At 67.3% G+C, this 55,897-nt stretch carries 53 protein-coding genes and 2 tRNA genes (2 of these 55 only partly in view); 34 read left to right on the top strand and 21 right to left on the bottom strand.

Annotation, left to right across the window (positions count from 1 at the left end; translation table 11 throughout):
* From F620_RS0109605 to F620_RS0109590, 4 genes are all read right to left on the bottom strand, one after another.
* Nucleotides 1–1,129: the 5' portion of a bifunctional alpha/beta hydrolase/OsmC family protein gene (locus F620_RS0109605; protein ID WP_019570391.1), read on the bottom strand. 95 nt of this gene lie to the left of the window's left edge; 1,129 of the gene's 1,224 nt are visible here — the first part of the coding sequence; the start codon lies at nt 1,127–1,129; its stop codon lies off the left edge, out of view.
* 141 nt (nt 1,130–1,270) lie between these two features.
* A complete protein-coding gene (locus tag F620_RS0109600) occupies nt 1,271–2,905 on the bottom strand; it encodes a BCCT family transporter (protein ID WP_019021947.1) in 1,635 nt (544 codons plus the stop codon).
* Between the two features lie 75 nt (nt 2,906–2,980).
* A complete protein-coding gene (gene trpB / locus F620_RS0109595; protein ID WP_019570390.1) occupies nt 2,981–4,186 on the bottom strand; it encodes a tryptophan synthase subunit beta in 1,206 nt (401 codons plus the stop codon).
* A 129-nt stretch (nt 4,187–4,315) separates the two neighbouring features.
* A complete protein-coding gene (locus F620_RS0109590) occupies nt 4,316–4,795 on the bottom strand; it encodes a DUF302 domain-containing protein (RefSeq protein ID WP_019570389.1) in 480 nt (159 codons plus the stop codon).
* A gap of 67 nt (nt 4,796–4,862) precedes the next feature.
* On the opposite strand from F620_RS0109590, the gene F620_RS0109585 reads away from it, so the two are divergent.
* From F620_RS0109585 to F620_RS0109555, 7 genes are all read left to right on the top strand, one after another.
* Complete coding sequence (locus F620_RS0109585; RefSeq protein ID WP_019570388.1) at nt 4,863–5,525, top strand: TVP38/TMEM64 family protein; 663 nt, start codon at nt 4,863–4,865, stop codon at nt 5,523–5,525.
* Between the two features lie 51 nt (nt 5,526–5,576).
* On the top strand, nt 5,577–7,103 hold the full coding sequence (locus F620_RS0109580; protein WP_018871320.1) for a BCCT family transporter: 1,527 nt from the start codon (nt 5,577–5,579) through the stop codon (nt 7,101–7,103).
* A gap of 368 nt (nt 7,104–7,471) precedes the next feature.
* Nucleotides 7,472–8,740 (top strand): response regulator, encoded by a 1,269-nt coding sequence (locus F620_RS0109575; protein ID WP_026331401.1) that lies wholly within the window; start codon nt 7,472–7,474, stop codon nt 8,738–8,740.
* The gene (locus F620_RS0109570; protein WP_019570386.1) at nt 8,737–9,447 is read left to right on the top strand and encodes a sensor histidine kinase KdpD; all 711 of its coding nucleotides are present in this window, start codon (nt 8,737–8,739) and stop codon (nt 9,445–9,447) included. The genes F620_RS0109575 and F620_RS0109570 overlap by 4 nt, the downstream gene beginning before the upstream one ends.
* 107 nt (nt 9,448–9,554) lie before the next feature.
* Nucleotides 9,555–9,884: a hypothetical protein gene (locus F620_RS0109565; protein ID WP_018870763.1), complete on the top strand. Its 330-nt coding sequence runs from the start codon at nt 9,555–9,557 to the stop codon at nt 9,882–9,884.
* A 36-nt stretch (nt 9,885–9,920) separates the two neighbouring features.
* Nucleotides 9,921–10,250 (top strand): non-heme iron oxygenase ferredoxin subunit, encoded by a 330-nt coding sequence (locus F620_RS0109560; protein ID WP_018870764.1) that lies wholly within the window; start codon nt 9,921–9,923, stop codon nt 10,248–10,250.
* A 31-nt stretch (nt 10,251–10,281) separates the two neighbouring features.
* Nucleotides 10,282–12,357 carry a DUF1631 family protein gene (locus F620_RS0109555; protein WP_019570385.1) on the top strand — a complete coding sequence of 692 codons (2,076 nt, stop codon included), beginning with the start codon at nt 10,282–10,284 and terminating at the stop codon, nt 12,355–12,357.
* A gap of 61 nt (nt 12,358–12,418) precedes the next feature.
* Here F620_RS0109555 and F620_RS0109550 read toward each other — a convergent pair whose 3' ends face one another.
* Together F620_RS0109550 and F620_RS0109545 are read right to left on the bottom strand one after the other, a co-directional pair.
* Nucleotides 12,419–12,622 carry a hypothetical protein gene (locus F620_RS0109550; protein WP_026331400.1) on the bottom strand — a complete coding sequence of 68 codons (204 nt, stop codon included), beginning with the start codon at nt 12,620–12,622 and terminating at the stop codon, nt 12,419–12,421.
* 28 nt (nt 12,623–12,650) lie between these two features.
* Complete coding sequence (locus tag F620_RS0109545) at nt 12,651–12,875, bottom strand: hypothetical protein (protein ID WP_018870767.1); 225 nt, start codon at nt 12,873–12,875, stop codon at nt 12,651–12,653.
* Between the two features lie 251 nt (nt 12,876–13,126).
* Between F620_RS0109545 and F620_RS0109540 the strand changes: the two genes are divergently transcribed.
* The 9 genes from F620_RS0109540 to F620_RS0109500 all read left to right on the top strand — a co-directional run bounded on the left by F620_RS0109540 (nt 13,127) and on the right by F620_RS0109500 (nt 22,451).
* Nucleotides 13,127–16,462: a bifunctional diguanylate cyclase/phosphodiesterase gene (locus F620_RS0109540; protein ID WP_019570383.1), complete on the top strand. Its 3,336-nt coding sequence runs from the start codon at nt 13,127–13,129 to the stop codon at nt 16,460–16,462.
* A 74-nt stretch (nt 16,463–16,536) separates the two neighbouring features.
* Nucleotides 16,537–17,283 (top strand): class I SAM-dependent methyltransferase, encoded by a 747-nt coding sequence (locus F620_RS0109535; RefSeq protein WP_018870769.1) that lies wholly within the window; start codon nt 16,537–16,539, stop codon nt 17,281–17,283.
* Nucleotides 17,284–17,289: 6 nt separating this feature from the next.
* Nucleotides 17,290–17,556, top strand: coding sequence for a DUF167 domain-containing protein (locus F620_RS0109530; protein WP_019570382.1), 267 nt, complete (start codon nt 17,290–17,292; stop codon nt 17,554–17,556).
* Nucleotides 17,557–17,568: 12 nt separating this feature from the next.
* Nucleotides 17,569–18,603 carry a dihydroorotase gene (gene pyrC / locus F620_RS0109525; RefSeq protein ID WP_019570381.1) on the top strand — a complete coding sequence of 345 codons (1,035 nt, stop codon included), beginning with the start codon at nt 17,569–17,571 and terminating at the stop codon, nt 18,601–18,603.
* Between the two features lie 102 nt (nt 18,604–18,705).
* Entirely contained in the window at nt 18,706–19,191 is a 486-nt protein-coding gene (locus F620_RS0109520; RefSeq protein ID WP_026331399.1) for a hypothetical protein, read from the top strand.
* A gap of 4 nt (nt 19,192–19,195) precedes the next feature.
* A complete protein-coding gene (locus tag F620_RS0109515; protein WP_026331398.1) occupies nt 19,196–19,576 on the top strand; it encodes a DUF1992 domain-containing protein in 381 nt (126 codons plus the stop codon).
* The gene (locus F620_RS0109510; protein WP_019570378.1) at nt 19,566–20,645 is read left to right on the top strand and encodes a PA0069 family radical SAM protein; all 1,080 of its coding nucleotides are present in this window, start codon (nt 19,566–19,568) and stop codon (nt 20,643–20,645) included. Before F620_RS0109515 ends, F620_RS0109510 begins: the two co-directional genes overlap by 11 nt.
* Before the next feature lie 85 nt (nt 20,646–20,730).
* Nucleotides 20,731–21,543: a hypothetical protein gene (locus tag F620_RS0109505; protein WP_019570377.1), complete on the top strand. Its 813-nt coding sequence runs from the start codon at nt 20,731–20,733 to the stop codon at nt 21,541–21,543.
* A gap of 8 nt (nt 21,544–21,551) precedes the next feature.
* Entirely contained in the window at nt 21,552–22,451 is a 900-nt protein-coding gene (locus F620_RS0109500; protein ID WP_019570376.1) for a mechanosensitive ion channel family protein, read from the top strand.
* A 3-nt stretch (nt 22,452–22,454) separates the two neighbouring features.
* Here F620_RS0109500 and F620_RS0109495 read toward each other — a convergent pair whose 3' ends face one another.
* The gene (locus tag F620_RS0109495; RefSeq protein ID WP_026331397.1) at nt 22,455–24,146 is read right to left on the bottom strand and encodes an ExeM/NucH family extracellular endonuclease; all 1,692 of its coding nucleotides are present in this window, start codon (nt 24,144–24,146) and stop codon (nt 22,455–22,457) included.
* Between the two features lie 101 nt (nt 24,147–24,247).
* Between F620_RS0109495 and F620_RS0109490 the strand changes: the two genes are divergently transcribed.
* Nucleotides 24,248–25,126 (top strand): undecaprenyl-diphosphate phosphatase, encoded by an 879-nt coding sequence (locus tag F620_RS0109490; protein ID WP_019570374.1) that lies wholly within the window; start codon nt 24,248–24,250, stop codon nt 25,124–25,126.
* Between the two features lie 9 nt (nt 25,127–25,135).
* Here the strand turns inward: F620_RS0109490 and F620_RS0109485 are convergent, their stop codons facing one another.
* Together F620_RS0109485 and F620_RS0109480 are read right to left on the bottom strand one after the other, a co-directional pair.
* Complete coding sequence (locus F620_RS0109485; protein WP_019570373.1) at nt 25,136–27,655, bottom strand: ABC transporter permease; 2,520 nt, start codon at nt 27,653–27,655, stop codon at nt 25,136–25,138.
* Nucleotides 27,652–28,362, bottom strand: a complete 711-nt coding sequence (locus F620_RS0109480) for an ABC transporter ATP-binding protein (RefSeq protein ID WP_019570372.1) — start codon at nt 28,360–28,362, stop codon at nt 27,652–27,654. Before F620_RS0109480 ends, F620_RS0109485 begins: the two co-directional genes overlap by 4 nt.
* On the opposite strand from F620_RS0109480, the gene F620_RS0109475 reads away from it, so the two are divergent.
* On the top strand, nt 28,361–29,062 hold the full coding sequence (locus F620_RS0109475; protein ID WP_018870781.1) for an arylesterase: 702 nt from the start codon (nt 28,361–28,363) through the stop codon (nt 29,060–29,062). The genes F620_RS0109480 and F620_RS0109475 overlap by 2 nt on opposite strands.
* 9 nt (nt 29,063–29,071) lie before the next feature.
* Here F620_RS0109475 and F620_RS0109470 read toward each other — a convergent pair whose 3' ends face one another.
* Complete coding sequence (locus tag F620_RS0109470; RefSeq protein WP_018870782.1) at nt 29,072–29,404, bottom strand: hypothetical protein; 333 nt, start codon at nt 29,402–29,404, stop codon at nt 29,072–29,074.
* Between the two features lie 164 nt (nt 29,405–29,568).
* On the opposite strand from F620_RS0109470, the gene F620_RS0109465 reads away from it, so the two are divergent.
* Nucleotides 29,569–29,645: transfer RNA gene (locus F620_RS0109465), tRNA-Arg, on the top strand.
* A gap of 9 nt (nt 29,646–29,654) precedes the next feature.
* Here F620_RS0109465 and F620_RS0109460 read toward each other — a convergent pair.
* Genes F620_RS0109460 through F620_RS0109450 form a run of 3 tightly spaced genes read right to left on the bottom strand, consistent with a single transcriptional unit; the run spans nt 29,655 to nt 34,183 of the window.
* Nucleotides 29,655–29,966 carry a circadian clock KaiB family protein gene (locus F620_RS0109460; protein ID WP_019570371.1) on the bottom strand — a complete coding sequence of 104 codons (312 nt, stop codon included), beginning with the start codon at nt 29,964–29,966 and terminating at the stop codon, nt 29,655–29,657.
* Complete coding sequence (locus F620_RS0109455) at nt 29,963–31,678, bottom strand: ATPase domain-containing protein (protein ID WP_019570370.1); 1,716 nt, start codon at nt 31,676–31,678, stop codon at nt 29,963–29,965. The genes F620_RS0109460 and F620_RS0109455 overlap by 4 nt, the downstream gene beginning before the upstream one ends.
* Nucleotides 31,679–31,693: 15 nt before the next feature.
* Nucleotides 31,694–34,183: a GGDEF domain-containing phosphodiesterase gene (locus tag F620_RS0109450; protein ID WP_231373887.1), complete on the bottom strand. Its 2,490-nt coding sequence runs from the start codon at nt 34,181–34,183 to the stop codon at nt 31,694–31,696.
* A gap of 675 nt (nt 34,184–34,858) precedes the next feature.
* On the opposite strand from F620_RS0109450, the gene F620_RS0109445 reads away from it, so the two are divergent.
* Complete coding sequence (locus tag F620_RS0109445) at nt 34,859–35,452, top strand: CBS domain-containing protein (RefSeq protein ID WP_018869305.1); 594 nt, start codon at nt 34,859–34,861, stop codon at nt 35,450–35,452.
* Between the two features lie 26 nt (nt 35,453–35,478).
* Here F620_RS0109445 and F620_RS0109440 read toward each other — a convergent pair whose 3' ends face one another.
* The 3 genes from F620_RS0109440 to F620_RS0109430 are packed head-to-tail and all read right to left on the bottom strand — an operon-like array spanning nt 35,479 to nt 37,964.
* Entirely contained in the window at nt 35,479–36,561 is a 1,083-nt protein-coding gene (locus F620_RS0109440; RefSeq protein WP_018869306.1) for a succinylglutamate desuccinylase/aspartoacylase family protein, read from the bottom strand.
* Nucleotides 36,562–37,467 (bottom strand): 30S ribosomal protein S6--L-glutamate ligase, encoded by a 906-nt coding sequence (rimK, locus tag F620_RS0109435; RefSeq protein ID WP_019570368.1) that lies wholly within the window; start codon nt 37,465–37,467, stop codon nt 36,562–36,564.
* Nucleotides 37,464–37,964 (bottom strand): RimK/LysX family protein, encoded by a 501-nt coding sequence (locus tag F620_RS0109430; protein ID WP_018869308.1) that lies wholly within the window; start codon nt 37,962–37,964, stop codon nt 37,464–37,466. Before F620_RS0109430 ends, rimK begins: the two co-directional genes overlap by 4 nt.
* Nucleotides 37,965–38,110: 146 nt before the next feature.
* On the opposite strand from F620_RS0109430, the gene F620_RS0109425 reads away from it, so the two are divergent.
* Nucleotides 38,111–40,264: a TonB-dependent siderophore receptor gene (locus F620_RS0109425; RefSeq protein WP_019570367.1), complete on the top strand. Its 2,154-nt coding sequence runs from the start codon at nt 38,111–38,113 to the stop codon at nt 40,262–40,264.
* Between the two features lie 66 nt (nt 40,265–40,330).
* Nucleotides 40,331–41,410 (top strand): lipoate--protein ligase family protein, encoded by a 1,080-nt coding sequence (locus F620_RS0109420; protein WP_019570366.1) that lies wholly within the window; start codon nt 40,331–40,333, stop codon nt 41,408–41,410.
* Nucleotides 41,411–41,535: 125 nt separating this feature from the next.
* On the opposite strand, the gene F620_RS0109415 is transcribed toward F620_RS0109420, so the two are convergent.
* Both F620_RS0109415 and F620_RS0109410 read right to left on the bottom strand, forming a co-directional pair.
* Nucleotides 41,536–42,531, bottom strand: a complete 996-nt coding sequence (locus tag F620_RS0109415; RefSeq protein ID WP_019570365.1) for an SPFH domain-containing protein — start codon at nt 42,529–42,531, stop codon at nt 41,536–41,538.
* Nucleotides 42,528–43,052, bottom strand: coding sequence for an NfeD family protein (locus F620_RS0109410; RefSeq protein ID WP_019570364.1), 525 nt, complete (start codon nt 43,050–43,052; stop codon nt 42,528–42,530). The genes F620_RS0109415 and F620_RS0109410 overlap by 4 nt, the downstream gene beginning before the upstream one ends.
* A 138-nt stretch (nt 43,053–43,190) precedes the next feature.
* On the opposite strand from F620_RS0109410, the gene ppk2 reads away from it, so the two are divergent.
* On the top strand, nt 43,191–44,024 hold the full coding sequence (ppk2, locus tag F620_RS0109405; protein WP_019570363.1) for a polyphosphate kinase 2: 834 nt from the start codon (nt 43,191–43,193) through the stop codon (nt 44,022–44,024).
* Nucleotides 44,025–44,042: 18 nt separating this feature from the next.
* Here the strand turns inward: ppk2 and F620_RS0109400 are convergent, their stop codons facing one another.
* Entirely contained in the window at nt 44,043–45,038 is a 996-nt protein-coding gene (locus tag F620_RS0109400; RefSeq protein ID WP_231373886.1) for a serine/threonine protein kinase, read from the bottom strand.
* Nucleotides 45,039–45,141: 103 nt separating this feature from the next.
* Here F620_RS0109400 and F620_RS0109395 point away from each other — a divergent pair, with 103 nt between their 5' ends.
* The 11 genes from F620_RS0109395 (at nt 45,142) to F620_RS0109345 (ending at nt 54,410) form a co-directional block, all read left to right on the top strand.
* The gene (locus F620_RS0109395; protein ID WP_018869315.1) at nt 45,142–45,951 is read left to right on the top strand and encodes a motility protein A; all 810 of its coding nucleotides are present in this window, start codon (nt 45,142–45,144) and stop codon (nt 45,949–45,951) included.
* Nucleotides 45,952–46,797, top strand: coding sequence for a flagellar motor protein MotB (locus F620_RS0109390; protein WP_081621760.1), 846 nt, complete (start codon nt 45,952–45,954; stop codon nt 46,795–46,797).
* A gap of 156 nt (nt 46,798–46,953) precedes the next feature.
* Nucleotides 46,954–48,876 carry a threonine--tRNA ligase gene (gene thrS / locus F620_RS0109385; RefSeq protein ID WP_019570360.1) on the top strand — a complete coding sequence of 641 codons (1,923 nt, stop codon included), beginning with the start codon at nt 46,954–46,956 and terminating at the stop codon, nt 48,874–48,876.
* Nucleotides 48,877–48,891: 15 nt separating this feature from the next.
* A complete protein-coding gene (infC, locus tag F620_RS0109380) occupies nt 48,892–49,413 on the top strand; it encodes a translation initiation factor IF-3 (protein WP_081621759.1) in 522 nt (173 codons plus the stop codon).
* 100 nt (nt 49,414–49,513) lie between these two features.
* Nucleotides 49,514–49,714, top strand: coding sequence for a 50S ribosomal protein L35 (gene rpmI, locus F620_RS0109375; RefSeq protein WP_018869319.1), 201 nt, complete (start codon nt 49,514–49,516; stop codon nt 49,712–49,714).
* A 20-nt stretch (nt 49,715–49,734) separates the two neighbouring features.
* The gene (gene rplT, locus F620_RS0109370) at nt 49,735–50,094 is read left to right on the top strand and encodes a 50S ribosomal protein L20 (RefSeq protein WP_018869320.1); all 360 of its coding nucleotides are present in this window, start codon (nt 49,735–49,737) and stop codon (nt 50,092–50,094) included.
* 131 nt (nt 50,095–50,225) lie between these two features.
* Nucleotides 50,226–51,254 carry a phenylalanine--tRNA ligase subunit alpha gene (gene pheS, locus F620_RS0109365; protein ID WP_019590254.1) on the top strand — a complete coding sequence of 343 codons (1,029 nt, stop codon included), beginning with the start codon at nt 50,226–50,228 and terminating at the stop codon, nt 51,252–51,254.
* Nucleotides 51,254–53,620, top strand: coding sequence for a phenylalanine--tRNA ligase subunit beta (gene pheT / locus F620_RS0109360; RefSeq protein ID WP_019570358.1), 2,367 nt, complete (start codon nt 51,254–51,256; stop codon nt 53,618–53,620). The genes pheS and pheT overlap by 1 nt, the downstream gene beginning before the upstream one ends.
* Before the next feature lie 3 nt (nt 53,621–53,623).
* A complete protein-coding gene (locus F620_RS0109355) occupies nt 53,624–53,923 on the top strand; it encodes an integration host factor subunit alpha (RefSeq protein ID WP_024329755.1) in 300 nt (99 codons plus the stop codon).
* Nucleotides 53,907–54,263 carry a MerR family transcriptional regulator gene (locus F620_RS0109350; protein WP_019021987.1) on the top strand — a complete coding sequence of 119 codons (357 nt, stop codon included), beginning with the start codon at nt 53,907–53,909 and terminating at the stop codon, nt 54,261–54,263. The genes F620_RS0109355 and F620_RS0109350 overlap by 17 nt, the downstream gene beginning before the upstream one ends.
* Nucleotides 54,264–54,333: 70 nt before the next feature.
* Nucleotides 54,334–54,410 (top strand) — tRNA-Pro (locus F620_RS0109345).
* A 97-nt stretch (nt 54,411–54,507) separates the two neighbouring features.
* On the opposite strand, the gene F620_RS0109340 is transcribed toward F620_RS0109345, so the two are convergent.
* Both F620_RS0109340 and sohB read right to left on the bottom strand, forming a co-directional pair.
* Nucleotides 54,508–55,008 carry a DsrE family protein gene (locus tag F620_RS0109340; protein ID WP_018869325.1) on the bottom strand — a complete coding sequence of 167 codons (501 nt, stop codon included), beginning with the start codon at nt 55,006–55,008 and terminating at the stop codon, nt 54,508–54,510.
* Nucleotides 55,009–55,087: 79 nt separating this feature from the next.
* Nucleotides 55,088–55,897 carry the 3' portion of a protease SohB gene (sohB, locus tag F620_RS0109335; protein WP_019570357.1) on the bottom strand. 405 nt of this gene lie beyond the right edge of the window, so only the last 810 of its 1,215 coding nucleotides appear in the window; its start codon lies off the right edge, out of view; its stop codon occupies nt 55,088–55,090.

The following is a 55,897-nucleotide window of genomic DNA, read 5'->3' as shown; positions in this document are numbered from 1 at the left end:
GCAGCATGCGTTCGCGCTGTTTCGCATCCAGGTCGCCCTCGATGGTGATCTCGCGGGTGATGCGGTCGACCGGGCCGTTCTCGCCCTTGAGCTTCTCGTGCTGCAGATGCACCCGGACGCGTTCCAGCGGCAGCTGCTTGTGCGCGGCGTACATGCGCAGGGTCATGGTGGTGCAGGCCCCCAAGGAGGCCAGCAGCAGCTCGTAGGGATTGGGGCCGGTGCCATCGCCGCCGACGTCCGGCGGCTCGTCGGCCAGGAAGTGATGCGGGCCGATGCGGACGTCCTGCTGGTACTGGCCGTCGCCGGTCTCCTCGACCGTCACTTCGGTCTCCTCGCCGGGCGCGTCCGCGTCCGTCGAATCTCCTCGTTCTTCGCCGATATAGCGTGTGCCCCAGGTCGCCACCAGTCCGGCTACGTATTCCGCGTCGGCCGGATTGAGCAGGGTGTGGTCGGCATCGTCCAGTGACACGAAGCTCTTGGGGTGGCTCGCGGTCTCGAAGATGCGCCGCGCCGCGTCCACCGACACCACCGTGTCGCCCGGAGCGTGCAGGACCATCAGCGGCCGGTCGAGGTCGCGGATGCGTTCGGCCTGGGTCTGGCTGCGCAGGTCCTCGACGAACTCCCGCCGGATACGGAACGGGCGGCCGGCGAGGTTCACCGTCGCCTCGCCTTCGGTCTCGATGGTCTCCAGCGCCTCGCCGAAGTGGTCCAGCACGCTGTCGGCCTCGAACGGGGCGGCGATGGTGGCGACCGCGCGGCATTCTGGAATCCGACCGGCGACGCCCAGTACCGCCGCGCCGCCCAGGCTGTGGCCAACCAGCAGGGCGGGGGCGGCCTCTCGCCCGCGCAGGTAGTCGGCCGCGGCCAGCAGGTCCTCGAGGTTGGAGGAGAAGCCGCTGTTGGCGAAGTCGCCCTCGCTGTCGCCCAGTCCGGTGAAATCGAACCTCAGCGTCGCGATCCCGGCCTCGGCCAGTCCGCGAGCGATCCGGTTGGCGGCGCGATTGTCCTTGCCACAGGTAAAGCAGTGGGCGAACAGGGCCCAGGCCCGGACGGGCCCGGTGGGGCGGTCGATTCGCCCGGCCAGCATCTGGCCCTGGTGGCCCGGAAATTCGACGCGTTCTCGGCGCATGTAGCGGCCTCCTGTATCCGTGCCGGGATCGGTCCGGATTTTCGGCCGGATCCCGGAAAACAAAAAACCCGCCGGAAGACGCTCCCGGCGGGTGGCCTGGCCCGCTCCGGGACACGGAGCGGGCAGCGGGGCAGGCCGGTTCTACGCCTTGCCGGCTGCTTCGGCTTCGGCCAGCCGGATCAGCTTCAGCTCGTGGAACAGACCCATCAGCAGGCTGACCGACATGACCAGAAGCACGATCATGAACGGCAGACCCGTACTGACCGCGCCGGCCTGGAGGGCCGACAGGGCGGCGGCTCCGCCGACGGCCAGCAGCACGGCGGCGATCAGGCCCTCGACGGTGGCCCAGAACAGGCGCTGCGACTGCGGGGCGTCGGTCTTGCCGCCGGAGGTGATGCTGTCGATGACCAGCGAACCGGAGTCCGAGGAGGTCACGAAGAACACCAGCACCAGCACCACGGCCAGGAACGAGGTGAGCGCGGCCAGCGGCAGGTTCTGCAGCATCTGGAACAGCGCCAGCGAGGAGTCGGTGATGCCCTCGTCGGCCAGCGCGCCGATGCCGTCGCGCACCTGATCGATGCCGGTGCCGCCGAACACGCTCATCCAGATGACGGTGACCAGCGTGGGTACGATCAGCACGGCGGTGACGAACTGGCGCACCGTACGCCCGCGCGAGACGCGCGCGATGAACATGCCGACGAACGGCGACCAGGAGATCCACCACGCCCAGAAGAAGATGGTCCAGCTGTGGTAGAAGGTCTCGTCCTCGCGCCCGACCGGGTTGCTCAGCGGGATGATGTACTGGGCATAGGCCGAGAGCGTGGTGCCGGTATTGGCGAGGAAGGCGATGAAGCCGCCGAAGATCATCACGAACAGCATGAGCAGCCCGGCGACGATCAGGTTGAGGTTGCTCAGCACCTTCACCCCGCCGTCGATGCCGCGCATGACCGAGAGCAGGGCGATCACGGTGATGCCGATGATCACCGCCAGCTGCGTGCCCAGTCCGCCGTCGATGCCGTCGAACAGGAAGTCCAGGCCGGAGGCCGCCTGCTGCGCCCCCAGACCCAGCGAGGTGGCGAGACCGAACAGCGTGGCCAGCACCGCCAGGGTGTCGATCACGTGGCCGAACGGGCCCCAGACGCGCTCGCCCAGGATCGGGTAGAACGCCGAACGGATGGTCAGCGGCAGCCCCTTGTTGTAGGCGAAGAAGGCCAGTGCCAGGCCGACGATGGCGTAGACCGCCCAGGGATGCAGGCCCCAGTGATACATGGTGGCGCCCAGCGCGGCTTGCTTGGAGGCCTCGGTGCCGCCTTCGATCCCCAGCGGGGTGCCGAACCATTCGGTGAAGTAGCCCACCGGTTCCGCCACGGCCCAGAACATCAGGCCGATGCCCATGCCCGCGGCGAACAGCATGGAGAACCAGGACAGCACGCCGAAATCGGGTTTGGCGTCCTGGCCGCCGATACGGATGCGGCCGATCGGGAGGAGGATCAGGGCGAGGGCGAAGAGGACGAACAGGTTGCCGGCCGAGAGGAACAGCCAGTCGAAGGTTTCCTGGATCCAGGTCTGGGTGGCGCCGAGGCTGTCATTCGCCTGTTCCGGGAAGACCAGGGCGCCGATCACGAACAGCAGGATCAGTGCGGCACTGACCACGAAAACCGGGTTGTGGAGATCCAGTCCGAGAGGGTTGATGTTCTGCTCACCGATCTCGTGATCGGTGTCGTAGGCCTTTTCCAGCTCTTCTTTTTGCTTTTGCAGATCGTCGTTGTCGCTCACCCCGATACCTCCCTTGTTTGGTGATTGTGGGATGATTGCACGTCCGGGGCGGAAGCCTCAATGCGTACGCTGTTTTCAGTCCGCCCGGCCATGACCGAAGGTGCGCGCCACGTAGTCGATGTCCTTGTCGCCGCGCCCGGAGAGGTTCACCAGTACGGTGCTGCCCGGGTTCTCGCGCGCGTGCTCCACCGCCCAGGCGACTGCATGGGCGCTCTCCAGGGCGGGGATGATGCCTTCGGTCCGCGACAGGCGGTAAAAGGCATCCAGGGTCTCGTCATCGCCGACGGCGTGATAGGCGACCCGCCCGGTGGTCTTCAGATACGAGTGTTCGGGGCCGACCCCGGGGTAGTCCAGCCCCGAGGCGATCGAATGTACCGGGGCCGGGTTGCCCTCGTCGTCGGTCAGCAGCATGCACTTGAAGCCGTGCAGCATCCCCGGTTTGCCGAAGGTCATGGTGGCGGAATGCTGTCCCGGTTCGCTGCCGCGACCCAGTGGCTCGACACCTTTGAGCTGCACCTCCGGATCCTCGATGAAACCGGCGAACATGCCCATCGCGTTGGAGCCGCCGCCGACGCAGGCGACCACCTGCTCCGGCAGCTGGCCGTCGGTCAGCTCCTGGTACTGTTCCCGCGCCTCGATCCCCACCACCGACTGGAAGTTGCGCACCATCATCGGGAACGGGTGCGGGCCGACCACCGAGCCGATCGCGAACAGGGCCTCGTCGGCCTGCGAGAGATACGACTGGAACGCGGAGTCCACCGCTTCCTTGAGGCTGCGCCCGCCGAAAGATACCGGGACGACCTCCGCCCCCATCAGCTTCATGCGGGTGACGTTGGGCGCTTCCTTTTCGATGTCGATCTCGCCCATGTGGATCTCGCATTCCATGCCGAAGCAGGCCGCCGCAGTGGCCAGGGCCACGCCGTGCTGGCCGGCGCCGGTCTCCGCGATCAGCTTCTTCTTGCCCATGTGGCGCGCGAGCAGGGCCTCGCCCATGCAGTGATTGAGCTTGTGTGCCCCGGAGTGGTTGAGGTCCTCGCGCTTGAGGTAGATATGCGCGCCGGCCTCGCGGCTGAGGTTGCGCGCGTAGTAGACCGGGGTGGGGCGGCCCTGGTAATGCCGGCGGATGTAGCGAAGTTCCTGCAGGAAGTCCGCCGACAGCGCCAGCTGACGCCAGGCGCGCTCGATCTCGGCGAAATGGGATTCGAGTTCCGGTGGCAGGAAGGCGCCGCCAAAATCACCGAAATAGCCTTCGGCATTCGGAAAGTCCTTGAGGTACGACATGGCAGTCTCGTGGCCGGGGGCGGCGCGGGCCGCCGTGGATCTCCGTGAGAGGGCCTATCATCGTGGTTGCCGCTCGTGCGGACAAGCGGGCGGGGAGGGCGCCCGGCCGGGCCGGGCGCCGGGGCCGGTTTACCGCAGGACGCTTTCGAGGATGCGTTCGTTGTCCTCGGTGGCTTCGGCCATGATTTCGGCGATGCTGCCGCCGAACACCCGCGCCACCAGACTGGTGTTCATGCGCGATACGATGACGGTGCCGTCGCTGCGTTCATAGACCGAGACGCGGCAGGGCATCATGGAGGTCACCACATAGTTGTCTTCCTCGCTCAGGAGGTTCCCGGCGTGATCCGGCTGGCACAGTTCGAGGACCGTCACCGGCGCGACGTCGTATCCATGTTCGCCCACGGTGCCGCTCAGGTCGTGCTTGGTCGGGACCGCCCAGCCTTCGGCTTCGGCCGCGGTCTCGATGCGCTCGATGGTTTCCGCGTAGCCATACTGGCTTTCGTCCTCGACGATCATCAGTCCGGGCGCTGCGTTGTAGGCATAGGCAAAGGCCAGGACGATACCGGCGATCAGGCCGATGATGGCCCCCAACAGGAAACGGTTCTGCATTGCTCTCTCTCCTCGCTGTTTTTGTTGTCAGCATTCCCACGATACGCCCGTCGGGCCTGAAAAGACCATGGCGAGCTCCCTGAAAGAGCATGGCGGTCCGCTGTTGCTGGCCGGGCTGGTGGTGCTCGGGGTCGGGCTGGGCATGGCCGTCGGTGATCCGGAATGGATCCTGGAGACGGGGCGCCGGCTTACCGGCGATCCCTGGCTGCTCGCGGGGCTGGTGGTGCTGATGGCGATCCTGTTCACCTTCGCGCTGCCGGGCAGTCTGGTGGTGTGGCTGATCGCGCCGTTCGTGGCGCCATGGATCGCGGTCCCGTTGCTGGTGACCGGCAGTGTCGCGGGCGCGCTGGGCGGGTACTGGCTCGCGGGTCGTCTGGGTGCGGATCGCGGCCCGCTGCGGCACCATCCCTGGCTGGTGGAGGCCCTGCGTCGGCACGGCGACTTCCTGAATCTGATGGCGATGCGTACCTTCCCGGGGTTCCCGCATTCCGTCATCAATTATGCCGGGGGCATGCTGGGCCTGCCCCGCGCGACCTTCGTGCTGGCCACGACCCTGGGGCTGTGCGTGAAATGGGGTGTGTATTCCAGCGTGCTTTACGGGGCGGCGGAGGCCATTGAGGACGGCGACGCACTGCAGCCCTGGACCCTGGTGCCGCTGGGCGTGCTGGCGCTGCTGCTGGCGGTCGGGGGCTGGCTGCGGCAGCATTACCGCCGCTCGGGCGAGGCCTGACGGCACGGCTGCGCGGCCAGCGGATCTACGCACAAACCTGAGAGAGAACGAATGATATTCGGACGATCGCATGCGTTCTTCGCCACCGTGAATCCGGTGGTGTTCACCGCGTCATCCATCGTGGTGCTGACCTTCGTGCTGTTCGGGGTCATCTTCACCGAGACGGCCTCGCTGACCTTTGCCGCGATCCACGGGTTCATCACCGAGTATCTGGGCTGGATCTACATCCTGGCGGTGACCGTCTTCCTTGCCTTTCTGGTCTGGCTGGCGCTCAGTCCGTACGGGCGGATTCGCCTCGGGAATACCGAGGACCGCCCGGAGTTCAGCTTCATGGCCTGGTTCTCGCTGCTGTTCGGCGCGGGGATGGGGATCGGCCTGATCTTCTGGAGCGTGGCCGAGCCGATGCTGCACTACCAGAACCCGCCGTTCGGCGAAGGCGAGACCCAGGAAGCGGCCGGCGAAGCGATGGCCTTCACCTTCTTTCACTGGGGCCTGCATGCCTGGGCGGTGTACGTGGTGCTGGGCCTGTCGGTGGCGTATTTCTCGTTCCGCAAGGGCCTGCCGCTGACCATTCGGTCGATCTTCTATCCAATGCTGGGGGATCGGATCTACGGGCCGATCGGGCACGTGATCGACATCCTCGCGGTGTTCGGCACGCTGTTCGGGCTGGCGACCTCGCTGGGCTTCGGGGCGATGCAGCTGAACACCGGTCTCAACGTGCTGTTCGGCATGCCGGTGTCCGGCTGGTTCCAGGTGGGGATCATCGGGGCGATCACCTTCGTCGCGGTGATGGCCGTGATCTCCGGGCTGGACCGCGGGCTGAAATGGATGAGCCTGGCCAACCTGTGGCTGGCCACGGCGTTGCTGCTGTTCGTGCTGCTCGCCGGCCCGACGCTGTTCATCATCCGTTTCTTCCTCGACTCCATCGGCGAGTATCTCAACCACATCGTGCAGCTGAGTCTGACCGCCGGTGCGATGCAGGAGGCCGAGTGGCAGAAGAGCTGGACCATCTTCTACTGGGCCTGGTGGATCGCCTGGTCGCCGTTCGTCGGGATCTTCATCGCGCGGGTCTCGCGCGGGCGCACCATCCGCGAGTTCATTGCCGGCGTGCTGCTGCTGCCGTCCCTTTTCGTGTTCGTGTGGCTGGCGGTGTTCGGCGGCACGGCGCTGCATTTCGAGCTGTTCGGAGACGGCGCGGGGATCGCGGCGGCGGTGGCCGAGGACACGACCATTGCGCTGTACGCCACGCTGGAGCAGTTGCCGCTGTTCCATCTGGCCTCGGGGCTGGCGACCGTCCTGATCGCGACCTACTTCATTACCTCGTCGGGGTCCGGGACCCATGTGATCGACGCGCTGGTCTCGCGCGGGAGCACGCGCTCGCCCAAGCGTCAGCGGGTGATCTGGGGCATCACCGAGGGCGCGGTGGCGGCGACCCTGCTGATCGTGGGCGGCGAGATGGCCCTGGACGGGCTGCAGACCGGGGCGATCACCGCGGGACTGCCGGTGGCGATCATCCTGCTGTTCGCCTGCGTGAACCTGACCCGGGCACTGCAGGGCGAGACGGCCGCCCCGTACTGACGCGGCCTGACGCGTCGCCGCGTGCGGGACAAGCCCCTGCTCCGGGTCTTGGGAAACACTGATCAATGTACACGCTCGCGCTCGAGTCGCTTTTGCGTGCGAACAAGGCGCGGCGACCGCCGTGCAGTCATTCTGCACAAGGGAGCCGCAACGCCGTGCGCGCGCAAAAGCGGCCGAGCCCCTGCATTTAATAACTTGTGGGGGTTGGCACCCCGGGTTCCCCGATCCTGCGTTGCGGCCCTTGCCGGTAGAACCACTACCGGCTGCGTACCGCGCCTTGTCTCGGAAAACCCGGGGTGCCAACGCGAGCGTGTACATTGATCAGTGTTTCCCTTGGTTTCGGCGGTCGGCTGCGCCACACTGCGCGCATGTCGACCGCCGCTCCCCCTTCCCGTGCCGGCTCTGCCGGGCGCCCGCTGTCGCGCCTGGCGGTGCTGGTGGTGGACGATTTCGCCAACATGCGGGCGACGCTGCGCGAGATGCTGTTGACCTCCGGCTTCGAGGACATCGATCTCGCGCGCGATGGCGTGGATGCGCTGGACAAGCTGGAACGGCGTCGCTACGACATCGTGCTGTGCGACTACAACCTGGGCGACGGGCCGGACGGCCAGCAGGTACTGGACCGGGCCCGTGAACAGGGCTGGGTCGGGCCGGCCACGGTGTTCGTGATGGTCACCGCCGAGAACAGCAACGAGATGGTCATGGGGGCGCTGGAGAGCGGCCCCGATGCCTACCTGTCCAAGCCCTTCAACCGCGAACTGCTGGTGGTGCGGCTGCAGCGCGCCCTGCGGCGGCGGGATCCGCTGCGCGCGCTGGATCCGTACTGGCGTCGTGGCGAGTTCGCACAGGCGCGGGCCGAGGCCGAACGCATGCTGGAAGCAGGAGAGGGGCGTGCCGCCGACCTGCAGCGCCTGCGCAGCGATCTGGCCCTGGCCGAGGGCGAGCCGGGCGTGGCGGCCGAGGCCGCCCGTGCGGTGACGGGCGAGACCACGCCGCCCTGGGCCCAGGTGCGTCTGGGCGAGGTGGCCGAAGCCGAGGGGGACCTTGCGGCTGCCGAGGAGGCGTATCGAGCGGCCATCGCGGCAACGCCGTATTACATGCCGGCGCATGACCGGCTGGCGTTCGTGCTGGAACGCACCGGCCGCGAGCGCGAGGCGCTGGACGTGCTGGTCGCGGCGGCGGAACGCTCGCCCAAGTCGCTGGCGCGGCAGCGGGCGCTGGGGCGGCTGGCCCTGGCGCAGGGGGAATACGAGCGCGCCGCACGGGCCTGGCGCCATGCGATGGCCCTGGCGACCCAGATGCAGATACCGCATCCGGGTGACATGGCGTATCAGCTGGAGGCATTGATCGCGCGCGGGGCGACCCGCGAGGCGCGGACCAAACTGCAGATCCTGGAGAGTGATTACCGTGGTCATCCGGAGGTGGCCTGGTGGGTCGTGGTGACGCGTCTGCGCCTGCTGCTGGCCGGTGTGGCGGTGGATCGCGCGGGGTTGCTCGGCCAGCTGGATGCGGCCATGGCGGCCGGATCACCGCCGCAGGCGCTGCGCGAGGTGCTGCCGGACCTGCTGGAGCAGGCAGGTGAGGGCGAACGCGCGCGGAGCCTGCGGACATCGAACGGCGGCCCGGGGGAGACATGAAGAGCATCGATTTCGGTACCGTCATCGCCATTTCCATCCACGACATGAAGAACTCGCTGGGGATGGCGATGAATTCGCTGGAGGCGCTGCGGGACCCGGAGACCGGCGAGTGCAACTGCGACGAGCAGACCATCGCGCGACTGCAGTACGAGGCCCATCGCGTGCACGACAGCCTGGTACAGATGCTCACGCTGTACCGCAACCAGCAGGGGCTCTACACCCCGCGTTTTCGCCCGCTGCTGGTGATCGAACTGCTGGAGGACTACTGGGCGTCCAGCAAGCCGCTGATGGATCACAGCGGGGTGACGGCCGAAATCGACTGCGACGAGGACCTGGAATGGGTGCTCGATCGGGAACTGGTGACGGCGGTGCTGGAGAACGTGGTGACCAACACGGTGCGTTATTGCAACGCTCGCATCCGTCTGTCTGCCGCAGTGCGCGACGGCGAGCTGTGGCTGCAGGTGGAAGACGACGGTCCCGGGTTTCCGGAGCCCATGCTGGGTTCGCGAACCACCGAGGATCAGGCGATGCTGGAGCGCGGCGCCGGGCGGACCGGACTGGGCCTGTATTTCTGCGCGATGATCGCCGAGCTGCACACGGCACCGGACGGGACGCCGGGCTCGGTCCGGCTGTCGAATGATTCGGATCTCGGCGGGGGGCGCTTTACCCTGAGACTGCCCGCGCTGCCGCCGTCCGAAACCCTGTAGCGGCGGCGGTTTCGGGCGCCTTTGCGGGGCGCCGGGTAACCTGTTGTTTGACTGCAAAATCGAGAGAATCAATGCAATCAGGATGGATTCGTCATGCCGGTCCGGCGTTGGCCGGGGCACTGCTGGGGCTTGTGCTGGTGGCCTGCGGCGGGGAGACCACGGCGCCGGTGACCCTGGATCAGCTGAGCAGCTCCGCAGCGGAGTTTGACGGCGAGATGGTGGAGGTGACCGGTCGCGTCCAGTCCTTCGATGATCCGCGGCATTACTGGATCGAGGATCATCCGCGCAACCGTGTTGCGATTTCGCCGGATGCGGCGGTCGCCGACCGCGTGGGCGAGGAAGTGCGCCTGGTCGGCCGGTTTTCGTATGATCCCGAGAGTGGCCGTTCGCTCGAAGTGAATGCGGAGGCGACGGCCGCCGCCAACGCCAGCCACTGACAACGCCATCCACTGACCAACGAGCGGACGACGCACATGAGCGAATGGATCGACGTGGGGCCGGAAGGCTCGATTGAACCCGGAGACCACCGGCTGCTCGAGGCCGGGGACACTGAAGTGGCGGTGTTCAACGTGGATGGCCGCTACTTTGCCCTCGAAAACCTCTGCTCGCACGAAGAATTCCCCATCGCGGGCGGCACGATCGACGACGACTGCATCACCTGCCCGCTGCACGACGCGGAATTTGACCTGCACACCGGCGAGGCACTCACGCCGCCGGCCGAGGACCCCATCCCGACCTTTCCGGTGCGGGTGCAGGACGGGATGATCCAGGTCGGCAGTCAGCCGATCGGCGGCGACGCTTGAACCGGTCCGATCGCGCGCCCCGGGTGCGGCGATGACCGCCGATGGCGACTGGCAGGGCCTCGCGGGGCTGTCGGCGACCCAGCGCGAGGAGCTGGCGGCCGGCATTGTCCCGCGGGTGGTCGGTCATCTTGAAGCCTGCCTGAACACCACGCTGGAACAATGGGAGCAGGGGGCGACCTGGCGCGAGGAGCAGGGCGAAGCCCTGGAGTGGGCAGCGCAGCTGCGGGCCTATGCCACGCCCATCCTGCAGGAGTTCCGCGACGCCCTGGCGGGTGATCTGCGCAATCCCGAGTACCCGCCGCACTACGATTTTTCGGGCATCGCGTTTGCGGGCGGAGATTCCGGCCTGCACATCCTCGATGACTACCAGTCGAGCCGGCGTTCGTTGCGCCACCAGCTCGAGGGCTCGGTGCGCGAGAACAATCGGTATTCGTATTTCATGCTGGTCCAGGCGGCGCGCGAGGACCGGCGCTTCGAACATCCCAACTGGGCGCCGTGGTCGCCGCTGCACTGGTACGAGCGACTGATCGAGGCGGCGGAACGGTATTTCGGGCGCACCGCGCTGACTCTCGACCTGATGCAGGGCTATCTGCGCTGTCTGCGCGATTCCGGTGCGCCGATGATGGCGTTTGTGGTGGAAACGGTGGATGCCTGCGGCCTGGTGACCGAGGAGCCCGAAGCCGGCACCGCGGCTGGCGGCGCGCGCGAGCGGGAAAGCTCGGCAAGCTGGCAGGCCTATCCGGCTGCCGCTGCGAGCCGTTCCGAAGTGCGGCCGCCGGACGCCGATCTCGGTCCGCTGTCCGCCCGGGGCGGGCCGGAGATGCCGTCACCGGAAGATGCCCCCGAGGCCTGGGCCCGCTGGGCCGCCGAGCTGGCGCGGGCCACCGGCAGTGGCCCGCGCTCGTCCGTAGCGGGGGGTGCGCCCGCAGGTTCCGGACCGGACGGGGATGCCGGTGCGGGGGACGCTTCCGGGAATGCCCCGGCCGCGGCGGAGCAGGCCCGCAGTCAGGAGGATCTGACGCCGTTCATTCTCGACCTGCTGCAGGGGATGTTCGACCACATCTTCCGCCAGGTCGGTTTCAATCCGCGCGTGCGGGCCGAAATCGCCGACATGCAGTTCGCGCTGGCGCGGGTCGTGATCCGTGATCTGTCGTTCTTCCGGGATCGCTCCCATCCGCTGCGGCTGTGGATCGGCAGCGTGATCAACACCGGGATCCGTGTGAGTCCGGAGGCGGACGATGCCGAAGGAGACGGTGGCGAAGAAGGCGTGAACGCCTATCTGCAACGCATCCGCGACTCGGTCGAACGCCTGCGTCACGAGGCGGACAGCATGGACCGGGAGGGTGCGCGCGCGCTGCTGGAGGACTGGCTGGCCGCGATCGAGGAGGAAGACGCGCGCTGGCACCGGCGCCAGGAGCCGCGCACGGAGGCCTTCGAGGCCGAGGAACGCGCGGCGCGTGCACGGCGTTCGCTGACCGTCTGCGTACTGGAGACCGGGGCCTCCCTGCCGCAAACGGCGGCGGATTCCGTGGAGGCGGCCTGGGAAGACCTGCTGGCGGCGGACGGCGGCGAGGACGAGGAGGTGAGCCGGGCGATCCGCGGCGTGGTGGAAGCGATCTGTCGCGGAGCGACGCCGGCGGAGATCCAGCCGCGGGTGGCAGAGCTCAAGGCGGCGGGCGAGCAGGCCGGTGTCGAGGCGGAAAGGCTGCGCCGGGTCGTCGAGCAGCTGGGCCGGGCGCATCTTGCGCGCATGCGGGCCACGGCGGACGCCGAGGCGTTCGACCCGCAAGAGCGGATCCGCCATCGGCGGCATCTGCGCTACGAGGACGACGATCCCGAACTGGTCACCGATCTGGACGATGCCTGGGTGTTCGAAGCCAGTCGCGCCCGGGTGGGAGACTGGTACGAGATGGTCGACCGCACCACCGGTGAGGCGCGGCGCATGGCGCTGGTATGGCGGGGGGAGGCCACGCGGCGGTTCCTGTTCGTGTCGCTTGACGGGGTGAGTGCGCGACGGCACAGCCTGCAGGGTGTGGCACAGGAGCTGCGCGAGGGCCGGATGCGGATCCTGCCGCAGGATAACCCGCTGGACGCAATGATCCGATGAAGGGGTCGTAAAACCGGCCGTGCGGGGCGGCCCCGCACGGCACAACCGGGTAACCGGCGGGTCAGTCGACCGGCGGCATGTATTCGTAGCGCCGGTGGTCTTCCTCTTCGGGCATGGGTACGCCGGCGGCTTCGAGGGCCTCGGTCAGGTCTTCGCAGTCGTCCAGCTCGTCGGCCCGGTTGCGCAGGGTGTACAGCGCATCCGAGGCCTCGTCGACGGGCATGCGGATGACGATTTCGCCGTTTTCGGCCTTGACCAGATTCATGATCATTCCTCCCGTTTGAGTCGCTGGTTCAGTCCTCGATCGAGGGCTGGCGCGGCGCATGTTCGTCGAATGCGTGCGGCGGCTGGCGGAACTCGTTGTCCAGTTCGTACACGCCCTGCTGCAGAACCGAAGACAGCGCGCGGGCGCCATTGCGGACCTCGCCGTTCAGTTCCGTCAGGTTTTCGGTGATGCTTTTGGCCGTTTTCTTGTCCAGCGTCAGCGTGACGATGCCGTTCTCGTTCTTGACGTCCATGGGCGGCTCCTTTTCGGATGGTCGCACGTTGGTGACTTGATCCAGCTCAATACTGTGACAGGATTGGGGGCGTAAAATTCTCGAGGGCGTATGCCGTTCCCGTGAAGCCCCTGATTCAAGCGTAGACCATGCGTGCGAGCCGGGGGGCTTGTCGAGGGGGAAGCTTCCATTCTTCAACCGGCCGCAGAGCCGGGGTTTTCACACAGGGGATTCCTTTACGTGTCTTGTCTTTCAGCCGGAGCCCGGTGTTGATGTCTTCCCGTGCCCCGGTGTTTCGACTCAGCGCGGCCGCACTGATCGCGCTCGGCTATCTCGTGGCGGGCTCCCTGTGGGTCGCGCTGTCCGACATGCTCTTCATGTGGAGCTTCGGGATCGAGGCGAGCCTGACCCGGGTCAGTCTGCTGAAGGGCCTGGGGTTCGTCTGGGTGAGTGGCGGACTGCTGTACCTGGCCATGCGGACATTCGGGGTCCGTCGGGGCGCGCGGACGCGTAACGGCGGCGGTCTGACACTGCTGCGCGGTCGCCAGCCCTGGGTCTGGGTCGCCCTCGCGGTGGCGGTCGCCGGTTCGGTCGGTGGTGTCGCCTTCGGCACGTTCCATATCGCTCAGGCCACCGCGGATCAGCAGGTGCGCGAAGAACTGCGGGCCACTGCCTTTCTCAAGGGCGGGCTGGTCGATCGGTGGATGGCGGAACGCGCCGGAGATGCCCGAATCCTGGCGGATGCGCGCGGTTTCACCGCGTTTGTCCGCTCGCTGCAGCGCCACGACTCCGAGGTCGCACGCACTACGCTGGAGAACCGCCTGCAGGCGATCCGGACGGCCTACGGTTATCGCTCCGTGGCGATCCTGGGGGCGGAGGAACACGCGGAACTGCTGGTTGCGGGAGATGCGTCCTTCCAGCGCGCGGCGGCCAGGGCGGCCCGCGTGGAAGCGATGCAGACCGGAGCCGTCAGCCGGGCGCACGTGGACAGCGTGGACGACGCAGGGGCGACCCGGCTGCACTGGGCCGCGCCTTTGCATCATCCCGCCGATCGTGACTCGGAACCGCTGGCGGTGGTGCTGTTTTCCGCCGATCTGGATCGCCTGGCACCGCTGCTCGGGGCCGCCATCGACCTGGAAGACGGGGATGCGGCGACCTGGCTGGTCAGTCATCCGTCCGACCGCGCGCCGGTGGTGATGCGGCTGGACGGTGAGTCCGCCCGGCGCGTGGAACCCCCGGCGGAGTTTTCGCAGGTGGAGAGCCGCCTGCTGCGCGGCGGCTCCGGCGAGGCGGTGCGGATCGGATCGCTGGGCGAAGAGGATAATGGTCGTCTGGCGGCGGTGCGTGGCCTCGAGCTCGATGACTGGTCGGTGGTGGTCAAGCGGGACCGCGCGCCCCTGGTGGCCGGGGCGCATCGGCAGGCGGCATGGACCGGCGGCGCCCTGTTGCTGGTCTGGCTGCTGATGGCCGGCGCCGGGGCGCTGGTGGGGCGTCAGCAATGGCTGCAGCGCAACCTGCGGCTGATGCAGTCGCATTCGGAACAGGACCGCCTGCTGCGGGTGTTCTTCGACATGCCGTTCGTGGGCATGGCGGTCTCGGGGCCGGGTGGTCAGGGCTGGGAGCGCGTCAACGACTGCCTGGGCGACATGCTGGGCTACCGGCCGGAAGAACTGGCGAAGCTCGACTGGGACCGCCTTGCGCACCCCGAGGACCGTTCCCTGGGTGCCGATCTGGATCGCGAGATGCGTGAAGGCCGGCGCGACGGCTATGACGTGGAAAAGCGCCTGCTGCGGGCGGATGGCAGCGTGATGGTGGCACACCTCTCGCTGAAGTGTACTCGCCATGCGGACGGCAGCCTGGACCGTGTTGTGGTCACGGTGGAGGACATCACCCGGCGGCGCGAGGAGGAAGAACGCCGGCGCCTGGCGTCGGTGGTGTTCGAGAATACCCGCGAGGGCGTCGTGATCACCGACAGTACGGCGCACATCCTGTCGGTGAACCGCGCGTTCACCGAGCTGATGGGCTACACCCAGGACGAAGTGGTCGGGCGTACGCCGAAGATGTTCCAGTCCGGCCGGCATGATCGCACCTTCTACCAGAACATGTTCCGGCAGCTGGAGCTCTACGGGTACTGGCAGGGGGAGATCTGGAATCGGCGCAAGAACGGCGAGGTGTTCCCCGAGCTGCAGAGCATCACGGCGGTGCACGACCCGCAGGGCCGGCTCACGCATTACGTGTCGGTGTTCGCCGATATCTCGCGGATCAAGGCCTCGGAGGAGGAGCTGGACTACCTGGCGCATCATGATCCGCTGACCGAGCTGCCCAACCGTCGCCTGCTGCTGGCACGTCTGGGCCATGGCATCTCGCTGATGCGGCGGCGCAACGGGGTGCTGGCGCTGCTGATCGTGGATCTCGACCGCTTCAAGGACGTCAACGACAACCACGGCCACGCCGCCGGCGATGCCCTGCTGCGCAGCGCGGCCATCCGGCTGCAGCGCGAGCGCCGCGGAACCGATACCGTGGCGCGGCTGGCCGGGGACGAATTCGCGGTGGTGGTGGAGAATCTGGCCCACCCGGACGACGCCGGCATGATTGCCGAATCCATGATCCGCCACCTGGCCGAGCCCTGCGACCTCGGCAACGGAGTGGAGGTCGAGGTGGTGGCGACCGTCGGGATCGCGCTGTTCCCGGATCACGGGGCCGGTTCCGAGGCGCTGCTGCAGCAGGCGGGCACCGCGCTGTCGCGCGCCAAGGAAGAGGGGCGCGGGTCGTATCGTTACTACTCGGACGCCTATACCGAGGCGGCGCGCGAGCGCATCGATCTCAGCTCACGTCTGCGCCGCGCGATGGAGCATGACCACCTGGAGGTCCATTACCAGCCGCAGTACGAGATCGCGACGGGGCGCCTCATCGGGGCCGAGGCCCTGCTGCGCTGGAACGATCCGGTGCTGGGGCGCGTGTCGCCCGGTCGTTTCATCCCGGTCGCGGAGAAGACCGGCCTGATCGTGGAGCTGGGCACCTGGGTCCTGCAGGAGGTGATCCGGCAGGGACGGGCCTGGCTGGACGCGGGTTATCCTCCGATCCGGCTGGCGGTGAATGTGTCTGCGCTGCAGTTCCGACGGATGGCGCTGGATGAACAGGTCGCCGCCACCCTGGACGAGCACGGACTGCCGCCGGAATGCCTGGAGCTGGAGATCACCGAGTCCGCGCTGATGGCGGATGCCGAGCGGGCCCGTCGCATTCTGGAATCGCTGCGGGGGCGGGGCGTGCATTTCGCCGTGGATGACTTCGGCACGGGCTATTCCTCGCTGTCGCAGCTGAAGAGCTTTGCGGTGGACACCCTCAAGATCGACAAGAGCTTCGTCGACGGCATCGCCGGAGTGGTGCACGAGGATGACGTGCATGACCAGTCGATCACCACCGCGATCGTGGCGATGGCGCACGGGCTGGGGCTGACCGTGGTGGCCGAGGGCGTGGAGACCGCCGAACAGCTGGAGGCGCTGTGTGCGCTGAGCTGCGATTTTTATCAGGGCTACTTTGCCAGCCGGCCGCTACCGGTGGCGGAATTCGAGCGCGACGTTCTGACCACCTCCGAAAAGGGGGGGTGAGGCGCGCCGGGAATTGGTACACTTCGCGGCTTGTTGGGCCGGCCCGGCACCGGGCACAGGGGAGAGCAGAACCGATGGAAACCGATCCGGAGCGGAAACCGCATCCTGTCCTCAAGGACTATTACGGGGACGAAAGCAACAAGCGCGCATTCGTCGACGACCTGTTCGACCGCACCGCGCCCTACTACGACCGGATCCTGCGGTTCGGTTTTCTGGGTACGGGGCAGGCGTATCGCCGCTACTCGCTCAAGCAGTCCGGTCTGCAGCCGGACATGGAGGTCCTGGATGTGGCGACCGGGACCGGGCCGGTGGCCGAAGAGATCCGCAAGATCACCGGCGATGAGCGCATCACCTGCGTGGATCCGTCGCGCGGGATGATCGATGTGGCGCGGGGCAAGCTGAATTCGCGCTTCATCCAGGGGCTGGCCGAGGATCTGCCGGTCGCCAGCGAGCAGTTCGACCGCGTGTACATGGGCTACGGTCTGCGTCACGTGCGGGATCTGCGCGAGGCGTTTGCGGAGTACTTTCGCGCGCTCAAGCCCGGCGGTCGCTGCATGATCCTCGAGGTCTCGCGTCCGCGGACGAAGCGGCAGATGGTCATGGCCCGTTTCTACTTCCGCGATTTCATCCCGTTTCTCAGCCGTGTGCTGACACGTGATCCGGACGGGCATACCCTGATGCGGTATTTCTGGGAAACCATTGACCAGTGCGTGCCCCCGGAGGAGATCATGGAGACGCTGGAATCGGTGGGCTTCGAGGACGTCCACCGTGAAGTGCAGCTGGGGGTCTTCTCCGCCTACATGGCCACGCGTCCGGCCTGATACCGCGTGGCCCTGGCCCGACTGAAGCTGCGCGTCTCCCCCGGTGCCCGCGAGGATGCGGTGGTGGGCTGGATGGGCGAGGCCCTCAAAATGCGGGTGCGGGCCGCGCCGGAGAAGGGGCGTGCCAATCGCGCCGTGGAACGCCTGCTGGCGGCCGAACTGGGGCTGCCGGCGGATTCGGTGCGGGTGGTGAGCGGCCAGACCGGCCGCGACAAGACCGTGGAGATCGACGGCTGGAGCGATGCCGCACTCCGTGAACACTTCGGTGGATGACAAGGATTACTGATGGAACGCCTGACGCTGACCCGTCCCGACGACTGGCACCTGCACCTGCGCGACGGGGACATCCTCGCCTCGGTGTTGCCGGACACCGTGCGGCGCTTTCGCCGGGCGATCGTGATGCCGAACCTCAAGCCGCCGGTGACCTCGGTGGACGCGGCGGCCGCGTACCGCGACCGTATCCTCGCGGCACTCCCCGACGAGGCCGACTTCGAGCCCCTGATGACGCTCTATCTCACCGAGGAGACCACGCCCGGGATGATCGACGCGGCGCGGCAGTCGGGTTTTGTCCACGCGGTCAAGCTGTATCCCGCCGGGGCGACCACGCATTCCGCCAGCGGGGTCACCGACATCCGCCGCTGCTATCCGGTGTTCGAGGCCATGCAGCAGGCGGGTCTGCCGCTGTTGATCCACGGCGAGGTCACCGACCCGGACGTGGACATCTTTGACCGCGAGGCGGTGTTCATCGAACGGCACCTGCAGGGCCTGGTGCGCGACTTCCCCGGGCTGCGCATCGTGCTGGAACACGTGACGACCGAGGCGGCGGTGTCCTTCGTGGAATCCGCGCCGGACAACGTCGGCGCGACCATCACCCCGCAGCACCTGCTGTACAACCGCAACGCGCTGTTTGCCGGCGGCATGCGGCCGCATCATTTCTGCCTGCCGATCCTCAAACGCGAGCGTCACCGGGAAGCACTGGTGCGGGCGGCGACCAGCGGGCATCCGCGTTTCTTCCTCGGGACCGATTCCGCACCGCATCCGCGCCACGCCAAGGAGTCGGCCTGCGGTTGCGCGGGCATCTATTCCGCGCATGCGGCCATCGAGCTGTACGCCGAGGCCTTCGCGGCTGCCGGCGCGCTGGACCGCCTGGAGGGCTTCGCCAGCCATCATGGTGCCGATTTCTACGGCATGCCGCGCAACACCGGCACCATCACCCTGGAGCGCGCGGAATGGACGGTGCCCGAGGCGGTCCTGTTCGGACACGATCCGGGTGTGCCCCTGCGGGCGGGCGAGACCATCGCCTGGCGGGTGGCCGAGTGAAGCCTGCGCCGTCCCCGGGTTTGAACCACGGGGCGGTTGGCGCGGTCTCTCCGAACAGAACCTTTCAATGCGATTTCGCAAGGAGTCAACGTGCGGGACAGTGTGACCGAACCTGAAGTGCAGCGAGGAACACTCTGGTTCTGGCTGCTGATCAGCCTGGGGGTGGCCGCGGCCATCATCGGGCTTGGCGTGCAGCTGGAGCCGGCGGGCGCGGCCATCCTGCGCGCCCCGCTGCAGTCGCCTGCGGCCGGTGCCCTGGGCTTCGGCCTGATGATGATCTGGGCCGCCTATGCCTACGCCCTGTCGGCCGGCAAGGCTGCGGGTTCTCAGGAGATGGGACTGGTCGTGCTCAACCTGGGCCTGCCGCTGGGCCTGATTGCCCTGTGGACCTGGGAGATCAACGCGCTCTCGTTCTTCGTGGCCGTGGGCTGGGCGATCAGCCTGGGCGGCATGGGCATCCGGCTGTTCCGGCGCGAACCGCTGGCAGGCGTGATGATGCTGCCGATCTTCGGGGTGAGCCTGACGGCCATCCTGCTGTCGCTGACGCTGTGGATGCTGCCGGTGGCTCAGCAGGGCGGTGCTGCTTGACGCCATGCTGCTGAGCGAGGCGCAGATCGAGGCGCAGCTGGCCGATGCCGCGCGGCGCGGGGAATTCGATGATCTGCCCGGCGCCGGGCGGCCGCTGGAGCTGGACGATGACCGCGACGTGCCGGAAGACATGCGCATGGCGTTTCGCATCATGAAGAATTCCGGGTACGTGCCGGAAGAGGTCCGGCTGCGCGGCGAGATCGCCTCGGTGGAGGCCCTGCTGCGCGAGGCCGAAGATTCCGCGGGCCGGGAACGCCATTCGCGCCGTCTGCGCGTGCTGCTGGACCGTCTGGCGCGCGAGCGCGGGCGCAGCGGTGGTGACGCCGGCCTGGCCACCGAGTCCGGCTATTTCCGGGCCCTGTGCGCAAGGCTCGATGGCGAGTGAGCCCCCGCGCGGCCGCGGCAGCGCCAGCCGGCCGGCCGCCCGCTACGAACCCCTGCAGCGCGAACCCGTGGACGACGGCTGGGTCGGGGACGACGAACCCGCCCGCGCGCTGCGCACCGAGGTAACCCCGGAGACGCCGCGCAGCCTGCTGGTGCGCAACGACTCGCCGGATGTCCCGTTTACCCTGTCCATCAACCCCTATCGGGGCTGCGAACACGGTTGTGCCTACTGTTTTGCGCGGCCGGCGCATGCCTATGTGGGGCTGTCGCCCGGGCTGGACTTCGAGAGCCAACTGTACGTGAAGACCGGAGCGGCGGCCGTGCTGCGCCGCGAACTGGGCGCGCGCAACTACCGGCCGTCGCCGGTCGCGCTGGGCATCAACACCGATGCCTACCAGCCGGTGGAACGCGAATGGGGCGTGACCCGCGAGCTGCTGGAGGTGCTGGCGGAGACCGGCCATCCGGTGTCCATCGTCACCAAGTCGGCGCTGGTGGAGCGCGATCTCGACCTGCTGGGGCCGATGGGCCGCGCCGGGCTGGCACAGGTGGCGGTGTCGCTGACTACTCTGGACCGGGGTCTGTCCCGTCGCCTGGAACCGCGTGCCGCGGCGCCGAAGCGGCGCCTGGAGACCATTCGGCGACTGACCGCGGCCGGGGTTCCGGTCAGCGTGCTGGTGGCGCCGCTGATTCCGGTGCTCACGGATGGCGAGACCGAGGCGCTGCTGGAGGCTGCGGCCGCGGCCGGCGCGGTATCGGCCGATTATGTGCTTCTGCGTCTGCCGCGCGAGGTGGCAGGCCTGTTCGAGGAATGGCTGAAGACCCACGAGCCGCTGAAGGCGGAGCATGTGCTGGCGCGGCTGCGGGAGGCGCACGGCGGGCGGGTGTACGATTCCTGCTTTGGCCAGCGCATGCGGGGTTCCGGGGCCTGGGCCGATCTGCTGGGGCAGCGCTTTGTCCTGGCCCGGCGCCGCAGCGGGCTGGATCGCTGGTCGGGCGATCTGGATGTGTCGCAATTCCGTCCGCCGGCCCGGCCACGCTCGGCGGACGATTCCCAGCTCGACCTGTTCTGAATTCGGTCCTGATTGCGCTGCCGCTGGCCGCTTCTTCCGCGCCGCACTTCGCACTACAGTGGCAAACGGGCAACGGGGAGGTCCCATGGGCGTACGCGTACACGCAGGATCCGGACACGACAGCGGCTGGTGGGGCCCCGTCCACCTCCCGCCGGGGGAGATTGGCCACTGGTCCATCGGGCCGCTTGATCTCTGGCTGCAGCGCCGCGCCGGCGAATGGGACCTGTGGCTGGCGCGCGAACGCGACCCGGACGACAGCGGTTTTCGCCGCGTGGTGCCCGCGCAGAAGCCGGTGCCGGAGAAGCCCGCGGAGCAGCGCCGCTTTGCCGGCACCGGTGATGATGTCGGCGCGTCCCTCGGGGTGGCCCTGGCGGATCGCCCGGTGGTCAGTCGGCCCGAAGCCCCGTTTCATGTGCCTCCCGGGGGCGAAGTCATCCTGTACGTGAGCACGCCGGCGTGGGTTCAGCTGCGCCTGGGCGATGCCCGGGTGCACGAGTTTCCGGCTTATCCGGCCTCGGACACCTGGTTCGGCTCCGATACGGTGGAAGGCGAACTGTGCTATGCGAGCCGCACCGCGGCCCGCATGGCGCTCGACGAGGTACCGGAACGCGTTCACCGCATCGTGACACCGCTGATCGTACGCAACGGTTCCGCGGACACCCTGCTGCTGGAACGGATCAAGCTGCCGGTGACGCGGCTGCCGGTGTACGCCGATCCGCATGGCCGGCTGTGGACCCCGGGGGTGCGTCTGGAGCGCGAGCCCGAGCGTGACATGGCCGAGGTCAAGCTGGGCGAGGGGCCGCCCGCGCACGTGCCCCGGGCCGAGCGGGTGGCTGAACCGCGCGAGGCCGGGGGCAGCCGCTTCAGCCTGCGCGCCTTCAGCGCGCTGTTCCAGTAGGAGGCGACATGGAAGACGGATCCTGGATTGCGCGGGGGATCGAACTGATCACCACGGAGGCTGTGCTGGCCTGGGTGCGCGCAGCGATCTACCTGGGCGTGGGGCTGCTGCTGGCGCGCCTGGTCTCGCGCACCCTGATCCGGATCGCCGGTCGGCATCTGGATGCCCAGCAGGCGATGCTGGTGCGCCGGATCGGCTTCTATCTGGTGCTGGTGCTGGCGGTGGTGTCGGCGCTGCGCGAGCTGGGCTTCGATCTCACCGTGCTGCTGGGTGCGGCGGGGATCCTCACGGTCGCCATCGGCTTTGCGTCGCAGACCTCGGCCTCCAACCTGATCTCCGGGCTGTTCCTGATCGGTGAACGCCCGTTCGCCGTGGGCGACGTGATCCGGGTGGGGGATGTCACCGGCGAGGTGCTGTCCATCGACATGCTGTCGGTCAAGCTGCGTACCTTCGATAACCTGATGGTGCGGGTGCCGAACGAGTCGCTGGTCAAATCGCAGCTGACCAACCTGACGCGCTTTCCCATCCGCCGCCTGGACATGCAGATCGGGGTGGCCTATCGCGAAGACATCAACCGGGTGCGCGAGACCCTGATGGACGTGGCCGACCGCGAACCGCTTTGCCTGGAAGAACCGCGGCCACTGTTCATTTTCCTCGAGTTCGGGGACTCTGCGCTCAAGCTGCAGTTTTCGGTGTGGGCGAAGCGGGAGAACTTCCTCGAACTGCGCAACCGGATGCATCCCGCCGTGAAGGAGGCCTTCGACCGGGCCGGCATCGACATCCCGTTTCCGCAACGCACGCTGGGCTCGCTGGCCGGCGAGCCTTTCCCGGTGCGGGTAGTGTCGGCGGGGGAGTCCGGAACGGACGGCTCGGCGGACGCCCCGCCGGTGGACAACACGCCGCGCTGATCATTAACGCAGGTCCAGCCAGACCGGATCGTGGTCGGAGGCGCGCCACGGGCCTTCGCCCGGACGGTCACCATCGAAGCCGAGAAACACCGGTTCGTCAGCGTTGACCGCCCAGGTGTCGGCGGCGATCACGCGCCCGGCGAGCGGCCGCGGGCCGAGCAGGTAATCCAGTTGTCCGGTTCGGCCGCGGAAGACATAAGTGTAGGCCGTGGCGGGCTCTTCGTGGACGAGGTCCTGTTTGCCGGCTTCGCGCAGCACCGTCAGGGGGTCCTCGGCGGCATAGCCGTTGAGATCGCCGGCGATGATCACCGGCGGCTCGCCCGGCTGCGCCGCGCGTTGTTCCGCGATCCATTCCACCAGCCGGTGCGCCTGTTCGGTGCGGCGCTGGTTCCAGCAGCCCTGGCCGCGATCGATGTCGCCGTGTTCCGGGCAGCCGGTCCTGGACTTGAAATGCACCGCGACTACGCCGAAGGGTTCGCCACCGTCGCGCGGGCGGAACCAGCCCAGCAGCGGCGGGCGGTGGTGGACCGGGTCGTTGTCTGCCGCGCTCCCCAGCCGTTCCACGCGCTCGCGGTCGTACAGCAGTCCGACCTGGATGGCATCGCTGCCACTGTCGGGATGCGCGAGCTTTTGCATCGTGGTGGCGTCGTCCAGGGCATCCACGCGCTGGCGCAGTTCGCGCCCGGCGGCCGAGCGGTTTTCCAGTTCGATGAACGCCAGGATATCCATGGCCAGGCCGTCCAGCACCGCATCCAGCTTGGCGACCTGGCGATCCCGTTCCGCGGCATTGCGTGCGCCGCGCTCGCCCAGGGTTACGAAGTCGTTTTCCAGATTGGCCGTCGCGATGCGCAGGACATCGTCCGCCGGGGCCGGCGGCGGTTCGGGACGCTCGCCGCCTTCCCATTCCGGGGGCGCCACCGGGTGCACGCGGTGGGCGCCGAAGGCATGCGTCAGGATGCCCGTGAGGTCCGTCACGCGGCTGCCGGTACGCCGGGTCCCCTGGCCGTCGAGAAAGGGCACCGGGTCCGGGTTCGCGCGGTAGCTGCCGTCGTCCAGCACGATGCGGCGGTCGTGGTCATCGGGCTCGCCGAAAGCCCCACTTTGGCCCGGGTGGCGCAGGCGCCCGCCAGCGGCGAGGTCCAGGCTCCCGTAGCGCGCGAGCTCGCGGTTGGCGATGACCGTGAGGGTCTGGTCGAAGCGTACGCGCACGTCTTCCAGATCCTGCAGGCGGGCGGCGTCGTCGGGCAGGTGCAGGGTCACGGTCTGGGGTGGTTCGCCGCGACGGCAGCGCTCCAGCTCCTGCAACCGGGACAGTTGTGGCCGCCCGTGGTGTCGCCCGAAGCGGCCGCGGATCTGCACGTGATCGCCGGGGCGCAGGTCGGCGTCGTCTTTCCCGGGAGCGTAGACGAACAGCCCGGTGGGCGGGGTGGTGGCGTCGTCCTGCAGGTAGAAGCCACCCAGCGCGTCGTCGCCGTAGAACACCCCGCTGATCGTGCCCTCGGCGACCACCCGGCGGTCTTCGTCCACCGCGCCGCTGCGCAGTTCGCTCAGGGACGCCAGCCGGTCGAGCGGCGGGGCGGGGCAGTCGGCCGCCGCCGTCGCCGCCGGGACGAGGGCCAGCAGCAGGAAGAGGCCGGCGGTGCCGGTCAGGACGCGCCGTGCGGAGCGCGGGGCGTGGTGCAGTAAGCGATGCATGGGTTCATCCTTGACGGGCATGGGACGGCGCCCGGCGATTTCGTGGTGTGATTTCCGTATACTGCGGCGCCTTTCCCGCCCGCGGACAAGAGCGAACGGCCATGGCGATCTGGATCGCGACCCTGCTGGGGATCGTACAGGGTATTTTCATGTTCGTGCCGGTGAGTTCAACCGCGCACCTGGTGCTCACCCAGCACTGGCTGATCGGCCAGGGCCACGAACTGCCGCCGCCGGAGAGCCCGGAGATGATCCTGTTCGATCTTGTGGTGCACGTGGGCACGCTGGTGTCGATCGTCTACGTATTCCGCCGCAGCCTGTGGCAGCTCTCCGGCGGGATCGTGCGCGAGAGCTGGCAGTGGGCCTCGCGCCATGGCGACGCGCGCCGCGAGATGCTGTACTTCCGCCTCGGGATGCTGTGCGTGCTGTCGGTGGCCGCGACGGCCGTGGTGGGCTTCACCCTCAAGGCGACCTTCGAGCACGTCTTCGCCAACCCGGTGCTGATCGCCGGGACCCTGACCCTGACCGGCGTGCTGCTGTGGTGGACCGACCGCCTGAGCCGGCGCCCGCTGGGGTTGCGCAAGCTGAATCCGCGCATCGCGACGGTGATCGGCGTGGCCCAGGGCTTTGCCCTGGTGCCCGGGCTCAGCCGCAGCGGCATGACCATCGTGTTTGGCCTGTTCAGCGGGCTCAAGCGGCGCTGGGCGGCGGAATACAGCTTCTTCCTCGCGATCCCGACCATCCTCGCGGCCACCGCCGTGCAGTCGCTGGACGTGTTCAACCACGACGGCTTGGGCGATCTGCCGTGGAGTGCGCTGATCACCGGGTTCGTGGCCTCTGCGGTGGTCGGCGTGGTGTCGCTGAAGATGGTGCTGTTCTTCCTCTATCGCTCCAGCCTGAAGGTGTTCTCCATCTATGTGTGGATCCTGGCCTTCCTCGTGCTGTTCGGGTTCCTCGATACCGGCGTGATGTACGGCCACTGAACCACCGCGTCACTCCGGCCCGCGCAGCACCGTGAGCGGTGCCTGATCCAGCACCCGCCGGGTTCCCAGCCACCCGGCCAGCGCGATGCCCAGGGTGCCGCCGCCGATCCCGTAGACGAACGTCATCGGGTTGACCCGGTAGTCGAAGTCGAACACCTGCCAGGCCAGCAGGGCCCCGATCACCGTGGCGATGATCGCGGCCAGCAGCCCGGCGAGGAAACCCAGTGTCCCGAACTCGGCCAGCAGCGCGTTGCGGATGTCGCGGCGCCGAGCACCCAGGGTGCGCAGCAGTGCGGCCTCGCGCCGGCGGACGTCGCGGGTCGCCTGGACCGCGGCGAACAGCACCGTCAGCCCGGCCACCAGGGTGAAGAGGAACACGTATTCGACCGCGCGCGTGGCCTGTTCGATGATGTCGCGCACGCGCTCCAGGATCGCGCTGACATCGATCGCGGTGACCGCCGGGAAATCGCGCAGCCAGCGGCTCTGGGCGTCGTGCATGTCCTCCGGCAGGCGGAACGCGGTGATATAGGTGCGCGGCTGCTCGCCCAGCAGGGCGGGAGCGCCGGTGACGAAGAAGTTCACCCGGAAGCTGTCCCAGTTGACCTCGCGCACGTTCGTGATGGTCCCGCGCACCGCGCGTCCGCCGATGCGGAAGGTCAGGCTGTCGCCCAGTTCCAGCCCCAGGCGCTCCATCAGCCCGGCCTCCACCGAGAGCCCGTCGGAATCCGGCTGGTCGAGGGTCCAGTGGCCTTCCACCACCGGGTTGTGCTCCGGTGGCTGCTCCGCGTAGGACAGGTTGAACTCGCGGTCCAGCAGGCGTCGGGTGCGCTCGTCGTCGAAGTCCTCGGGCCCCACCGGCAGGTCGTTAATGGCAACCAGTCGGCCGCGGATCATCGGGTCCATCTGCGGCCGTTCCAGCCCGGCCTCTTCCATGCGGTCGGCCAGCCGGTCCTGTTCCCCCGGCTGGATGTTCACGTAGAAGTGGTTGGGCGCGTCCTCGGGGATGCTGGCATCCCAGGCCTCCAGCAGGTCGACGCGCACGATCGCCAGCAGCAGCAGCGCGAGGATGCCCACGCTGAAAGCCACCAGCTGCACCGCGCTGAGCCCGCCGCGCCGCGCCAGATTGGCCAGGCCGAAACGCAGCGCGATGCCGCCGCGGTCACGCAGCGGGCGTACCGCCAGCACCAGGGCCGCCCCCAGCAGGCCGAGGATCAGCAGGGCCCCGGCCGTACCCAGCAGGACCCACAGGGCGAGCTGCGCATCGGCCGCCTGCCACCAAAGCAGGGCGCCGAAGGCCGCCACCGCCAGCCCGCCCGACAGCCACACCGAGGCCGACGGCAGGCCGATGTCGCGGCGCAGCACCCGCAGCGGCGGGATCTGCCCGATGCGCAGCATCGCCGGCAGGGCGAAGCCGGCGGCGGTGATCAGGCCGACGCCCAGCCCGGCCACCACCGGTCGCAGGCCGGGTGCGGGCAGATCGGCGTCCAGCCAGTCGCCCAGCAGGGCGGCGAGCACGAACTGCGCGGAGAAGCCGATGGCCAGCCCGATCAGCGAGGCGATCAGGGCAACCAGCAGCACACGCCCGAAATACACCGCCAGCACCCGCCGCGCACTGGCACCCAGGGCGCGCATGATCGCCGCCGAGTCGGCGCGGCGCTGGGCAAAGTGGTGCGCCGCCACCGCGATCGCGGCCCCGGCCAGCAGCACGGCCATCAGCGACGCCAGGCCGAGGAAGCGCTCGGCGCGCTCGATCGCCGCGCGAAGCTCCGGATCGGCATCCTCCAGGCCCTGGATGCGCTGCCCGGCCTCCAGACGTGGTTCCAGCCACTGCTCGAACCCGGCCACCGCGCTGTCCGCCCCGCGCAGGTGGAACTGGTAGCGCACGCGGCTGCCGGGGCCGATCAGTTCGGTCGATTCCAGGTCCTGGTAGGCGAGCAGCAGGCGCGGTGCGAGATCGGTGAGCGCACTGCCGCGGTCGGGTTCCAGGGTCAGGACCGCAGTGATCTCCAGGTCCCGGCGGCCGACGGTGACCGTATCCCCCGGCTCCAGACCGAGGTCGTTCAGCAGGCTGCCTTCCAGCCAGGCCTCGCCGTGCTCCGGGCCCTCGGTCACGGTCCGTTCCCGGCCCTCGGTGTCGCGGATGCGGGCCTCGCCCACCAGCGGCCAGTCGGGATCCACCGCGCGCAGGGAGCTCAGTCGCGAGCGGTCTTCCGCGCCGAACAGCACCGAGGGCAGGGCGGCCGTGCGCACCTGTTGCAGTCCCCGCTCGCGGGCCTGTTCCACCCACTCGTCGGGGATCGGGTCGCGCGCGACCACCGACAGGTCCCCGCCCAGCAGGGAGGCCGCCTCGTCGGCCATGCCGCGATCGACGCGGTCGGTGAAGAAGCCCACCGCGGCCACCGCAGCCACCGCCACCACCAGGGCGGCGGCCAGCACCCGCAGTTCGGCCGAACGCCACTCCTGGCGGGTGCCTCGCAGCCATCCCCGCAGCTGGCGCAGCGGATGATGCAGTCCGGCCGCCGGACTCATGCCAGGACCCCGTCCTGGATGCGGATGATGCGATCACAGCGCTGCGCCAGTTCGGGGTCGTGGGTGACCAGCAGCAGGGCAGCGGGGGTGCGACCCGGTTCGGGGTCGTCGGTGAGGGCAAACAGGTGTTCGATGATGCGCTCGCCAGTGCGTCCGTCGAGGTTGCCGGTGGGCTCGTCGGCGAACAGGATGGCCGGCCGGTCGACGATCGCGCGCGCGATCGCCACGCGCTGCTGCTCGCCGCCGGAGAGCTGGTGCGGATAGTGGCGCGCGCGTTCGGTCAGTCCCACGCGCTCCAGTGCCTCGTGGGCGCGGCGGGTCAGCTCCGCGGCCGGCTGCTGCGCGTGTTCCGGGTTGAGCTCCAGTGGCAGGAGGACGTTTTCCAGCGCGGTCAGGGCCGGCAGCAGCTGGAACGACTGGAACACGAAACCGACCCGTCCGGCGCGCAGGGCCGCGCGGCCGTCCTCGTCCAGTTCGCTGATCGTCTGGCCCAGCAGTCGAACTTCTCCGCCACTGGGGGCGTCAAGACCCGCGAGGAGACCCAGAAGGGTCGACTTGCCCGAGCCGGAGGCGCCGAGGATGGCGACCGTCTCGCCCGGGTTGACCGCCAGGGACACGCCGCGAAGGATGTCCAGCGTGCCGCTGGGCCCCTCCACCCGCTGGCGCAGGTCCGTGGCTTCCAGTACTGCTTGCGAGGATGCATCCATGTCGCGTTTCCCGTTGCTGGTCGTTGGGTATCTTGCCCTGCTGTTGAGTCTTCCGCTCGCCGCGAATTCCCCGCCGGAGGAGAATTCTGCCCACAAGGCCCCGGAGGACGACACCCATCGCCTGCTGGTGTTCGGCGATTCGCTCAGCGCGGCGTGGGGCATGAGCGAGGACGAAGGCTGGGTGGCCCTGCTGGAAGATCGCCTCGAAGCGCGGGATGGCAGCTGGCGAGTGCACAACGCCTCGATCAGCGGCGAGACCACGGCCGGCGGCCGGCAGCGCCTCCCGGACGAGCTGGAACGCGTCGAGCCGGATGTCGTCATCCTCGAGTTGGGCGGCAATGATGGCCTGCGCGGGCTGGCGCCCGCCGCCATGCGCGAGAACCTCGAGGCCATGCTGGATGCCATCGACGCCGCGGGCGCGCAGACCCTGCTGCTGGGCATCCGCATCCCGCCCAACTACGGTCCCCAGTATACGGACCGCTTCGAGGCGGTGTTCCGGGACCTGGCGGAAGAACGCGAGCTGGCCTTCGAACCGTTCTTTCTGGACGGCGTGGCCGACGACGAGGTGATGATGCATGACGACGGGATCCATCCGGCGGCCGAGGCGCAGCCGCAACTGCTGGAGAATGTCTGGCCGGAACTGGAACCGCTGCTGGAGCAGGTCGAAGCCCGGGAAACGCTGAACGGCAACCGGGACTGAGGCACCGGTTCAGTCTTCGGGGCGCAGTTCCTCCCGGCAGCGCTGCAGCACCTCGGCCGGGATCAGCGCGCGCAGCACCGGATGCAGATCGGGTTCCACCTCGCTCAGCAACGGCAGGGTCCGCACCCGGGAATGGCGCGACAGCGGATCACCGTACTGATTGGTCTGGATGCTGCGGTCCACCCCGGCATCCATCAGCGCGATGCCCGGCTGACCGCCCGGCCCCTCGTCGAGGATGTCGACCAGTTCAACCACATGTCCGTCCACCTCGCCACGCACCCCTACCAGCGGGCACAGCAGATCGATCAGACGGCCGGTTTGCTCCGAGTTCAGCTTCTCCATGACCGTACATTAGTTCGCCGGCGCGCGGGGCGCCACCCCGTGCCGCCCCGTTAAGTTTGAATCGCACCCGATGCGAGCGGAATGGCAGGAGCCTGCTTGCAGGCGAACCGGGCGGCGTTTTCGACATGCTGTCTGCCACGCGTATAATCCGGTTTCCCGCCCGCGTCTCCGTAGCTCAGCTGGACAGAGCAACCCCCTCCTAAGGGGTAGGTCGCAGGTTCGAATCCTGCCGGGGACGCCATCTTCCGGTTTACCCGTCGGTTCCCAGTTCGGCCAGGAACCGCCGCAGCTTCTCCTCCTCGGACAGATCCCCGTAGAGCACGGAGACTTCGCCATGGGTGTCGGTCTTCAGCAGTGATGGCGTGGCGAACACCGACTGGGTGATGCCCTGTTCGGGCTGTTCTAGAAGATCGACCTCCTGAGGTTGCATGTCGGAGCGGCCGATTTGCTCCAGCATTCGGGCGAGGTTGGCCCGCGCGCGCTGCGAGCGGGGTGCCGATCCGGTTACGAAGAGGGTCAGCACGGGGATGGAGGCTTCGCCATGGTCCTGATTCTCGTTCAATGCTGTTTTCCTCCGTCGGCATGCTGACCTTCTTTGAAGGGTTCCGGATCGTGATCCGGGTCCCGGCGGCGGCGGATTTCTTCGTGATAATCGTGTTCCAGACGATCCGTCTCGCCGCTTGTCCGATCCAGGTGGTCGCGTTCGGCCTCCAGGCGCTGTTGTTCTTTCTCCGCCTGCAGGATGCGCTGTTCCAGGTCCAGGCGCCGACGTTCGCGTTCCAGCTGTCGCTGGCGCTCCCGCTCCTGATCCTCGCGTTCCTTCATCGCGCGCGCCGTCCCCATCAGCACCTCCGAGCCGGATGCGTAAACATCCGCGAGGTCCAGTCCGCTGTCGGACAGGATTAGTTCGCGCTGCTGATTGGAGTGAGCCGAACCGCGCGATTTCACGATGGACAGCGACCGGTTACGTTCGCCCCCGCGTTCGTTGTAACCGACGACAATCCAGGTATCGGCCAACGTGGAGACATAGCCCAGGGTGGCTTCTCCCTCCGGGTCCTCTACACCGCTCAGTGCGGTCAGGACGGTGGTGATGCCGCGTCGCCGGGCCAGATCGGTCAGCTGCTCGGTCGCCAGATGGGCGCCTTCGGTGGCACTGGCTTTCAGCAAGGCGGAGACCGGATCGATGATCAGACAGTCGGGAGCGAATCCGTCGATGAGGCGTCGCAATGCGAGGAATTGTTCGGTGACGCTGGAGGCGTAGGCGGAAAAATCCTGAAAATGGACGACCCCGCGGGCCATCGGGGTGGCCAGGTCGATGCCCACCGATGTCAGGTTGCGCACGTAGGCCGATTCCAGCTCATCGAAACTGATGTACAGCACGCGTCCGCCTTCCCTTGCCCGGGTCTCTGCGAAGGTACCCGCCAGGGTGCTCTTGGCGGTCCCGGGGCGACCGGAGATCAGCAGGCTGGAACCGCGATGGATGCCGCCATCCAGGAGGCTGTCCAGACGCGGGATGCCGGTGGTCAGCCGTTCGCTGCCGGCCGCTGGCTGACCGATCGGAGGGGCCTCGTGGTAGGGGAGCTGAATGCCCTCGCCATCGATCAGCATTGGCATTTCGTCGGCGACATGGTCGCTTCCCCGATACTTGGTAATGCGCAGTGAGCGGTTGAGCTTCTGCTGGACCACGCGCGCCGACAGCAGCAGGCTCGACGACAACAGGAACTCGATGCCCTCCAGCCAGGCCGGTGCGGGGCCGTCACCCCGTGCCTTGCCGGTGATCAGCACCGCCTGACCGTGGGTCTCGCAGTGATCGTTGATTCGGCGGATCTGCTCGATGGCGGCATGCGGGTTTGGCTGGAGCTGCAGGAGCTGGTCGATGCCGTCGAAAATCACCCAGCCTGCATCGCCGTCGGCCGCGGGCGTGACGGCACTCAGCAAGCCTCCCATGTCGAATTCGCCGGCCGCCTCGGCCCCCGGATGCGGGCGTGCGTCGATCAGCTGCCAGCGTTCGGAGTCCAGCAGCCCGGCGCCCCAGTCGAACGAGGCGGCGTCGCGCCTCACCTGCTCGGGCGATTCCTCGAAGGTCATGAAAACGCCGCGTGCACCCTGTTCCACCGCTCGGGCCAGGATCTGCAGACACAGGACGGTCTTGCCGGCGGCGGGTTGGCCGAGGACAAGCGTCGCCTGGCCTTTGGGCAGGCCGCCGCGAGTGGCGCGGTCGAGCCCGACGATACCGGTTTCGAACTTTTGCAGTGTGTTTTCGGGTCGGTCCATGCGGACTCCGGTTGTTCAGGTCGATGGCGGGTGAGTGCTGCCCAGCGGCAGGCGCCCTCGCTGCTCCAGCAACCAGCGGAAGTCCTCCGCTTCCAGCGGCATGCTGTAGTAATAGCCCTGTCCGAAGGGGCAGGCCATTTCCAGCAGGGCCTCCGCAACCTGCGCGGACTCGATGCCTTCGGCAATGACTTCCGCATCCATCGCCCGGGCCAGTGTCACCACCGTCTCCACGATGTGGCGATGGAAAGGTTCGTCCAGCAGATGGAACACGAAGCCCTGGTCGATCTTGATCTCGTCGAAGGGATATTCCTTGATGTAAAGCAGCGAGGAATAGCCGGTGCCGAAATCGTCCAGGGACAGGCGCACGCCCATTTCATGCAGGACGCGTATCTGTTGCAACAGGGCGGGAGACTGCCCGATGAACACCCCTTCCGTAACCTCCAGTGCCAGTTCCTCGGGGGCGACCCCCGATACTTCTAGGATGCTTTGCACGCGTCGTGCAAAGTTGCCGACCTCGAACTGCGTCAGCGACACGTTGACCGCCACACGGACCGGTTCCAGGCCCGCATCGCGCCATTCGCGCAGATGCCGGCAGGCCTGCGCGAGCGCCCAGTCGCCCACTGCGGTGATCTGCTGACTCTGTTCGGCCAGGCTGATGAACAGGTCCGGCGGGAGCAGGCCGCGCTCGGGGTGATTCCAGCGCAGCAGCGCCTCGCAGGACACCAGCTGGCCACTGGCCAGGTCCACCTTGGGCTGGAAGTGGAGTTCGAGCTGGTCCTCCTTGAGGGCCTCGCGCAGGTCGCGCGTGAGGTCGATGCGCTGCTGGGTTTCCTCGAGCAGTTCAGGGGTGAACGCCGACCATAGTTGGGAAACCTCGGCATGGTTGCGGAACTGGGCGAGCTCCGCCTCGTGCAGCAGATCCTCCGCCGTGCGACGCCGGGTACCCATACGAGTAAAGCCGATGCGAATCGCGACCTCGAACTCCGCGCCGTGCATCGCGAAGGGCGCGGTCAATGCGTCGTGCAGCTCGCCCAGCTCGAGTTCCGGCGGCTCGCGGGGTTCGGGGAGGAACACAACGAATTCGTCGCCGCCGATCCGGCCGGCCAGGCCGTGGTCGCCCGCCTGTCCTTTCAGACGCTGCCCGAATTCCTTCAGCAGCCAGTCGCCGGCCTCGTAGCCGTAAGACTCGTTGATGTCGCGCAGTGCCGCGATGTCCGTGATCACCAGGATACCGGCCGGATGCCAGTGCTCCCCATCGATCCGTTCCTGCAGCGCCCGTTCGAAGCCAGAACGTGACAGCAGTCCGGTCAGGGCGTCCTCGAAGGCGAGCCGGCGAAGTTGCTCCTCGGCCTTCTTCAGGGAGGTGATGTCCTGCTTGATCGCCACGTAGTTGATGACCCGACCCTGTTCGTCCTTGAGCGGCGAAATGACATCCTGTTCCCAGAACAGGGTTCCGTCCTTGCGCCGGTTCTGGATCTCTCCGGTCCAGGTCTCCCCGGCGGTGATGGTGCCCCAAAGATCCCGATAGACCTCGTCCGGCGTGTTGCCGCTCTGGATCCGGGCCGGTGTCTGGCCCAACAGCTCATCTCTGGAATAGCCGGAGACCCGTTCGAAGGCCGGGTTCACGTATTCGATCTGGCCTTCCAGGTCGGTGACGGCGACCGCCGCCGGGCTCTGCTCGATAATGTGGCGGAACTGGTGGAGCTGGCGCTCACGTTCGCGGTGGCGGGTCAGATCCTGGAAGGCCCCCTGGGCCCCCACGATGCGGCCTTCAGCATCAAAAAGCGGTTCGCCCAGTGCACGTACCCAATTGCGCTGTCCTTCGGTGTCAATGATGGCCAGCTCTTCGTCGTAGGGGAGCCCCCGTTCGATGCAGTCGTTGAACAGGGTGCGGATCCGGTCGCGCGACTCGGGCGCGTAGAAGTTGATCCCCTCCTCGATCGGCGGGGCGTAACCCGCTGGCATGCCATGGATCTCGGCGACCACCGGTGACCAGGCGATTCGCCCGTCATCGAGATATACTGACCAGCCGCCGACGCGGGCGATCTGGCCGGCCATCTCGATCAGGTGGGCCTGGCGTTGCAGTTCGTTCTCGGCCGTACGCAGGTCGGTGACGTCGGTAATGACCGCTCCCGCCCGCTGTTTCCGGTCGAGACCAGGGCCAAGCGGATAGTAGTTCACCCGGAGTCGACGGCGCTGGCCATCGGTCGTGGTGCGCTCGGTCTCGTACCTCACAGTCTCCCCGCCCAGGCAGCGATCCAGATAGGGTTTGACCGTTTGCTCGAAATAATCCGCGCCCAGTATTTCGGGCAGTGAACGCCCCACGAGCTCCCCGTCAGTCAGCCCGTAATGTTCGCGGTAGGCGCGGTTGGCCCATATGTAGCGGTAATCGGCATCGGCGATGCCGCACAGATCTTCGCTATTTTCCAGGAGGTCGTGGAGGTGCTGGAGGAGCTCCTTCTGCGCCCGCAACTGCGCGGAAGTCTCCCCCGAAGAGTGGAGCATCCGGCGGAGCGTCGCTGCGAGATCGGTTTTGTCTGCCTGCTCTCCGATGGGCACCAGGGCCTGCGAGGCAGCCTGCCGGTACTCTTCCAGCCTGATTTTTAGCGTTCGTTCGGAGGCCTTCATGCGGCGAAACAACAGCCGGAAAGCGAGTGCCGCGAGGACGCCGGAAAGGGAACCGGCGATCAGTGCCGTGAGCAGGCACACATCAACGCTGGCAAAACCGTCCGGGATCAACCTGGAAGACCCGGTGAAGTGCTTTCACCGGACCATCTGCCGGCAGAGCCCTCGGGAGCGACCGGGTGAACCGGGTGCTGCAGCGGTTCGTGGCAGGCAACTTCACCAGTCCGCGGCAACACGAACTCGAAGGAACATCGAGTGGGTGTCATTTCCAATACAAGCCTTGTATGCGTCCAGTCCATAACGATACAGGGCTCGACTTTCGACAGTCGAGTGGTTGCAGCTTTTCAGCTGTATCTAGGGGGTCAATATCAATCCACCGAATTCATCCTGCCATGTGGTCGGAAAGCCGCTGGCCGGCCCGTCCGAGTCGGCGTGGATTCATGTCGTCGCGGCAGCCTCAATGACACTGAACGAAGATTTCTGACTACACTCCGAGGGAATGACCTTCGTGCGGGGTTCGCGCGAGGGCCGTGCAACCACGTCAAGGAGCGGTTCATGAACAACAGCTTTGCCCCCATCCAGACTCGCCCGCTGTCCGCGGATACCGCCGTGCTGCGTTGCGACGGTGTCCTGGCGCCGCGGGTGACACCGGATTCACCGGCGGATCGCGCCATGACCGATCTGCGCAAGGTGCCGGCGGTGACGACCATGGCGGACATGCGGGCCGACGAGGCGCTGCAGCGGATGATCCATGCCGGGGTCCGTCTGTTGCTGGTGGTCGATGCGCAGGACTCGGTGAAGGGTGTGGTGACGGCCCGCGACATCATGGGCGAGGGCCCGGTGCGGGCGGCCCAGGAAGAGGGGATCCCCCGCGAGGCGGTGGAAGTGAAGCACGTAATGAGCAGGGTCAGCGAGCTGGAAGCGATGGATCTGGACAAGGTCGAACATTCGCGAGTGGGCGACGTGGTCCGGACCCTGAAGAAATCGGGTCGTCAGCATGCCCTGGTGGTGCTGCGCCGGGATGATGGCAGCGAGGCCGTGTGCGGGCTGTTCTCGGCCACCCAGATCGGGCGCCAGCTGGGGGTGGATGTGTCCCCCGAAGGGCCGGCCCAGTCGTTCGCCGAGCTGGAGCGGTCGCTGGCGTCCTGAGCCGTCGGGGCGGGGGCGGAGGCCTCTCAGGGGCCTTCGCCGCGCCCGTTGCCGCCGTCTGCGTAGGGGTAGCCCGGCGCCTCGAGGTCCTCCTGAAAGGTTTCGAGGCGTTCCACGGCGATGTCGGTGCGGTGGAACTGGGCGATGTGGAAGACCGCGTCGCCTTCGTTCACCAGGGGCAGGCGCAACTGGCCGATCACGATCCCCGATACCGGGGCACGGATTTCGGTCTCGCGTTCGCCGAACGGGTCGGAGACGATCGCCAGAAGGGTCTGGTCGCGGGTTACGCGGTCCCCTTCGCGCACGAAGATCCGCAGGATGCCGCTTTCCGGTGCGCGTACCCAGCTGGCGGAACGCGCCATCACTGGCTCCTTGCGCCGCCGCTGGCGGGGCGGCGCCGGCAGCATGCCCAGATAGCGCATGACCTCGATGATCCCGTGAACCCCGCCGCGGATGGAGAGCTCGTCGAAGCGCAGGGCCTCGCCGGCCTCGTACAGCAGGATGGGGACCTGCCGCTCCGCGGCGGCCTCGCGCAGGGAGCCGTCGCGCAGGGCCGAGTTGAGGATCACCGGTGCGCCGAAGGCCTGCGCCATCTCGCGGGTCTCGCGGTGGTCCAGGTTGGCGCGGATCTGCGGCAGGTTGGAGCGGTGGATCGCGCCGGTGTGCAGGTCGATGCCGTGGGTGCTGTTGTGCACGATCTCGCGCATGAACAGGCGTGCGACCCGGGCCCCCAGCGAGCCCTTGCGGGATCCGGGGAAGACGCGGTTGAGATCGCGCCGGTCGGGCAGGTAGCGGCTCTGGTTGATGAAGCCGTGCATGTTGACCACCGGCACCGCCAGCAACGTGCCCTTCATCCGCCGCAGGGCCGGCACCTTGAGCAGGCGCCGGATGATCTCGACGCCGTTGATCTCGTCGCCGTGGATGGCGGCGCTGACGAACAGCACGGGCCCCTTCTGCCGGCCGCAGACCACCTGCACTGGCATGTGCGCCGGGGTATGGGTGTACAGGCTGCCGACTTCCAGTTCGACCGTGCGCCGTTCGCCCGGCTGCACGGTGGTGTCGCCCAGCGTGACCGGGCGGTTGCGGCGGGCCCGCGGCAGTCCGGCCATTCAGCCGCGACCCTTGGTCTTGGTGCGGTTGGGCTTGGCGTTCTTCTGGATGAAATCGATGATCATCCCGGCGACGTCCTTGCCCGAGGCGGCCTCGATGCCCTCCAGTCCGGGCGAGGAATTGACCTCCATGACCACCGCGCCGTGATTGGACCGCAGCAGGTCCACGCCGCAGACGTTCAGGCCCATCACCTTGGCCGCGCGCACCGCGGTGGCGCGTTCCTCCGGGGTGATGCGGCAAAGCGCCGCGCTGCCTCCTCGATGCAGGTTGGAGCGGAACTCGCCTTCTTTCGCCTGGCGCTTCATCGACGCAACCACCTTGTCGCCGATCACGAAGCAGCGGATATCCGCCCCTTTCGCCTCCTTGATGTACTCCTGCACCAGGATGTGCTGCTTGAGCCCCATGAATGCCTGGATCACGCTCTCGGCCGCCTGCTTGGTCTCGGCCAGCACCACGCCCAGCCCCTGGGTGCCCTCCAGCAGCTTGATCACGCAGGGGGTGCCGCCGACCGTGTCCAGCAGGTCCTCGATGTCGTCCGGCGAGTGGGCGAAGCCGGTGACGGGCAGGCCGATGCCGCGGCGTGACAGCAGCTGCAGGCTGCGCAGCTTGTCGCGCGAGCGCGAGATGCCCACCGATTCGTTCAGCGGGTAGACATTCATCATCTCGAACTGGCGCAGCACCGCCGTGCCGTAAAAGGTGATCGAGGCCCCGATGCGCGGGATCACCGCGTTGAATTCATCGAGGATATCGCCCTTGTAGTGGATCTGCGGGTTGTGCGCGGTGATGTTCATGTAGCAGCGCAGCGGGTCCACCACCCGCACTTCGTGCTCGCGCTCCTGGGCGGCCTCGACCAGGCGGCGGGTGGAGTAGAGCTTGGCGTTGCGCGACAGGATGCCGATCTTCATGGGGTTTCCCGGGGGCTGGTTGCGGGTTCGTCGTCGTGGTCCTGCTGCAGGCTGTCGGGCTGCTCCGGGGGTTTCCCCAGGGCGAAGGATGCGCCGGGGTCGACCAGAAACCGGCCCCGCATCGCCTCGCGCCCGAGCAGCATGCGAAACAGCATGGTATCGCGAGCGGTCAGGGACAGATCTACCGGCAGCAGCGATTCCCCGATGCGTACGGGCGTACGGATGAAGTAGCGGTCGCTCTGGTGGCCGCCGGAGTCGGTGACCGGGCGTACATCCAGCACCGGGGCTTCGCACCAGGTCTCGGTCGTGCTGTCGTGCTGGCGCGGGTGCATGCCGAAACGGACCCATTCGTGCCCGTCGCGCTGGAAGGTTTCAATCGCGAACGCGTGCAGCGCCGAGCTGCGCGCGCCGGTATCGACCTTGCACTTGATCCAGTCGAGCCCCAGTTCCGGCAGCCCCACCCACTCGCGCCAGCCCAGTAGCGGACGGGTCTTCATCCGCCCCTCGCGGGCCCGATTTCCGGGTACAGCCGATTGCAGTACATCAACGTCTCCTGATGAAGTCCATGTGAGCTGTGGGGATCGGTTTGCGGCCCGGCCGTCAGGTGCCTAAATTGCGCGGCTTCGGAACGGGGGAGATCACCATGACGCAACGTACCATCGGGAAGACGACTCTGGCCACGCTGCTGGCCCTGCCGGGCGCGGCCCTGGCCCAGGACGAGGCCGTGGAGCTGGCACCGGTATCGGTGACGGCCACCGGCTACGAGACCCTGATCGAGGATACGCCGGCATCGGTCACGGTCATCGACCGCGACGAAATCCGCAACCGCCCGGGGGTGGGCGTCGGTGATCTGCTGCGTGGCGAGGCGGGCCTGGCCACCGCGGTGGACGGTTCGGTGGGGCAGGACCCGATCATCCGCGGGCTCAAGCGTGACCAGGTCCTGGTGCTGGTGGACGGCGTGCGGGTCAACGCGATGCAGCCGCCGGCGCGCGGCTCGCTCGCCTCCTACGTGAACATGGACCTGATCGAACGCATCGAGATCGTGCGCGGCCCGAGCTCGGTGCTCTACGGTTCCGGCGCGATGGGCGGGGTGATCAACATCATTACCCGCAGCGGCGATTTCACCGAAGAAGAGGAAATGAACGCCTGGAGCCGTCTGGGTTACAGCTCGGTGGATCGCGGGCTGCGCACCGCGCTGGGGGTGACCGCCTCCAACGAACGCCACGTGCTGGACTTCTCCACCGCCTATCTGGATACCGACGACTACCGCATGGGCGACGGCGACCGCCTGGACGACAGCGGGACCCGCCAGGAGGCCTATCACCTGCGCTATCGCACCCGCCTGACGCCGGATCACGAACTCGGTTTCCGTGCCCAGCGCGACGAGCGCGAGGACGTGTGGTATCTGGCGTCGCGGACGTTCAACCCCATGGATCCGGCTAACCTCGATCCCAATGATCCGGATGAAGCGGCCCTGCGGATGCAGGCGCCGCCTCAGGGGCTGAATACCCATTACACGCCGACGCAGACCCGGGACCTGCTGGAGGCGACCTACCGGGGCGATTTCGGTGGCGCCTGGGCACCCCGGGTCGAGGCCTCGATCTATCGCCAGGAGCTCTCGCGCGGCAACTACGACTGGAGCCATGCGCTGGGGCGGGACTACCGCGTCTCGGACACCGATTTCACCACCGACGGGGCGCGGATTCAGACCGAACTGTTTCCGACCGACAACCAGATCCTGCTGGTCGGTGCCGAGTACTGGCGCCTGCGGGCCGGTCCGGATTCCTATATCGGTAACGTGAACCAGGATTTCCGGCCGAATGACGACGACGCACTGTTCATGGATCTGATCGATGACGGACAGATCGATTCGCAGGGCGTGTTCGTGCAGCACGAGACCTTCCTCGATGCCGGCACTCTGAACCTCGGGGTGCGCTACGACCGCGTGGAAGGGGATGCGGATGCGGTTTCCGGCCATGACGGGGATCTGCAGCAGGTGGATCACAACCTGAGCTGGTCGGCCGGCTTCAACTGGGACCTGCGCGAGGAGGTCAATCCCTATGTCAGCCTGTCCGAAGGCTATCGTTCGGCCAGCCTGATCGAACGGTTCCTGACCTACCCCTACAGCGACGGCAACTTCTGGCAGGCCGATCCGCAGCTGGATCCCGAGCGCAACCGGACCCTCGAGATCGGGGCGCGCGGCAATCTGCAGGGCTTCAGCTACATGGTCTCCGCCTACGAGAGCCGGATCCGCGACTACATCGGCGGCGTGGTTCCGGAGGCGGGCCAGCGCCAGACGGTCAACCTCGACGAGGCGCGTATCCGCGGGGTCGAGCTGCAGGTCCAGCGCCCGTTCACCGAACACGTGACCGGCGAGTTCACCGGCACCTGGATCCGCGGCGAGAACCGCGACAGCCGGTTCGACGAGCCGCTGGCGGAGATGCCGCCGCCGGAGGCCAGCATCGCGCTGCGCCGCTCGGTGGAGCAGGGCTGGCAGTGGGAAGGCCGGCTGCGTGCGGTGGCGCGCCAGGATCGCACGGCGGACCGCTTCACGGATAACACCGAACGCGAGACTTCCGGCTTCGCGACCGGGGATCTGCTGGTGGGCTATCGTTTCCAGCCGTCCGGTCTGCTGCGCCACAACGAGCTGACCTTCCAGGTGAACAACATCGCCGACAAGGCCTACCGCGAGCACGTGACCGGCCAGCGCGAGGATCAGATCGACCCGGCGCGTGGCGCGCAGGAGATCCTCGCCCCCGGCCGCAGCTTTGGCGTGGTCTGGTACGCTGAGTTCTGATCCGGCCCGCGACCGGAGCCGTCATGGATACCGGGGCCGCGGCCCCGCTCGATCAGAGGAAGGAAGATGCGTTTGCGCGTGATCGATTTCGGGCAGCAGCCCGCACTGCGTTCCCAGGCCGTGTACCACGGCGTGGCCGAGGCGATGGGGCCGGACGACGATCCGGTCCTGACCCTGGTAAACCCCGATGATCCCTACGTCTGCGTGGGGCTGCATCAGGAGATCGCCCTGGAGGTGGACGAGGAGTACTGCGAGGAACAGAACCTCCCCATCGTGCGCCGGCATGTGGGTGGCGGCGCGGTGTATCTGGACCGCGACCAGATGTTCTTCCACTTCATCTACCCGAGCGCGAAGGCCCCGCGCATCGTCTCGCAGATCTATCAGAAGTTCATCGATCCGGTGATCCACACCTATCAGGATCTGGGGGTCAACGCGACCTTCCGTCCGGTGAACGACATCCACGTCGACGGGCGCAAGATCGGCGGCACCGGCGCGGCCAGCATCGGCGACGCCACCGTGATGGTCGGCAGTTTCATGTTCGATTTCGACACCGCGACCATGGCGCAGTGCCTGAAGGTGCCGTCGGAGAAGTTCCGCGACAAGCTGCGTGCCGGCATGGAGGACTATATCACCACGCTGACCCGCGAGCTGGGCGAGAAGCCGCCGCGCGAGACGGTGCGCGACGCCTTCCTCAAGCGGGTGGGCGAGGAGCTGGACGTGGACGTCGAGCTGAGCGAGCCGACGGCCGAGGAGGTCGCCGCTATCGATGAACAGCTGCAGGCCCTGGCGGATCCCGAGTGGACCTATCGCAAGGGGCGCAAGTTCGTGGAGATGGGCGTCAAAATCGCCGCGGGCACGCATCTCACCGAAGGCGCGCACAAGGCGGCGGGCGGGCTGATCCGCGCGCAGCTGATGGAGAAGGACGACGAGATCGCCGATCTCCTGCTGTCCGGCGACTTCACGGTGTTCCCCGAAGACGGCATGGACCGGGTCGCGGAGGCCCTGCAGGGGATCCCGCTGGAGGAGCCGGTGCTGCAGGATGCGGTGGCCACGGCCATGTCCGGAGTGGGGCTGGATGCCCCGGGTATCGAACCCGGGGATGTGGCGGCGGCCATCCTGGCGGCTCGCCACCACGAACCCCACTGAGTCGGGTGCGGGCCGTACCACGGCGCCGGCCGGACAGGCGCCGCGGCGAGGCCGGTGAGGCAAGGCCGTGGCGGTCGGTCCGTTCCCCGGACCGACCGCTTTGTGCCTGCCGGGTGGGCGCGGTGTCAGCTGCCCTGCGCCGGGGAGCCGCTCACCGGCGCGGCCGGGCTGTCGACGCTGGACATCGCCCCGGCACCGAACAGGTCGCGCATGCCGCCCAGTGATCCCAGCAGGGCGGTGCCTTCCATCGGCACGAACACGCGGTCGCCCTGTTTGGCCAGTTCGGGCAGCATCTCGATGTAGCGCTGCGCGATCAGGTACTGCACGCCGGCCATCGGGTCCTCGGCCTTGCCCTCGAGGGCGGCCATGACGTTCTGGATGGCCTCCTTCTCGCCCTGGGCTACCAGGATGGCGGCCTGTTTCTGGCCCTCGGCCTTGGCGATCTCCGCCTGCTTGTCACCCTCGGCCTTCTGGATCTCGGCTTCCTTGTAGCCCTCGGCCTCGCGCACGGTGGCGCGGCGGTTGCGCTCGGCGACCATCTGCTGGTTCATCGCCTCGCGGATCTCCTGCGGGGTGTCGATGTCGCGGATCTCGACGCGGTTCACCTTCAGGCCCCACTTGTTGCCGGCCTCGTCCATCACCGTCTGCAGGCGCGCGTTGATCTCCTGGCGCGACTCGAAGATCTTGTCCAGCTCCATGGTGCCGATCTCGGAGCGCAGCGAGGTCTGGGCGAGGGTCTGGATCGCCAGCACCAGGTTTTCGGTGCCGTAGACCGCGGCCTGCGGGTCCATGATCTGGTAGTAGAGCACGCCGTCGATCTGCACGCCGACGTTGTCCTGGGTGATCACCGACTGGCTGGGGAAGTCCAGCACGACCTCGCGCATGTCGATCTTGTCCTCGGTGCGGACCACCGGCTGGTCGTTCTTGAAGGTGAGGATCGTGATCGCCCGGGGACGGTCGATGAACGGGATGATCAGGTTCAGGCCCGGCTCCAGGGTGCGGTGGTACTTGCCGAGGCGTTCGATCACCTGGGCGCGGCGCTGCGGGATCATGGTGATCCCCATGCTGAGGAAGACCGCCACGAGGACGGCGATGGCGATGAGGGTGATGAGCGTATTCATGCGGGATTCCCTTCGTTGGTGTGGCTGGAGTGGGTGCCGGGGTCGTCGCCGGCCGGGCGGACCACGGCGGTGATGCCCTGGAAACGCTGGATGCGCACGGCGTCGCCTTCCTGCAGGGTCTGGTGCGGGTCCTCGGGGCGGGCGGGATAGGCATCGCCCAGTACGCGCACGCCGAGCCCTCCATTGTAGGGTTCGAGGTGCAGGATCTCGTCGCGCACCCGGGGGTCATCCGGCGGCCCCTGCTGCGGGCGGCCGGCCCAGCGGCGGCCGACCCAGAACGCCAGGGCGCCGGCCAGGATCATGCCGACCACGCCGGCGCTGAGCTGGCCGGCCAGTTCGGCACCGAAGGCCGCGGCCACCATGGCACCGAGGGCGCCGCCGGCCAGTACGAGGGTGATGCCGCCACCGCCCGACATCAGCCCGCCGAGGATGGCGAGGTCGATGATCAGGATCAGCAGGGCGGCGAGCAGCCAGATCTGCCAGGGATCGAGGGCCCCGGCCCAGGAGGCGATGTCGGCCATGATTCGGTTCCTTCCGTTGCGTGGTTCGACCCTGCCCGACTCGGCACGGGCTTGCAATGCTTGGTCACGGTCCCGAGTGGATGCCCGCGCCCCGCACGGGCTGTCATACTCAGGGTTTGCGATGGCCGGAGACAGCAGATGGCGGACGGGGAACGCCTGCGGCGCTTTTATGCCGAGGACTACAACAAGGAAGGCGTGCTGCGGCGCAAGGTCTATGAACGCGAGCTGCGGCGGCTGCAGGTGGAGCTGATCAAGCTGCAGCGCTGCGTGAAGGCCGAGGGCCGCCGCGTGGTGATCCTGTTCGAGGGCCGTGACGCGGCCGGCAAGGGCGGGGTGATCAAGCGCATCATGGAAAAGAGCAACCCGCGCATCGTGCGTACCGTCGCGCTGGGGAAACCCTCGGACCACGAACGCGGGCAGTGGTATTTCCAGCGTTATGCCGCGCACCTGCCTACGGCGGGCGAGATCGTGCTGTTCGATCGTTCCTGGTACAACCGGGCCGGGGTCGAGCGGGTGATGGGCTTCGCCTCGGAAGAAGAGGTGCAGCGCTTTCTCCATGCCTGTCCGACGTTCGAGCGGCTGCTGGTGGAAGACGGCATCGAGCTGTACAAGTACTGGTTCTCGGTCAGCGAGCAGGAGCAGGAACGCCGCTTTCAGGCGCGGGTGGAGGACCCCGTCAAGCGCTGGAAGCTCTCGCCCATGGACCTGAAGTCCCGGGAGCTGTGGCACGAGTTCTCGAAGGCCAAGGACGACATGCTGCGCCATACCGATACCGCGCATGCCCCCTGGCGCATGGTGGATGCGGACATCAAGCGCCACGCGCGGCTCAACTGCATCGCCGATATCCTCGAGAATATCCCTTACAGCGACCATCCGCCCGAGAAACCGAAGCTGGAACCGCGCGTCTGGGCCCACGACCAGGAAGCACGTGGCCCGCTGCTGACGGGCAAGTACATCCCCGCACGCTACTGACGGGGCGTACGAGGAGCTTCAGGGCAGGTTCAGAGGGGGCTCGTCGAGGGCGGCGCGCTGCTCGCGCAGCGTGAGGATGTGCTCCTCCCAGAAACGCGGGGTGTAGAACACCGGGAAGCCCTGGACGAAGGCCGGGTCGTCCGCGCGCCGGGCGAGCCAGGCGGCGTGGCGCAGGATGCGCAGGGCCCGCAGCGGGGCGATCAGGGCCAGCTCGCGGCGGTCGAAGGGACGAAAGTCCTCGTATCCCTCCAGCAGGTCCAGCAGCTGTCCGGTCATGGTCGGCGTATCGCCGGACAGGAACATCCACAGATCCTGCACCGCGGGCCCGGTGCGGGCGTCGTCGAGATCGACGAAATGCGGGCCGGCATCGGTCCACAGCAGGTTGCCGCGATGCGTGTCGCCGTGCAGGCGGATCGCCGGGACTTCGCCCAGTATCGGCTCGAAGTCCCGCAGACGCTCGACCAGATCGGCACTGAGGTCGCGGTAGACCGATACCAGCTCCGGCGGCAGATGCGCGCCGGACAGGACATCCTCGCGGGCCGCGGTGGCCAGACCGGCAAGGTCCATGATCTCGCGATGAAGGAAGGGGGCGGCGGCGCCGACGGTGTGGATGCGGCCGATGAAACGTCCGATGCGTTCCAGCACCTCGGGATGTTCCAGATCGGGACTGCGGCCTCCGCGCTGCGGGTACAGCGCGAAACGGAACCCGGCGTGTTCGTGGAACGTCTCACCGGTGGCATCCGCCAGCGGGGCGACTACCGGGATCTCCGCCGCCGCCAGCTCGAGGGCGAATGCGTGCTCCTCGCGGATGGCGGCATCGCTCCAGCGCCCGGGACGGTAGAACTTGCCGATCACCGGGAGAGAGCGGCCGTCGCCCCCCTCGGTGCCGATCTGGTAGACCCGGTTCTCGAAGGAATTGAGCTCCAGCAGCCGCCCGTCGCAGCGCAGCCCGGTGGTTTCCACCGCATCCAGGATGCATTCGGGGGTCAGGGCGTCATAGGGGTGGCTGCTCATGGCGCGATTGTGACACAGCCGCGACCCGTGCGGCCGCGCACGGGTCGAGCGCATATATTAGGATGACGCCATTCCATCCAGGTCTTTTTCTGCGGAGTCCCACTTGGACAAGGCAACTCTTTTCGGCGTGGTGCTGGGGCTGGCGGTGATCTTCGGCGCCATTGTCCTGAGCGGTCAGGCGGCGGATTTCTGGCATCTTCCGGCGGTGCTGATCGTGTTTGGCGGCACCATGGCCGCCACGTTCATCAAGTTCCCCTTCCGCCACGTGATGAGCTCGTTCCGCGTGGCGGTGAAGACCCTCTATCACCAGGAGGATGACCCCCGTGCCCTGATCGAGCGCACCAAGGAACTGGCGCAGGTCGCGCGCAAGAAGGGGCTGCTGGCACTGGAGGACGAGGAGACCCCCAACGAGTTCTACGCCAAGGCCCTGCAGCTGTCGGTGGACGGTTTCGAGCCCGAGCGTATCCAGCACGTGCTGCGCGAGGATCTGGAGCTGTCGCTGGAGCGTCACGAGACCGGACAGAAGGTGTTCCGGTCCATCGGCGAGCAGGCGCCCGCCTTCGGCATGATCGGAACCCTGGTCGGGCTGGTGCAGATGCTGGGCAACCTGGAGAGCCCGGAAGCGGTCGGCCCCGGCATGGCGGTGGCTCTTCTGACAACGCTTTACGGCGCGATCTTCGCGCAGCTTGTGGCCCTGCCCATCGCGGACAATCTGGAAATGCGGGCGCGCTCCGAGCACATCACCCGGAACCTGATCGTGGATGCGGTCAACTGCATCCACCAGGGCTTCAATTCGCGCATGATCGAGGAGATGCTGCTCCCGTACCTGCCCAGCAAGCAGCGCGAGAAGGCGGCCGAGGAGCTCGAAAAGCAGGGACAGGCCGAGGGGCAGCCTCAGGGTTCGTCTTCGTAGATGGCCGTGCGCAGGAGCAAGAAAGGCGAGGGCGGCGCACCGCGCTGGATGACCACCTTCGCCGATCTGATGGCGGTGCTGGTGGTGTTCTTCGTGATGCTTTACGCGTTTTCCACCATCGACGCGGAGAAGTACGAGCAGATGGCCGATTCGCTGCGCGAGGTGCTGGGCTCCACCGAGGTGCAGGAGGAAGTGCCCGCCATTCCGGAGCCGACCGTCATCGACCTCGAAGGCCGCTCGCCGGAGCCGCGCACCGTCGAGGAGCCGGAACCCGAACCGGAATACCGCGAGCAGGACGAGATCACCGAGGCCCTGCGCGAGGCCCTGCAGGACGAGCTCGAGCAGGGGCTGATCGACATGGCGGAAGACGACGCCGGTATCCTGCTGCGCTTCGAGGAGCAGGCCGCCTTCGAGATCGGGGAAAAGGATCTGAACGTGGACTTCGTGCCGGTGCTGGAACGGGTGGCCGAAGTGCTGGCCGAGACCCCGGGCCAGATCGTGATTGCCGGGCATACCGACGACTTGCCGATCCGCAGCGAACGTTTCCGTTCCAACTGGGATCTGTCCACCGCGCGGGCGGTCTCGGTGGTGCACGTGATGGAGGACACCGGGGTGGAGCCGGCCCGCATGCGTGCCACCGGCCATGCGGATACCCGCCCGCTGCGCCCGAACGTGGATGCCGAAAGCCGCGCCCGCAACCGGCGGGTGGACGTGCTGCTGATGGACGCCGACGACGCCGATCCGGGCGGGGGGTCGACCGACATCATCGAGGGAGACACGGGGACGAATGGGCCGGTGCCGCTGGATGAGGCCGTGCCCGAAGCCGACGGAACGGCGGGCGAGTAGTCGCGGCGCAGGGGCGCCGCCCTGCCGTCGGCACGGGATTCGTGTCGGGGCGGGCAGGGTTCGTGATAACCTTTGAATGAAGGTTATCCGAATTCATTTCATTTTCTGAATCAGCGACGTTCGACCCCGCGTATGGGTCGGCGAAGGAGTTTCGCAATGCCTGCAGTATCCCTCCCCGACGGCAGCCGCCGCGAGTTCGATCAACCCGTCACCATCATGGACGTGGCGAAGGATATCGGCACCGGCCTGGCGAAGGCGGCCGTCGCCGGCAAGGTGAATGGCGAACTGGTGGACGTGCGCCACGAGATCGACGACGACGCCGAGGTCGCGATCGTCACCGACCGCGATCCGGAAGGCGTGGAGATCATCCGCCACTCCACCGCGCATCTGATGGCGCAGGCGGTCAAGGAACTCTTTCCCGATGCCCAGGTGACCATCGGCCCGACCATCGAGAACGGGTTCTACTACGACTTCGCGTATGACCGCGGCTTCACGCCGGAAGATCTGGAAAAGATCGAGAAGCGCATGAAGGAGCTGGCGAAGCAGGATCTGCCGGTGGAGCGCTCGACCATGGACCGCGACGAAGCGGTGGAGTACTTCCGCAACATGGGTGAGGAGTACAAGGCCGAGATCATCGAATCCATCCCGCGGGGCGAGACCATCTCGCTGTACCGTCAGGGCGATTTCATCGACCTGTGCCGGGGCCCGCACATCCCGTCCACCGGCAAGCTGAAGGCCTTCAAGCTGACCAGCGTGGCCGGGGCGTACTGGCGCGGCGATTCCGACAACGAGATGCTGCAGCGCATCTATGGCACCGCGTGGCCGAACAAGCAGCAGCTGGAAGAGCATCTTCATCGCCTGAAAGAGGCGGAACGCCGCGACCATCGCAAGATCGGCGCGGAGCTGGACCTGTTCTCCATCCAGGACGAGGCCGGCGGCGGTCTGGTGTTCTGGCACCCGAAGGGCGCGCGCATCCGCCGCGAGATCGAGAACTTCTGGTACGAGATGCACGAGAAGGCCGGCTACGACTTCGTCGTGTCGCCGCATATCGCCAACCTGGAGCTGTGGCACACCTCCGGCCACGCCGAGTTCTATGCCGACTCGATGTACGAGCCGATGCAGGACGAGCATCAGGCGTTCCAGCTCAAGCCGATGAACTGCCCGTTCCATGTGCTGATGTACAAGGACCGGCTGCATTCCTATCGCGATCTGCCGATCCGCTGGGGCGAGATGGGTACGGTGTACCGCCGCGAGATGTCCGGGGCGCTGCACGGCCTGATGCGCGTGCGCGGCTTCACCCAGGACGACGCCCACATCTTCTGCCGCGAGGACCAGATCGAGGACGAGGTGATGGGCGTGATCGACCTCACCCTGGAGACCCTGCGGACCTTCGGCTTCGAGGATTTCGACGTGAATCTGTCGACCCGGCCGGATGACGCCGTGGGATCCGACGAGATCTGGGATCACGCGACCCGGGCCCTGCGCGGCGCGATCGAGAAGAAGGGGCTGGAATACACCCTGGATGAAGGCGGTGGCGCCTTTTACGGACCAAAGATCGATATCAAGATCCACGACGCGATCGGCCGCCAGTGGCAGTGCTCCACCATTCAGCTCGACTTCAATCTGCCCGAGCGTTTCGACATGGAGTACGTCGCCGAGGACAATGAGCGGCGCCGGCCGATCATGATCCATCGCGCCCTGCTGGGATCGGTGGAACGCTTCTTCGGCGTGCTGATCGAGCACTACGCCGGGCATTTCCCGACCTGGCTGGCCCCGGTGCAGGCATCGGTGCTGACCATTACCGAACGCCAGGATGATTACGCCCGGGACGTGGCGCGGCGGCTGCGCGAGCAGGGCTTTCGCGTCGAGCCCGACTTGAGAAACGAAAAGATCGGCTTTAAGATCCGCGAGCACACGCTTAAGCGCGTGCCGTACCTGCTGGTGCTCGGAGACCGGGAGATGGAAGAGGGCAAGGTCGCGGTTCGTACCCGCGACGGCGAAGACCTCGGTACCATGTCCCTGGATGAACTGAGCGAACGCCTCGGGAAAGAGGTGACCAGCCGGGGCACCGGAACCTGAACTGGAGAAAAGGCCATTAGCGCAGCGAAAACCGTTCGCCTGAACGATCAGATTACGAGTTCGAAAATCCGGCTGATCGACGCCGAAGGCGAGAACCGGGGGATCACCACCAGCGAAGAGGCCCTCGACATGGCCCGCGACTCGGGGCTGGACCTGGTGGAGATCTCGCCGAACGCCGAACCGCCGGTCTGCCGGATCATGGATTACGGCAAGTACAAGTTCGAACAGTCGAAAAAGGCGCAGGAAGCCAGGAAGAAGCAGAAGCAGATCCAGATCAAGGAAGTGAAGTTCCGTCCCGGGACGGACGAGGGCGACTACAACGTCAAGCTGCGCAATCTGCGGCGCTTCCTGGAGAATGGTGACAAGGCCAAGGTCACCATCCGTTTTCGCGGGCGCGAGATGCGCCACCAGGAGCTGGGTAATCAGCTCCTGGACAAGATCGAGCAGGACGTGACCGACATCGCGGTGGTGGAGCAGCGCCCCAAGATGGAAGGACGTCAGATGATCATGGTGATGTCGCCCCGCAAGAAGCAGTAGGGCCGACATCGACAAGGGGCGGCGGGTCTCCGCATACCTGATCGCCCTTTTCACAAACGACCGGCCCTGCGGGGAACCGGTCCAAATGCCGGAGCAGAAAATGCCGAAGATCAAGACCAACCGGGGTGCGGCCAAGCGCTTCACCCGTACGGGGTCGGGAAAGTACAAGCGGTTCCAGTCGCACCGCAGCCACATCCTGACCAAGAAGTCCACCAAGCGTAAGCGTCACCTGCGCAGCCCGGCGATGGTGCACGAGGCCGACACGGCCGCCGTGCGCAAGATGCTGCCCAACCATCGTTGAACTGACCGAGGAATCGAGACATGCCACGAGTCAAGCGCGGTGTAACCGCTCACGCCCGTCACAAGAAGGTCCTCAAGCAGGCGAAGGGGTACTACGGGGCACGCAAGAACGTCTATCGCGTTGCCAACCAGGCGGTCATCAAGGCCGGCCAGTACGCCTATCGTGACCGTCGCCAGAAAAAGCGCGACTTCCGTTCGCTGTGGATCGTCCGCATCAACGCCGCTGCGCGGCAGTTCGACCTGTCCTACAGCCGCTTCATGAGCGGGCTGAAGAAGGCCGGCATCGAGATCGACCGCAAGTCGCTGGCCGATCTGGCGGTGCACGATCTGACCGCATTCGGCAAGCTGGCCGAACAGGCGAAAGCCGCCCAGGCGGCCTGAGATCCCGCAGGATCACCGCCGTCCCGGCCCTCCGCGCGAGGAGGGGATGGCCGGCAATCCCGGATCATGCGGGAATCCCGAAAGGGGAGGGTTCAGGCCCTCCCTTTTTTGTTTGCAAAAGGGGATAGTACGTGGAGCAATTGCAGGAGCTGACCGACGAGGCGCTAGCGCGTGTCGAGGCCGCCACGGACCTCAAGGCGCTGGATGACGTTCGGGTCCATTATCTGGGCAAGAAGGGCGTGCTGACCGCCCAGCTCAAGGAGCTGGGACGGCTGCCGGCGGAAGAACGTCCGGCCGCGGGACAGGCGGTGAACGCGGCCAAGGAACGGGTGGCGGAGGCCATCGAGGCGCGCAGGACCGCGCTGGCCGAGGCCGAACGCGAGGCGCAGCTGGCGCGCGAACGGGTGGACGTAACCCTGCCGGGGCGACGGCCCGCGGGCGGGGCGCTGCACCCCATCACGTCGACCATCGAACGCATCGAGCATTTCTTCGCCGGGCTGGGATTCCGCGTGGCGGAGGGCCCGGAAGTGGAAGACGACACCCACAATTTCGAGGCCCTGAACATCCCGGCGCATCATCCGGCGCGGGCGATGCACGACACGTTCTACTTCGATGCCCACCGCGTGCTGCGTACGCATACCTCGCCGGTGCAGATTCGCGCGATGGAACAGCAGAAACCGCCGCTGCGGGCGATCGCGCCGGGGCGGGTCTACCGCTGCGATTCGGATCTGACCCACAGTCCGATGTTCCATCAGATCGAGGGGCTGTGCGTGGACGAGGACATCACCTTTGCCGATCTGCGCGGGGTCCTGGATGCGTTTCTGCGCGGCTTCTTCGAACGCGATGACCTGGCCACGCGCTTCCGGCCGTCGTATTTTCCCTTCACCGAGCCCTCGGCCGAGGTGGACATCCAGTGCGTGCACTGCGGCGGCGACGGTTGCCGCGTATGCAAGCACACCGGCTGGCTCGAGGTGATGGGCTGCGGGATGGTGCATCCCAACGTACTGGGCCATGTCGGGATCGACCCCGAGGAATACACCGGGTTCGCGTTCGGCCTGGGCGTGGAGCGCATGGCCATGCTGCGCCACGGCGTCAATGACCTCCGGCTGTTCTTCGACAACGACATCCGCTTCATCGGGCAATTCGGGCAGGCAGGCTAATGCGCATCAGTATCGAATGGCTGCAGGACTGGCTGCAGATCGACGAGACCCCGCAGGATCTCGGGCACCGGCTGACCATGGCCGGGCTGGAGCTGGACGCCATCGAGCCGGCGGCGCCGGCGTTCCACGGCGTGCGGGTTGGCCGCGTCACCGCGGTGGAGCCGCACCCGGACGCCGATCGCCTGCGGGTGTGTCAGGTGGAGGCGGGCGAGGCCGAACCGCTGAACATCGTCTGCGGCGCACCCAATGTCTATACGGGGATGGTGGCACCGGTCGCGATGATCGGGGCGGAGCTGCCGGGCGAGTTCCGCATCAAGCGCTCGAAGCTGCGTGGCGTGACCTCCGAAGGGATGCTCTGTTCCGCACGCGAGATCGGCCTGGCCGAGGACGCCGAGGGGCTGCTGGATCTGCCCGCGGACCTGGAAATCGGCAGCGACCTGCGCGCGGCGCTGGGTCTGGACGATCATGTGCTGGAGGTCGACCTGACACCCAATCGCGCGGACTGTCTGGGCATGCGCGGGATCGCCCGCGAGTGCTCGGCCCTGCTGGACCGGCCGCTGCAGGTCCGCCCGGCGCCCGCGGTGGAAGCGACGCTGGATCGACGCGAGCGCGTGACCGTCGATGATGCACAGGCCTGCCCGATCTACTCGGGACGGATCCTCGAGGGCCTGGATGCCCGGGCGCCCACGCCGCTGTGGATGTCCGAACGCCTGCGCCGGGCCGGCGTGCGCCCGCTCTCCGCGATTGTCGACGTGACCAACTACGTGATGCTGGAGCTGGGTCAGCCGCTGCATGCCTTCGATGCCGACCGTGCCGGCGAAGTGATTCGCGTGCGCCGGGGCGGCGAGGGCGAGTCCCTGACCCTGCTGGGCGGCGAGCAGACGGTCGAGCTGTCGCAACGGGATCTGGTGATCGCCGGAGAGACACAGCCGCTGGCGCTGGCCGGAATCATGGGTGGAGCGGCTTCGGCGGTGGATGACGAGACGACCCGGGTGGTCCTGGAATGTGCCCATTTCGCGCCGCGTGCGCTGGCGGGCCGGGCGCGCGAACACGGGCTGCATACCGATGCGTCGCATCGCTTCGAGCGGGGTGTGGACCCCACCCTGGTGCCGCGCGCGATGGAGCGGGCCACCGAGCTGTTGCTGGCGATCTGCGGCGGCGCCTGCGGGCCCGTGGAGACGGCCGGGGACATCCCGTCGACGCACGATGAACGGCCGATCACCCTCCGCGCCGGACGCATTGAGCGTCTGCTCGGGGTCGCCCTGGAGGACGGTGAGGTGGAGCGCATCCTGCGGGCGCTGGACTGCGTGGTGGAGCCCGGTGGCGACGGCACCTGGCGGGTGTTGGCTCCGCGTGCGCGCTTCGACCTGGAGCGCGAGGAAGACCTGATCGAGGAACTGGCGCGGGTGCACGGGTATGACCGTCTGCCGCGCACCCTGCCGGGCGCGGTGCCGCCGGTGACGCCGCCGGGTGGCCTGAAGGCGCTGCGGGAAGGCCTGACCCGGCGCGGGTTCCACGAAGTGATCAGTTTCAGCTTCATCGACCGCGAGGTCTCGCAGCGCTTCTATCCCGAGGTGGAGCCGCTGGCACTGGCCAACCCCATCGCCTCCGACATGAGCGTGATGCGCCCCGGCCTGTGGCCGGGGCTGGTGAGCACGGCCGCATGGAACACGGCCCGGCAGCAGTACGACCTGCGGCTGTTCGAACACGGCCTGCGCTTCGTGCCCGGGCCTTCCGGTCTGTCCCAGGAACCCCGGCTGGCCGGGCTGCTGACCGGACGAGCCATGCCCGAGCACTGGGAGACGGCATCCCGCGAGCTGGACTTCTTCGACGCGAAGGGCGAGGTGGAGACCCTTTGCGGCAACCTGGCGGAGCCGTTGCGTTTCCGCGCGGAAAAGCATCCCGCGCTGCACGATGGTCAGAGTGCCCGTGTGCTGGCCGGTGAACAGGCGATCGGATGGGTGGGCAAGCTGCATCCGTCACTGGCGGAGCGCTTCGACCTCGGGGCGCCGGTGTTCCTGTTCGACCTGGATGCACGGACCGTCAGTACCGACCCGGTAGCGCAGTTCCGGCCCTTGTCGGCTTATCCCTCGATCCGGCGGGATCTGGCCCTGGTCGTGCAGGAGGACGTGCCTGCCGGGGATCTGCTGGCGGCGATCGGCGAACTCGAGCTGGAGCTGCTGCGTGACGTCCGGCTGTTCGATGTCTACCAGGGCAAGGGCCTGAATCCGGACGAGAAGAGTCTGGCTCTGGGCTTGATTTTGCAGGCATTTGATCGCACGCTTGATGACTCCGATGTGACCGCCGTGACCGATGCGGTGGTGGCGCACCTCGAAAGCCGGTTCAATGCGACCCTGAGGCACTGATCGATGGCAGCTGTGACCAAGGCGGATCTGGCCGCCACGCTGAACGAGGAACTGGGCCTGAACAAACGTGAGGCCAAGGAATTCGTCGAAATGTTCTTCGAGGAGATGCGTCAGTCGCTGGAAGACGGCGAGGGTGTGAAACTCTCGGGGTTCGGCAATTTCGTACTGCGCGACAAGAACCAGCGCCCGGGGCGCAATCCCAAGACCGGCGAGGAGATCCCGGTCTCCGCGCGCCGGGTCGTGACCTTCCGCCCGGGCCAGAAACTGCGCGAACGGGTCGAGAGCTATGCTGGAAGCGAGTAACCACCAGGAGCTGCCGGCGATCCCTGGCAAGCGGTATTTCACCATCGGGGAAGTCGCCGAGCTGTGCCTGGTCAAGCCGCACGTGCTGCGTTACTGGGAGCAGGAGTTCCCGATGCTGGAGCCGGTCAAGCGGCGCGGCAACCGGCGGTACTACCAGCGTCAGGACGTCATCCTGATCCGCCAGATCCGCGCGCTGCTGTACGAAGAAGGCTATACCATCAGCGGCGCGCGGCAGAAGCTCTCCGGGGATGAGGCGCGCGAGGATCACCAGCAGGCCCGGCAGATCATCCAGGACACGATCCAGGAGCTGGAGTCGGTACTGAAGGTGCTGCGGAACTGAGCCATGCGGCGGCCACCCGGGATCGCCCCCCTTTCGCGATCGGCCGCACTCGATTACCATATGTCGCGTTCGGGGCGTAGCGCAGTCTGGTAGCGCATCTGCATGGGGTGCAGAGGGTCGCAGGTTCAAATCCTGCCGTCCCGACCAATACAGCCAAAAGGCCGCCGGGGTTTGCCCCGGCGGCCTTTTTTGTGTCCTCCGATCTGCAGTTTGGCCGCAGTCGGGAAGCCGGGTGCTCACTTGCTCACTGCATGTAGGAATACCCCTCCTGCTGCAGGTGGATGATCTCGGAGTCGGCCATGGGGACAATCTCCACGAACCCGTGCACGTCCTCGGGCTCGATGCCGCGCAGGGCGGCGGAGGCCTCGCACATGCGGATGTCGATGTTGCCGGCGCGGGTCAGGGACTCGGCGCGGCGCATCAGGTCACGGTGTTCATCGAACTGATCGCGGGTGAAGAAGGGCACCTCGCGGCCGTGCAGCACCAGCACGATATGCGAGTCGAACGGATCGGCCTCGTAGACGTTGTTGAGCATGCTGACGCGGTCGAGGACGAAATCCATCTCGTCCGCGGTATCCACGGCCACGTCATACACCACACGGGCCGGTTCGTACTCCTTCTGGTTGACCTCGGCGGAGCCCCAGGGCATGTCGTCCTGTGCCGGGGCGGTCAGCGGGGCGCCCAGCAGGAGTGCCCCGGCGACCAGGCTGGCGAGGGGACCGATACGGCTTGCATGTGCGGACATCACGTTCTCCCTTGCAATGTGGACTGGAGATACCACCAAGACGCATGGACGGGCCGGATCCATTCCGTCAGTGTGTCCGTCAGCGTGGCGGTTCGCCCGGCCCGCGGGCGTGTTCTTCGGGGCTGCGGGCGTGCAGTACGCGTTCCAGCAGTTGTTCGGCGGCCATGCCGACCCGTCGGCCGATCGGTTGCGCGCGGGTATAGGAGACCTCGAAGACCTCGGCTTCGCGTGCCAGTTTCATCAACAGGTCGTCGCTGGTGCCGATCTCGTCGGCCAGCCCGAGGGCGCGGGCCTGGTCCCCGTACCAGTGTTCGCCGGTGGCGACCCGGTCCAGTTCCAGCTGCGGGCGGTAGCGCTGCAGGAACTGCTTGAACAGTTCGTGGGTTTCGTCGAGGTGATCCTGGAACTTGCGCCGGGCGGCGTCGGTATTCTCGCCGAACACGGTCAGGGTGCGCTTGTAGTCCCCGGCGGTCAGCAGTTCGAAGTCGATGTCGTGGCGGTCGAGCCAGCGATGCAGGTTGGGGATCTGCGCCACCACCCCGATGGAGCCGAGGATGGCGAACGGGGCGGCGACGATGCGATGGCCGACCGCGGCCATCATGTAGCCGCCACTGGCGGCCACGCGGTCGACCACCACGGTGAGATCCAGCCCTGCCTCGCGCAGACGGCCGAGCTGCGAGGCGGCCAGCCCGTAGGACGGCACCATGCCACCGGGGCTCTCGAGGCACACCACGGCCTGGTCGCGGCCGGGCTCGGCCAGGGTGAGTACGGCGGTGATTTCTTCGCGCAGGTTGTCCACCGCCGACGCCCGAATGTCGCCCTGAAAGCGCAGCACGAACACCCGCGGCGCGGGGGCCTCTTCGTGTTCAAGTTCGATCACGGTGGGTGA

Origin of the sequence: Thioalkalivibrio sp. ALE11, from assembly GCF_000381205.1 — a bacterium.
Lineage (GTDB): Bacteria > Pseudomonadota > Gammaproteobacteria > Ectothiorhodospirales > Ectothiorhodospiraceae > Thioalkalivibrio.
This window is presented reverse-complemented; position numbering and strand designations above follow the sequence as displayed.

Coding starts and splice junctions, on each gene's coding strand:
- pyrC (WP_019570381.1), top strand. CDS start 17,569: ATGGAACGCCTGACGCTGACCCGTCCCGACGACTGGCACCTGCACCTG.
- trpB (WP_019570390.1), bottom strand. CDS start 4,186: ATGTCGTACCTCAAGGACTTTCCGAATGCCGAAGGCTATTTCGGTGAT.
- F620_RS0109440 (WP_018869306.1), bottom strand. CDS start 36,561: ATGGCCGGACTGCCGCGGGCCCGCCGCAACCGCCCGGTCACGCTGGGC.
- F620_RS0109390 (WP_081621760.1), top strand. CDS start 45,952: ATGGCCGTGCGCAGGAGCAAGAAAGGCGAGGGCGGCGCACCGCGCTGG.
- F620_RS0109575 (WP_026331401.1), top strand. CDS start 7,472: ATGTCGACCGCCGCTCCCCCTTCCCGTGCCGGCTCTGCCGGGCGCCCG.
- F620_RS0109590 (WP_019570389.1), bottom strand. CDS start 4,795: ATGCAGAACCGTTTCCTGTTGGGGGCCATCATCGGCCTGATCGCCGGT.
- F620_RS0109355 (WP_024329755.1), top strand. CDS start 53,624: ATGGCAGCTGTGACCAAGGCGGATCTGGCCGCCACGCTGAACGAGGAA.
- rimK (WP_019570368.1), bottom strand. CDS start 37,467: ATGAAGATCGGCATCCTGTCGCGCAACGCCAAGCTCTACTCCACCCGC.
- F620_RS0109485 (WP_019570373.1), bottom strand. CDS start 27,655: ATGAGTCCGGCGGCCGGACTGCATCATCCGCTGCGCCAGCTGCGGGGA.
- F620_RS0109510 (WP_019570378.1), top strand. CDS start 19,566: ATGGCGAGTGAGCCCCCGCGCGGCCGCGGCAGCGCCAGCCGGCCGGCC.
- thrS (WP_019570360.1), top strand. CDS start 46,954: ATGCCTGCAGTATCCCTCCCCGACGGCAGCCGCCGCGAGTTCGATCAA.
- F620_RS0109495 (WP_026331397.1), bottom strand. CDS start 24,146: ATGCATCGCTTACTGCACCACGCCCCGCGCTCCGCACGGCGCGTCCTG.
- F620_RS0109545 (WP_018870767.1), bottom strand. CDS start 12,875: ATGGACGTCAAGAACGAGAACGGCATCGTCACGCTGACGCTGGACAAG.
- F620_RS0109455 (WP_019570370.1), bottom strand. CDS start 31,678: ATGGACCGACCCGAAAACACACTGCAAAAGTTCGAAACCGGTATCGTC.
- F620_RS0109445 (WP_018869305.1), top strand. CDS start 34,859: ATGAACAACAGCTTTGCCCCCATCCAGACTCGCCCGCTGTCCGCGGAT.
- F620_RS0109410 (WP_019570364.1), bottom strand. CDS start 43,052: ATGGCCGACATCGCCTCCTGGGCCGGGGCCCTCGATCCCTGGCAGATC.
- F620_RS0109450 (WP_231373887.1), bottom strand. CDS start 34,183: ATGCTCCACTCTTCGGGGGAGACTTCCGCGCAGTTGCGGGCGCAGAAG.
- F620_RS0109425 (WP_019570367.1), top strand. CDS start 38,111: ATGACGCAACGTACCATCGGGAAGACGACTCTGGCCACGCTGCTGGCC.
- F620_RS0109560 (WP_018870764.1), top strand. CDS start 9,921: ATGAGCGAATGGATCGACGTGGGGCCGGAAGGCTCGATTGAACCCGGA.
- F620_RS0109415 (WP_019570365.1), bottom strand. CDS start 42,531: ATGAATACGCTCATCACCCTCATCGCCATCGCCGTCCTCGTGGCGGTC.
- rpmI (WP_018869319.1), top strand. CDS start 49,514: ATGCCGAAGATCAAGACCAACCGGGGTGCGGCCAAGCGCTTCACCCGT.
- F620_RS0109585 (WP_019570388.1), top strand. CDS start 4,863: ATGGCGAGCTCCCTGAAAGAGCATGGCGGTCCGCTGTTGCTGGCCGGG.
- F620_RS0109490 (WP_019570374.1), top strand. CDS start 24,248: ATGGCGATCTGGATCGCGACCCTGCTGGGGATCGTACAGGGTATTTTC.
- F620_RS0109470 (WP_018870782.1), bottom strand. CDS start 29,404: ATGGAGAAGCTGAACTCGGAGCAAACCGGCCGTCTGATCGATCTGCTG.
- F620_RS0109515 (WP_026331398.1), top strand. CDS start 19,196: ATGCTGCTGAGCGAGGCGCAGATCGAGGCGCAGCTGGCCGATGCCGCG.
- F620_RS0109340 (WP_018869325.1), bottom strand. CDS start 55,008: ATGTCCGCACATGCAAGCCGTATCGGTCCCCTCGCCAGCCTGGTCGCC.
- F620_RS0109540 (WP_019570383.1), top strand. CDS start 13,127: ATGTCTTCCCGTGCCCCGGTGTTTCGACTCAGCGCGGCCGCACTGATC.
- F620_RS0109500 (WP_019570376.1), top strand. CDS start 21,552: ATGGAAGACGGATCCTGGATTGCGCGGGGGATCGAACTGATCACCACG.
- F620_RS0109505 (WP_019570377.1), top strand. CDS start 20,731: ATGGGCGTACGCGTACACGCAGGATCCGGACACGACAGCGGCTGGTGG.
- rplT (WP_018869320.1), top strand. CDS start 49,735: ATGCCACGAGTCAAGCGCGGTGTAACCGCTCACGCCCGTCACAAGAAG.
- F620_RS0109550 (WP_026331400.1), bottom strand. CDS start 12,622: ATGAATCTGGTCAAGGCCGAAAACGGCGAAATCGTCATCCGCATGCCC.
- pheT (WP_019570358.1), top strand. CDS start 51,254: ATGCGCATCAGTATCGAATGGCTGCAGGACTGGCTGCAGATCGACGAG.
- F620_RS0109475 (WP_018870781.1), top strand. CDS start 28,361: ATGTCGCGTTTCCCGTTGCTGGTCGTTGGGTATCTTGCCCTGCTGTTG.
- F620_RS0109350 (WP_019021987.1), top strand. CDS start 53,907: ATGCTGGAAGCGAGTAACCACCAGGAGCTGCCGGCGATCCCTGGCAAG.
- F620_RS0109400 (WP_231373886.1), bottom strand. CDS start 45,038: ATGAGCAGCCACCCCTATGACGCCCTGACCCCCGAATGCATCCTGGAT.
- F620_RS0109420 (WP_019570366.1), top strand. CDS start 40,331: ATGCGTTTGCGCGTGATCGATTTCGGGCAGCAGCCCGCACTGCGTTCC.
- ppk2 (WP_019570363.1), top strand. CDS start 43,191: ATGGCGGACGGGGAACGCCTGCGGCGCTTTTATGCCGAGGACTACAAC.
- F620_RS0109480 (WP_019570372.1), bottom strand. CDS start 28,362: ATGGATGCATCCTCGCAAGCAGTACTGGAAGCCACGGACCTGCGCCAG.
- F620_RS0109555 (WP_019570385.1), top strand. CDS start 10,282: ATGACCGCCGATGGCGACTGGCAGGGCCTCGCGGGGCTGTCGGCGACC.
- F620_RS0109580 (WP_018871320.1), top strand. CDS start 5,577: ATGATATTCGGACGATCGCATGCGTTCTTCGCCACCGTGAATCCGGTG.
- F620_RS0109570 (WP_019570386.1), top strand. CDS start 8,737: ATGAAGAGCATCGATTTCGGTACCGTCATCGCCATTTCCATCCACGAC.
- F620_RS0109430 (WP_018869308.1), bottom strand. CDS start 37,964: ATGAAGACCCGTCCGCTACTGGGCTGGCGCGAGTGGGTGGGGCTGCCG.
- F620_RS0109535 (WP_018870769.1), top strand. CDS start 16,537: ATGGAAACCGATCCGGAGCGGAAACCGCATCCTGTCCTCAAGGACTAT.